Origin of the sequence: Domibacillus sp. 8LH (assembly GCF_038806185.1) — a bacterium.
GTDB classification, from domain to species: domain Bacteria; phylum Bacillota; class Bacilli; order Bacillales; family Domibacillaceae; genus Domibacillus; species Domibacillus indicus_A.
The window spans coordinates 1-47987 of sequence record NZ_JAVJNG010000028.1 but is presented as its reverse complement, the minus strand read 5'-3'; the positions used below and the strand labels follow the sequence as shown (position 1 = coordinate 47987).

The following is a 47987-nucleotide window of genomic DNA, read 5'->3' as shown; positions in this document are numbered from 1 at the left end:
GGCGTGTTAAACAATTTCGGTGTAGTTGAGTACGTAGATGGTCTTGCACCTGGCGTATTTGTTATCGTAAAAGGCCAGAACGAAGCGGTAGCGCACGAACTGAATTATTTGCTGAAGAAAGGTGACAGAGAGCACCACATTTTATACCGCCCATACCACCTTGCCAGCCTGGAAACACCCATTACGATTGCCAAAGCGGTACTGCAGCATGAGTCTTCGATCCACCCGCTTAGCGCACCGGTTTCTGAAACGGTTGCGGTGGCGAAAAAAGACATCCAGCCGGGTGAAACGCTTGATGGAATCGGCGGCTATGCAGTCCGCGGTGTATTGGAAACCCATCAGGATATGAAGCGGAACGGACACATTCCAATCGGCTTGATCAGCGGCAAGGTTGTCGCGAAAAAAGCGATTAAGCAGGGCCAGTTTTTAACAACAGATGATGTAGAACTCGATCCAAGCACAACAGTTTGGAAACTAAGAGAGCTTCAAAATCATTTATTCCCGGAAGACGGCCTGCAAAAAGAGCTTCTTTCGAGCATCATTACGCTGTAAGAAACTATCTGTCATAGCAGATCATGCTGAACAACTTGTATAATGAGCAGGGAGGGTACGCCCATGGAAACATGGCTCCCTGTTCAATCAGCATGTCAAAGGGGTAAGAACAATGACGTTTATTGAAGACCGACGGTCTCTTGTAAAAATGGCGCACATGTATTACGAAGAAGGTGCCACACAATCAGAAATTGCAAAAGAAATGGGCGTAAGCCGCTCATTGATTTCGAAATACTTAGCAAAAGCAAAAGAACAGGGCATTGTGGAAATTATCATTCATGATGATATTATCCATCCATTTCGCCAGCTGGAAATGCAGGTGGAGCGTTCGTATGGCATCCGGGAAGTGATCTGTATCCCCAGCTTTGGCGGAGAATCGTCCAAAAGCCGGCTCGGTGCTGCAGCGGCTAAGTATTTATTGAGAGTCATGCAGGATGGCCAAACTATTGGGGTTTCATCGGGAACAACTCTTTACGAATTTGCCAAAGCATTCACCTCAAGCCAGGAGTATCCATCTGTCGTGTTTGTTCCATTAGTAGGCGGCATGGGAAATGAACGGGTTGATATCCATGCGAATCACATTGTGGCCACACTGGCCCGCCAGTGTCATGCCCAGTATAAACTGCTTCATACACCTGTAATGGTCGACTCCAAAGAAGCAAAAGAAGTGTTTAAACAGCAGTCTTCTATTAAAAGTGTATTTGACCTTGCGGAAAAAGCAGATATTGCCGTTGTAGGAATTGGCGGCACACCGCAGCACTCAACGATGGTAAAGTCCTATTTGGGTGAAGAACACCAAAATCTCTTTGCCGATCAACAGGTTGTAGGTGACATTTGTTATAACTTTATTAATGAAGACGGATCTGTTTCGGAAAATTCATGGAATGATCGAACCATTGCATTTGACGTAGAAAAATTAAAGGACCTTCCACTTGTGATTGGCGTAGCGAGCGGAAAAGAAAAAGTAAGAGCAATTAAGGCCGCGTTAAAAGGCAGATTGATTGAAGTCCTGATCACCGATGAAGAAACGGCCCAGGCACTTTTAGAGGAAAAAGATTAATTTCACCACTGGAAGGTGCAATTAATCATTGTAAAGGAGCGAACATCGAATGTGGGGTTATCTTCTTGCGGGATTCGTCATCATGTGGCTGCTTCAATTTTACCTCATGGCAAGACAAATGAAGCATTATCAGATGACGGTACGTCGGATGAGCAATCGAGAAGGAGGCTATCTCGGCGTTGGTGTTGAAAAGAAAAAACTTGGTTCCGGAACGGTTCTCGTTTTGGTAACAAATGAAGAAGGCATTGTGGAAGAATGCCGCGTGATGAATGGAGTAACGGTTTTCGCGAAATTTAAAAACCATCATAAGTTTACAGGTAAACATATTTCAAGCTTGTATGATGAAAAATGGAAAAACCCACTTAACATGGCAATCGAAAAAATAAAGCAACAGATGAATACGGCAACCACGGCTTAGACCTCAGCATATAAGAACAAAAAAGAGGAGGAAATAAAGAATGGACTTCTTAGTGAAATTCGCAGAGGGGTTTATCGGAATGTTCGAAAAAGGTGGAGAAACCTTTATGGACATGTTCACCGGCATCATTCCGACACTCATTTGTTTGATTCTAGCTGTAAACGCTTTAATTAAAATTATTGGGGAAGAGCGTATTGACCGCTTTGCCCGTAAAACAACCAAAAATATTATTTTGCGCTATACATTGTTTCCATTTTTGGCGGTATTCTTTCTGACCAATCCAATGGCCTACACATTCGGGAAATTCCTTCCGGAACGCCAGAAGCCGGCATTTTATGATTCAACCGTATCCTTTCTCCATCCGATTACAGGGCTTTTCCCGCATGCGAATGCGGCAGAACTGTTTATCTACATGGGAATTGCACAGGGTATTACAACGCTTGGCCTTTCAACAGGACCACTGGCCATCCGGTTCTTTCTTGTTGGACTGGTCGTAATGTTAATCCGCGGGATTATCACAGAACGCATTACTATTACAATGATGAAACGTCAGGGTATTTCCGTAACGGACTAACGAAGAGAGGAGGAGAAGCACATGTCTGAAAATCAAGCAGTAAATCCATCATATAAAGCAGTCAAAATTACCAAAGGCAGCAACGGATGGGGAGGGCCGCTCGTCATCCAGCCGGATGAGCAGAAAAAGTATGTTGTATCCGTTACTGGCGGAGGGATTCACCCGGTTGCTCAGCGTATTGCCGAATTAACCGGCGCACAGGCAGTTGACGGCTTTAAAACATCGATTGAAAAAGAGGAAATGGCCTGCGTCCTCATCGACTGTGGCGGTACAGCACGCTGTGGTGTGTATCCTAAAATGGGTGTATTGACGATCAATTTAACACCTACATCGCCATCCGGCCCATTAATGAAGTTTATTAAGGAAGACAACTTTGTCTCCGGTGTAAGAGAGCCGGACATTCAGCCGGCAGATGGAACAGCAGCACCGTCCGTTACTGCGGCAGCTCATCCGAAAAATGCCCAGCAGCTGAAAGCAGAAGCGCGTGAAAAAGTCGCGCAGATGAAAGACAGCAATGGCGAACCGCGCAAGCAGAACATCATTGAAAAGCTGGGCCGTTCGATGGGCGGCGTCATTGGGGTGCTGTATCAGGCAGCACGGGAAACGATTGAGCAGGTATTAAAAAACATCATCCCATTTATGGCGCTTGTCAGCACCTTGATCGGGATTATCCTGTACACAGGTATTGGCGATGTTATTGCCAACTTTGTATCGCCGCTTGCCGGCAATATCTTCGGGCTTCTCGTTCTGTCGGTGATTTGTGCCGTGCCGATCCTGTCACCGCTGCTCGGGCCGGGTGCCGTTATTGCCCAGGTCGTTGGTGTACTCGTCGGGGTAGAAATCGGCAAAGGGAATATCCCGCCAAGCCTCGCTCTTCCAGCCCTGTTTGCGATTAACCCACAGGTAGGCGCAGACTTTGTGCCAGTAGGCTTAACACTTGGGGAAGCAAAACCGGAAACAGTAGAAGTTGGGGTGCCGGCTGTTTTAATGTCACGTTTAATTACAGGGCCGCTTGCGGTTGTGATTGCTTATTTTGCAAGCTTCGGTATGTATGAATAAACAGGAGGTAGAATCATGAGTATTCAAGAGAGTTTACAACTGAAAACAATCTATCAGTCAACAGTTACAGAGCTTGGTGCAGATGTGGAGATGTTTGCAGAAGAAAAAATGCTCATTCTTTTTAATGAAAGTGCGCCAAAAGATTTGCGCGACATCGCTGTTAGCCATACGGTGGTTCCCTTGGAAGGCACCATTGAAGCTGGTGACATCCTCTCATTTGACGACCAGTCTTATGAAATCACGTTTGTCGGCGGTAAAGTAAATGAGACAGTGAGTGAGCTTGGCCACTGCACAATCACGTTTAATGGGGCAGACCATGCGGACCTGCCGGGAACGATGTGTGTAGAAGAAAAAGCGATGCCTAATATTACCGTATCCACAAAGTTGTTAATCAATAAAAAATAATTCAACCATCAAACAGGCCGTTAAGCTGAATCCTCTTGCTTAACGGCTATTTTATTCCCTTTTTGCTAACAACAGGGCTTATTTCAAGCCTTTTAAAATAAACGACATATGACAACATATGAAATAGAAAGAAGCCCTTCCTTTTTATTGGCTGCATGTAGTCAAATTGTTCCCGTTTGATGGTATTCATAACTTAACAGTTTTAAACAAAAGTGAGGCCGCTGTTAATAGCATTATGTTTATTTCACATAATATTGGTTTTAATTACTATGTGCTAAATTTAAATACACATTATAAAAAATATATCAATATCATTTGCAGGCGACGGGAATGCAGAGCGTGGCCATTCTACAGAAAACTTGAGTTAGATATAGATCACTTAATTACTAAAAAGCGATGTGGTTTCTTCCACATCGCTTTTTAAGAAGGTTTTTCATTTATTTAATAAAGAACCAGGAGCTAAATAATTATAACTACAAGATATGAAAATAAAGAACTGACTTAGGCAAATCAGCCGCGATTTTGATTGAATGCTTAAAAACTATTGATAGTGTCTCTGCTTTGGTCTTGCTCGCGTTTATATACTTCTTCGATAATCTCCGCAGCAATGTCCTGCATACTCTTGCCTATTTGCTCGCCTTTTTTTCTCAGCCAACCCTTAATATCCACGGACAGTGAAACTGACAGCAATTCCTCCTCTGATTCAATGCTGAGTGCTTCATATTCCGGAACATACCGCACACGCCCTTGTTTGGCAGATCACTTAATAAAGTCGGCTAACTCAACCGAAACACCATTTAATCAGGCATCTTTCATATGAATGACCCATCGGTCCTTTAACCGCTCCATATACAGGTTGGCCACCGGAACCTGCTGATAAAGCAGTCCATCACTTGATAGGTAAGAGAATAGACGGCCGGCAGATTAAGCACCGCGTATCCAGGCTTGGTGCTGCGCTTGCCCATCTCAATGGAATAGTCAGGTGTTAACCTGTGTGTATAGATCCCTTCCATATAGCTGAACGTATCATCGGTTCCCGGCACGATAAAGTACCAGTCTCCTAAACCTTTGCGCATAAGTCTCGCTTCCGGAATGGAAGGAGAAGAAAAGCGCTGGTACACGACTTCTTTAGCTTTTTTATGGTAGTATTGCCGCTGGGAGAGCCGGTCTTCCCAAATCTTCTTTTCGTGCAGCTCACTCAATTCTTTTAGATTGCTTTCTTTAATAAGCTGAAGTCAGTCCAGTAATTAATTCCGATCAAAGAAACCGAGCAGGGAAAGCTGATCACGCCAGACAATAAAATGGTTCAATGCTTAAAGATGTCGGCCATCAAACTTGGAACTAATGAGCAAGGCGGAATACAGCGAGCTTTTTAAATTATTTGAATGAAATTTCATTTTTCAAGTGAAGACAAACAGTAACCTGAGACACACGAATTTATAGTTTCTATTAGTGAATAGATTCTTTCTATAATCTACTTCTAAAAAGAAAAATTATAATAAAGAAAGCAAAAAAGTACACCTACAGCAGAATGGTGTCTCTTAGTGAATTTCAATTATAAAATTTCTTTAGAAGTGGTGAGAAAATGAAAAAAGTAGTTGGAATTATTGGTGGAATGGGTCCTTTAGCTACAGTAGATTTAATGAATAAAATTATTCAGCGGACACCTGCAAGTAAAGATCAAGATCATATTCATGTCATTGCAGATAACTATACCCAAATACCTGATCGGACAACGGCTATATTGGAAAAAGGTGCAAATCCTGCTCCCTATATTGAGCAGTCAGCACGGCGTTTAGAAGAGGCAGGGGCAGATTTTTTAGTCATCGCCTGCAATACCGCGCATTTCTTTTATAAGTCAGCTGATCATGCAGTAAGTATCCCTATTTTGCATATGCCCAAAGAGACAGCGGTTTTTTTAAAGAAGAATAGTATCAATAAGGCGGGTTTGCTGGCAACAAGCGGAACCCTAAATACGAAACTGTATCAACGTAGTTGTGAAAGTTACAATATTGAAGTGTTGGAGCCTGATTCAGAGATGCAGGAGACCGTCATGCAAGGAATATATGCAATAAAAGGCGGCGATTTGGAAAAAGGGCATCAAAACCTTTTGGCAGCTGCTAAAGAGCTGCTGCAAGAAGGGGCAGAAGCGATTATAGCGGGCTGTACAGAAATCCCACTTGTCCTAACCTCGTCTTCAAACATGCCTATGATTGATCCTACAGAAATTTTAGCGGATATGGTCATCGAAACGTCACTTGGATTAGAAGAAAGAGTACAGGCATAAGGTTAGAAAATCAGTATGAAGGATGGAGAAGCTTCTGCGAAAAAATTGCTGTGATCAAGGATGTGCTATAGTAGGTAGAACAATGATTCAATAAGGAGCAGTTAAAGATGAATATCGAAAATATTGAAGCCTTCCTTTATGTTTGCCAATTAGGCAGTTTCAATAAAGCAGCAGAGGCTCTTTATTTAACGCAGCCTTCCGTAACCGCGCGTATTCAATCCTTGGAACGGGAAATTAATATGAAGCTTTTTCATCGCAATGGAAATAAGATTTCTATCACAGAAAAAGGAGAATATTTTTTTCCGCACGCCCAAAAAATTCTTCAGGCTTATCAGGAAGCAAAATACGGATTAAACCAGGTAATCATTCCGTATGAATTAGTAATCGGCAGCGCTTTATCGATTTCGAACAATATTCTTCCGGACATTCTTCCTGCTTTTAAGTCTGAGTTTAAAGATGTCCGTATCAAAATGGTGACAGGTCATTCTAAAGATATTTTGCACAAGGTGATTAATAAAGAAGTGGATTTCGGTATTGTGCGAACAGAAACACACCCCCAGGTGAAATCAACCAGGCTTTATCATGATCCGATTAGTCTTATTGTTCCAAAAGGCCACGATTTTTTAGAAAAAGAAAAAGTGACAGTGGAAGAAATCAGTAAACATCCATTAATCTTTTTCGATTATGGATCGATGGACTGGCTCATGATCCATCGGCTGTTTCTGAGTAATAATGTGAATCCAAATATATATTTAGAAGTGGATAATATGGAAACAGCCAAAAACCTGGTATTGGAAGGCTTAGGTATTAGTTTTTTGCCTGAACACTGTGTCAGAAAAGAATTGGCAAATGAAGAGTTATTTCGCGTTGAGATGGAACCTCATGTAAAAATAAATATTAGTATCGATTGTATTTATTTAAAAGATAAACCTAAGTCCGTTTTTATGGATTTTTTAGAAACCAAACTATTTGAACAGAAATAACGATCCAAGAGAATTTTATCATTTATATAAGCATTGAAGTGGAAACAGCGAACGGGAAGCAGCAAGATCATACCGTTCTTCTGTTTCTCTTTTTTTCTTGGAAAAATACTTTGAAAGTCAAGCTTAATAAAGGACTGTGCTTGTGCAAGGAAGTTTTTCTCTTACTAGTAAATCTACCAAGTAATGATTTTCAATTAACATCTTCTATAGGCAAATAGAGTTCTTCTATAACAAGGCCTTCCAAAAGGGATTTATAATTAGCATCAACACCAATAAAGCATTCTTACTCAAATTTTTAGACTATTACAAATGGAATCATATTTGTTCTGTTTAAATAAAAAGGGGGGCAATTAATTATTAAGTTTGAGAAAAAACGATATCGGAGTGTTCAAAAACATTTGAAGACCATTTTAGAAAAAAGATAAATGAAAGGGGTTGCAAATGATGAAGAAAATAGGATTGGCCACACAAATATTTATTGGCCTAGCTCTTGGTATAGTTATTGGAACTATTTTTTACGGAAATGAAATGGCAATGGCTATTCTGCAGCCAATTGGAGATCTTTTTATCCACTTAATTAAAATGGTTGTCGTTCCAATTGTAGTGGCAGCGCTTGTCGTATCAATAGCTGGTGTTGGGGACATTAAAAAATTGGGTAAGCTGGGCGGAAAGACCATTCTTTATTTTGAAATCGTAACCACAATTGCACTTGCAATCGGATTGCTTACTGCCAATATATTTCACCCTGGAGCGGGAATCGAAATGGGGAGTATTGAAAAGAGTGATATTTCCTCCTATGAAGAAACAGCTGCCTCCAGTGAAGAAGGAAGCATTGCAGATAAATTTCTACACATTGTTCCAACAAACTTCTTTCAAGCACTAGCAGATGGTGATTTGCTTGCAATCGTCTTCTTCTCCGTCTTATTCGGTGTAGGTATTGCTGTGAGCGGTGAAAAAGGTAAAACAGTATTAAGCTTTTTTGACGGAGTGTTAGAAGCAATGTTTTGGATGACAAACTTAGTGATGAAATTTGCTCCTATTGGGGTATTTGCCTTGATCGGTGTCAATGTAGCAAAGTTTGGAATTGGTTCACTGATCCCTTTGGGAAAACTGGTTATAGTGGTATATGCTACAATGTTCTTCTTTGTATTCGTAGTGCTCGGAGTTATTGCAAAGTGGGCGGGTACAAGTATTATTACGTTAGTAAAAATTTTAAAAGACGAATTAATTTTAGCTTTTACAACAGCAAGTTCCGAGTCAGTATTACCAAGATTAATGGCGAAGATGGAAAACTTCGGATGTCCAAAAGCTGTTACTTCTTTTGTTATCCCTACCGGTTATACATTTAATCTTGATGGATCATCCATATACCAGGCCATTGCTTCTTTGTTTATTGCTCAAATGTATGGAATTCATTTATCGATCTTTGAGCAGATTACTCTTTTGCTTGTATTAATGCTAACTTCTAAGGGAATGGCAGGGGTTGCTGGAGCATCATTTGTTGTTGTATTGACGACTCTTGGTGCAATGGGGCTTCCACTAGAAGGTATGGCATTTATTGCAGGAATTGATCGTATTCTAGACATGCTTCGTACATCCGTGAATGTAGTGGGTAACGCATTAGCGGCCATCGTGATGTCGAAGTGGGAAGGCGAATTTGATAAAGAAAAAGCAGCTCGTTACACTGCTTCCGTTAAGTCAAAGCAAAACAATGTAGCTTCATAATCAAAAGGCAGACCTGCTTGAAAAATCAGGAAGAGTTATTTCCTGAGTTTTTTCTTCAAGCAAATGTAATATGAGATACTTTCTTTGTTCCATCAATATAGAGGTTCTATTAGTGAATAGATTCTTTCTATAATTTACTTCTAATAAGAGAACCTATAATAGAAGAAAGAATTTCATTTTAATAAAAGAGTCATAGTACCTTAATTTTTGCAGCGTCTAATTTAGCAGTATTCCTATTATGAAGTTGTGTTGCAGCCCGTTTGCATTAGCGTATAAGTTAAAGGAGGAAGCACTGTGATAAATACAAATGTAACTGAAGAGTTTGGCGTAAGAATTGAAAAAGACTTTTTGGGGACAAAGGAAGTACCAAGTGATGCTTATTATGGAATTCAGACATTAAGGGCGGTAGAAAACTTTCCAATTACTCACTATAGAGTACATCCAGAATTAATTAAAGCCTTAGCTATTGTTAAAAAAGCAGCAGCTCTTGCGAATTTAGATGTACACCGTATTTCTACTTCAATAGGAGAAGTAATCGCCGAAGCAGCACAGGAAGTAATTGATGGGAAATGGCACGAGCAATTTATTGTAGATCCCATTCAAGGAGGAGCCGGGACTTCCATGAATATGAATGCAAATGAAATCATTGCAAACCGTGCACTTGAACTTCTCGGGTATGATAAAGGGTCTTATAAAGAGATTAGTCCAAACAGCCATGTGAATATGTCTCAGTCAACTAACGATGTTTTCCCGACGGCCATTCATATTTCAACCTTGATTATGCTGGAACGCCTGCTTGTAACTATGCTGAATATGCAAAGAATTTTTCAGCAAAAAGCCAAGCAATTTGATCATGTTATTAAAATGGGACGTACCCATCTTCAAGATGCTGTACCGATCCGCCTTGGGCAGGAATTTGAGGCGTACAGCCGTGTTCTGGACCGGGATATAAGAAGAATTCAGCAGTCTAGACAGCATTTGTATGAAGTAAATATGGGTGCAACTGCTGTTGGGACAGGGTTAAATGCTGATCCGTACTATATTGAAAGTGTGATCAAACACCTGCGACAGATCAGCGGCCTGCCGCTTAAAGGAGCTGACCATCTTGTGGATGCGACTCAAAATACAGATGCTTACACAGAAGTATCGGCTGCCTTGAAAGTCTGCATGATGAATATGTCGAAAATCGCTAATGACTTGCGGTTAATGGCCTCAGGTCCTCGTGCCGGACTGGCTGAAATTTCACTGCCAGCCCGTCAACCAGGATCCTCTATTATGCCAGGTAAGGTAAACCCTGTAATGGCTGAAATGATTAATCAGGTAGCTTTTCAGGTGATTGGAAATGACCACACTATCTGCATGGCTTCAGAAGCAGGCCAGCTTGAACTAAATGTAATGGAGCCCGTCCTTGTATTTAATTTGCTTCAATCAATCAGTATTATGAACAATGCCTTCTATACGTTTACTAATCATTGTTTAGCAGGGATCGAAGCGAATGAAGCCCATTTAAAAGAATATGTAGAAAAAAGCGTCGGTGTGATTACGGCTGTTAATCCACACATTGGTTATGAAATAGCTGCGGGTATCGCACGTGAAGCTATTTTAAGCGGGAGATCGGTTCGGGAATTGTGTATGCAGCAGGGTGCATTAACCGAAGAACAGTTAAATATCATTCTCGACCCTTACGAGATGACTCATCCTGGAATTGCCGGAAAAGAACTGTTAGAAAAGACGTCATCCTTATAAATATATATTAAGGCAGACGCTTTCCATAAACACTTTTCCTCACTCATTTGATTATCTTTCTACAGTTAATTGAAATAATTCATAATTAAGTGAATGTCAATTTCGCTATTGGGATCTAGAAATTTTAAAAAAGAGGGAGTAATAACAGTCTTCATGCAGTTCTTGCTCCTTCTTTTTGTTAAGCATTTAATTTCAGGGAGATTATTGCGTTTCTTTTCACCACATTTGATGTCCGCGGCTTTCCTCTGTTCCTAGGTTACGTATCCGAATGCCTTTAAACGATCAAGATGGCCCTTTACTGTTGAAGAAAACTTTAACTCAACTGCGTCATCATTTCACGAATAGACGGAGGATAGTTTTTTGCACTTACGTAGTCATCTATAAACTGGAGCTTTTTTTCCTGGCGTATAAACAGTTTTTTTAGCATAAGCCGTTCTCCTTTGCTGTGCTTTTCCTGCTGCTAAGGCAAAGAGGAACGACAGTCCACCATTTTCTCATCCTGTACCCTCACGCTTTCTCCTAATGATGGCGACCACAAGTAAAAATAAAGGAATAATGAACAAAAAGCCAGGATAGACCGAGCTGATGAAGCCGCCAATCATTTTGATCGACTCGGCATTACTCGTATAAACAGCCAGCGGTATAATGAGAAGGCTGAGAATATAAATAGCTATTTTATGATGCTTTGCTTTAGTGATGTTAGCTGCACTCAATGCAGCTATGTACAAGTTGTTCACAAACGAAGTAATGGAGAAGACTGCCCAAAAAACAAGAAAAATAAGATCCAGCCGTTCTACGATGCCCAGTTCAATTGATTTAATCATGTAAATAACCGGTTCTGGGACGTGCTTTAGCTTAGTTTCGCTAAAATAGGTAAATGCACAAAGCGCAAGCAATGTATACAGAATCGTTACGGCAAGGCTTGCTCCTGCAGCCGCTTTCCATTTTCCTTTGTTGTTCGCCTGAGTAAAGGGAAAAAGCCAGAGCAGCATTTCGGTTCCACCTAACGAAAAAATAGCTTTTTGGGCTCCTACTGCTATATCCTGAATACCGGAAGCACCGATGGGCAGTAAATAATAAACATTCAAGTGATTCCACATAAGGAGAAAAATCATGAGCACCCCTATCAGAAAAAAGGACATCAGTACGTGAAACCGAGCGATGACCCGAATATCCTCTTTAATCAAGTAGACTGTAATCGCTGTAATAATGACTGCGAACACAACGGGTGGTGTATGAGGAAACGCCCAATCTGCGGTAATCGAAAGAAAAACCGCTAAAACCTGGCTGGCGACCATGAAAAAAAAGAACATATAAAGCGCTATAATCAGCACACTAATCGCTCGTCCGACAATGAGCGGCAAAAATTCAGGCAACGTTTTACCAGGAAAGCGTGAAGCCAGCAGCCACATTACGACAATCCCTATCTGCACAAAAAAACCCGCCAGCAGGATCGATAACCAGCCGTCTTTCCCCGCAGCTTGATGCACGTCATATGGAAGAGAGAGAATTCCAACGCCAACATGGGTTTGCAGCATAAAGAAAAAGAGCTGCCAGGTTGAAATGCTTGCTTCCTTTTTCATTTTTCCACCCACTGTCTTTCTTCTTCTTTTTTAGGTGTTTACGGCCAAAGAAACCAAACATAGAAGCGACCACCATAAATGGGAACCGCAGAAGGCAGATCGCTTATTTCCTTTCCATTTATGGAATGAAATAAGATGAAATAGTCGTTAAGATAACCACAATGACGGCAAAGTTTGATACAAGGCCAGCGCCGACAATGCCAATTGTCTGCCCAATCGGCGCCGGCAGCCGAATCCCTGTTTCTCGGATAAGCTCAATAGTCAACTTCATAAAGAGTAATTCTATAAGCGATGGATAAGGAACTTGTTCTACTGAACCTTTGATCTGAAAAACCAAGTCCTTCAGCACGATTTCCGAATAAAAACTGATAACCAAAATATAAAAAGCGAGCAGCAAAATCGCAAAGAAAAAGGAAAATAAGCGGATCAGTCATTGCTATGATTGTTGCTGCGTTTCGGGATGCTAACTTTCCGAATACAGCGCCTTTACCTTTTCGCCAAAATGGCATCATCTATTGCTCTTTTTTCAATAGGATGAGGAAAACACGGTGTTTTATGCATAGAAAAGAACCAGCCTATACCGGTTGTTCACGAATAATAAAGGTATCTAAAAAATAATAAAGTCATTTAAAATACAAAAAGTTGTTTGAAAAGATGGTGTGAAACTGGATTTAATACCGTCTTTTTACGTTTCTCGATATAATAAAATCAAGAATACATGTTAGCTGCTGGAACCTGCTGATAAAGCAGATTCACCAATTGGTAGGTGAGGGAGTAGTTGGCCGGCAGATTAAGTACCGTATATCCAAGCTTTGCCCATTTCAATTGAATAGTCAGGTGTTAACCTCTGTGTATAAATCCCTTCCATGTAACTGAAAGTATTATCAGTCCCCGGCACAATAAAGTACCAGCCTCTTAAACCTTTGCGTATAAGTATTGCTTCCGGAATAGAAAGAGAAGAAAAGCGCTAGTACACCGCTTCTTTGGTCTTTTTGAAGAAACTCGGTAAAACTAAAAATTATATTTAATTAAAAGGGTGGTAAAAGGTAATGGTGGAATGCTGCTGTGAACAAAATAGCACGGACAAGTTAAAAATTGAAGGTGACATGGCTGGCGACCCTATCTGGTGCAGTCGTTGTGGTTGTAATCTGGATTTAGATGAAATATCGCTTTCAGCTGAGTTAAAAGAAGAGCTGTCTGAGTGGATGGTTAATTACGGCAGCTGGATTGATTGGGACACTGATAAGTTAGTTCCAAATGGAATTGCGCTTGAGGCTGAACATAATAAACAGGGGATGAAATTGGCTGAGAAAGCAAAGAAAGAGCTTACGGGAAAATATAAAATCAAGTTTTCACCTTCAACATCAGCAAGGATGTATGCTGGTTTCGACCGCAGATAGCGGAACAAGTATTTCACTTTAATCGAGACAACGATGATCTATTTGCAGAAGAGCATGGGGCGGGAACAGCATGTGGTTCACTAATGGAAAGACAATGCGCTTGGGCGCTAGATATAGAAGAAACTCGGTTAAAGTGGTCTCATTTTGATAAAGGTATTTGAAAAAAATTACGCTTACAGTATTGGAACGGACAGCCTGTATGCCAGATCCATGTAGTAGGCAGTATCCAATACATGAACAAATGGATGTATTTACGCCCCTTGAACTAGATAAAAGGCGCCATATTCTTGATAACACAAGCAGCGGATTAAGCTGGATCATTTATATGCTTTGTATGAGATGTTCATCGCTTACCAACAGACTTTCATCTGTCTTTCTTATTTGATTTATTTTAGAATCACGAGTGGTATTCATTTTAAAACAAGTGTTTATTCTCAAATGGAATAAAATTTATTCTTTTTATGAATTTCACTTATATGGATTTAAAATGTAAAATCTTTAGTAAGAGAAAGGCTAAGGAGGGAGATATATACGACTTTTAGAAAACGCTTTCAAAAATGTATTCAGTGAATTACTCTGCTAACTCACGATGGTGTTTGACTTATCAAAGAAAGTACTTTTGATTTTAAGTCTGCAAAACGGCAGGAGGACGATTATATGAAAATGATGATATCCATTTCAAACAGGCTGATGCAGAAATATATGCCTGACCCGTATGTACTTGTTATTGTGCTTACATTTTTTGTGATGGGGCTCGCCGTCTTTTTAACAGACAGCACACCGGTTCAAATTGTGGGCTACTGGGGAGATGGGTTTTGGAGTTTGTTAACCTTTTCCATGCAAATGATTTTTATTGTGGTAACCGGTCATGTAATGGCGAGCAGCCCCTTTTTCAAAAAATTATTAGGTAACTTAGCTGGTACACCAAATTCACCCGGGCAGGCGATTATTCTTGTTACTCTTGTTGCACTGATTGCCTGCTGGATTAATTGGGGATTTGGCTTAATCATCGGCGCATTGTTAGCGCGAGAAATCGCAAAAAAAGTAGATGGCGTGGACTATCGGCTGCTGGTGGCCAGTGCTTACAGTGGATTTATTATTTGGAGCGGCGGGCTTTCGTCATCCGTTGCTTTAACCATTGCTACTCCTGGGCATTTCACCGAAAATCTTATCGGCGTTGTTCCAACTAGTGAAACGCTTTTTTCACCTTTCAACTTAACTATTGTCATTGGACTTATCATTTTAGTGCCTCTTATCAATCGGTTTATGATGCCTCCTAAAGATCAGGTATTTATTATTGACCGCGATTTATTAAATGACCCGAATGATATGCTGGCTGCGGTAACTCAGCATAATATGGATATGACACCTGCTGACCGTTTGGAAAACAGCAAGGCATTGTCATTGCTTACTGGTTTATTGGGTCTTGCTTTTTTAGGATATTACATTACTGCTAACGGGTTTTCCATTAACCTTGACATTATTAACTTTCTTTTCCTCTTCATTGGTATCATTTTACACAAAACACCGAGACTGTTTTTAGAAGCTGTAGCTAAATCTGTTAAAAGTGCGACGGGAATTATTATACAATTTCCATTTTACGCAGGATTAATGGGTATTGTAACCGCTTCCGGTCTGGCGGGTATATTATCCGATTCCTTTATCGCGATTTCAAATGAACATACCTTTCACATGCTGACATTATGGAGTGCAGGCCTTGTTAACTTTTTTGTTCCTTCAGGCGGGGGACAATGGGCTGTTCAAGCGCCTGTTATGCTAGAGGCAGCAAAAAGCATGGGCGTATCGTTACCTAAAACAGCAATGGCTGTCGCATGGGGAGATGCGTGGACAAACATGATTCAGCCGTTTTATGCACTGCCTGCCCTGGCCATTGCCGGTTTGAAAGCAAAAGATATTATGGGCTACGGCTTAATCATCATGCTGGTCACAGGCGTTTTTATTTCTTCGGTCTTTTATTTTTTATAAAAAAGGACGTTCCATTCGTTTTGATCTCAATATGACATATTGAGATCTTTTTAGTTTTAACAAGATATTATATCGCGATCTTTTGTTCTACAAACAAATATGGAAAAAGAAAGTCAGTTTATCTCGTTCCTCACCGGACAGGACAAAAAAGGGATAGTGCCCTCTGCTTAGGGACTGTCCCTTTTTATTTATAAACTTATTAAACTCCCTTAGTTAAAACGATTTAGCTAGGAGAAGCCACCCTTAATCTTCGTCCTTTCCAACGCCACGGAACGACAGCCGGTGAAAGGTATTGATAAACAGAAACAATTCTTCTCCCGTTACCTTCCTCGAATCAGCAGTGAGGGGAAGGTACATAGCCTGGTAGGTTTCCGGCACCCAGATGTAGTGGTGGACATACTCTGTGAGAAGAAAGCCGCATGACTGCCAAAAGTGGATACGTCTTCTGTTATCTAGTATTTCCTCTGACTCAGCCTCAATAATTAATTTCTGATACCCCTCATGATCCGCTTTGTGTCGCAGGTAATCAACAAAGTGTTTGCCAAGTCCATGGCCTCGCTCTTTTTCAGATACAGCCAAATAGTCGATGATCATCACCCGGTCAGATACGAGCTTCCCTGTGAGAGCCATAACAACCGCTCCCGACTCGTTGTATGCCACATGAAGCTCGGCAATTCCTTGTGCAAACATATTTTTGACGATCTTAACCGGCTTGGCTCCCTTATCTCCAAATGCCTCCATATAAAGGGGGCTCGCGTCCTGCCAAAGTTCATCATCCCAAGTGTCAACAGTTTTAATCTTCATAAAGATTTCTCCCACCTAATTTGTTGTTCCTATTATATCCATGCAGTACCATGTCTCATCTATATCATAGACAATTAATTTAGACTATTTTTAAATAAATGACTCTGTTAAACACCAGTGTTTGTTTTCTATGTGCAAACATAAGAAAACCGAGGCTTGTATGATATCTCTTTTTTTTGCGTTATTGATTTTCTGCCATAATTTACAATATTAAGCAGAACTAAAGCCAGAGAGTACAAACATTCTTTAAAAAAGCGAAAAGAGATCCGAAAATGTTGAAATGTGTGCATTTAACAGTGTTCTTTGTTCAATTTATCTACATGCAAGAAAATCTTATATAAAGAAAAAAAGATATATTTTACAATGATGGCATACGAAAGGAGGGTACCGGGTGAAACCTGTAGGTCATGCATCGAATTATTTATTTTTATCATTTAGGAGAGTGAAAGATGTCTAAGCTTGTTTTTGATGAAAATGAAGTAAAGGCTAAAATAGATAAAGTTGTTGAAAGGACCATGAAGATGGATTACGGGTGGGACTGGCCTGCCGGGGTAGCCTTTTTCGGTATTGCTGAAGCATATGAAGCCACCGGGGAGGAGCAATATTTACACTTTCTTAAGAACTGGATAGACAAGGAACTGGAAGACGGTCTGCCATTATTATCTGTAAATGCTTGTGCCATTGGTCACACGCTTCTTACTTTATATAAGGCTTCAGAAGAAGAAAACTATTTGAACTATGCCATTCAAATGGCAGATTTTTTATTAAATGATGCAGACAGGTTTGCAGACGGTATTTTACAGCATACCGTTAACGGAGGAAAGGATATATTTCCCGAGCAAGCATGGGCAGATACGATGTTTATGGCGGGATATTTTCTTTTGCGAATTGGCCATATGTTAGATCGAAATGATTATTTTGAATTTGGCTTGAAACAATATCACGGACACGAACAATTTCTACAGGATGAAACAACAAATTTATATTATCATGGATGGGATCATGTTGCTCAAAACCATATGTCCGGCATTTTTTGGGCAAGAGGAAATAGCTGGGCAGCCTACACGATGGCAAGAGCATTGGAGTTAATCAAAGTACAGCATCCATCTTATATGATTATTGCTGATTCTCTTCGTGATCAGTTGAGTGCTTTAGTTCGTTTGCAATCTCCAACTGGACTTTGGCATACGATTCTAACAGATGTCGATTCCTATCAAGAGACATCTGGATCTGCTGGAATTGCTGCTGCCTTGTTGTCTAGAGGCAAATTGTATAATGAATATATCCAGATGTCGATTGAAGGAATTCTTAGTCAAATCAAAGAAGATGGATCGGTAGCAAGTGTCTCTGCAGGGACGGCTGTAATGGATGATGCAGAAGGGTACAAACAGGTTCCGTATAAAAGAGTTCAAGGCTGGGGACAGGGACTAACATTAGCCTTTTTGTCAGCACTGTTAAAACAAAAGACAAAGAATTAATGCTGTTAAACAACTAAAGGAACGAAATTTGATGACAAAAAAGCTAATTGAACAAAAATTAGCGCCGCATTCCCCTTCAAAATCTCCGATTTAGTGGGGATTAGGCGCTAAGGTCTTAATTCTTCGCCTATTTTTTATTCTTCTATATATTTTTTCATTGGACTCATTACCGTTTCTTACTTATCATCACTCATACTTATTCTCTTTTCGTTTTACAATTGATTTCCATTTTGATACGATTAACCTATTATAAGGACTAAAAAATGGAAAGGAGGGTTTGGTGATGAAAGTTGCGAAGTCGCTGCTGCACAAAATTACAAACCAGACGGAAATCTTCAATGCTACGCTGGATCTTTACAATGACGCTCTGTCCTTCATCATCGGGGTTATCGACAAAGAGTTTGATCATACCGACGGCCTGACAACCAAATCGATTGTACCGGCAGTAGAAAAACTGATTCACGCAACCAAATCAAACCCTCTTCCAAAATACAAAGAATTTAACGAACGTTTTTACAAGTTTCCTTCCTATTTCCGCAGAAGTGCCATTGCTTCTGCTTTTGGCAAAGTAAGGAGCTTCCGCTCTAACTATCAAAACTGGGAAGAAGAGCAGAAGTATGCTGTTTCCGAAGGGAAAAAGTTTAAAAAACAGCCTCCGCGGCTGCAGGCGGAACATAAAGAATTTCCTGTTTTTTATCGCGGAAACATGTTCAATAGAACATCTGATACGACTGCACAAATTAAGGTATTCCACCAGAATGACTGGGTATGGGCAGATATCGAATTTAAAGAGCAGGACCACTACAAACGCGGTGTTTGGGAGTGGAAAGAGAACAATCCTAAGCTGATTAAGCGGGGAAAGAAATTCTTTCTTTCCATCAGCTATGAAAGTAAAATTACTTTAACAAAAACACCTATTCAAGAGCAAAAAGTGTGTGCGGTAGACCTTGGACTGACGAACTCTGCGGTTTGTTCAGTTATCGATGCAACAGGCACTGTCTTAGGCCGGACATTTATTGACCAGCCTAAAGAAAAAGACCGGCTGCAGACGTTAACGAACAAACTGCGGAAAGCCCAGCGGGCAAGCGGCCATATTCAGGCGCCTAATTTTTGGCGGCAGATCAATGGGTATCAGCAGCATATTATCCGCCATACTAGCCATGAAATTGTCAAATTTGCAACAAAGCATGGCTGTGACGTCATCGTATTCGAATACCTGGGCAGAATGAAAATCCCAAAGGGGTTTTATGGAGCCAGGAAACTTCGTTTCAAGCTTCACGGGTGGCGGAAAATAGGCATCCAGAATAAAGTGGAAGAAATGGCACATTACCTCGGAATGCGCATTTCCAGGATCAACCCGCGAAACACCAGCGCCCTGGCATTCGACGGTTCTGGAAAAGTGGAACGGAACCCAAAAAAAGACCTTGCTGTATTTTCAACCGGCAAAGTCTATCATGCGGATTTATCTGCTTCTTATAATATTGGAGCCTGCTACTTCATTCGGGCTTTTCAAAAATCCATTTCGGAAACGAAATGGTTGTCCCTTCAGGCAAAAGTACCTGAGCTGGCAATAAGGACATCCCAGACCTTGTCTTCGTTCATTAGTCTCCATCATGCACTTGGGCTTCCGGAGGAAGCTTAACCAGCTGGTGTTGTATCGTATTCAGGATAAGGGATGCTCCATCAAAATCTTTGATTTAGGTGGAGAGGTTCACCAAATGTTAAAATCTTTTCTTAAAATAATTTAAATTTACATTTTTTAATCAACAGTACGGTCAAATTGGATATTCTCAAATTTTGAATACACAAACTAGACGTTCAGTCACACCAATCTCTAACAGAGCCTTAAACAAAAAGACATCCCTTCAGAACGAAGGGATGTCTTTTTTGTTGCTTTTTAGTTTTACATGTTTTCTAACGACGAGACAATTCCTGTTTCGCCATTTGTACAAGACGCTTCGTGATTTCACCGCCGACAGAACCGTTTTCACGCGCTGTTGTATCCGCACCCAGCTGAACACCAAATTCAGAAGCAATTTCGTACTTCATCTGGTCAATAGCCTGCTGGGCACCTGGAGCCAATAGTCGGTTGCGGTTTCTGCTTGACATGATCAGTCACTCCCTTATGGGTTTTTGATTTGTCTTGCCTTAACAGTATAGGTCGTTTCCGCTCCCCTCACACTGGTAATATAATCAAACAGGGAGTTTTTTTGGGAAAAAGGCTCTGTTGACCGGTACTGCTGATTGAGAAACAATTCATTTAAATAAAATCAAATTTTTGGTGGTGAGTGTGAGATGGAATTATGGAAGAACCTTATGCTAAATGGCTCTGTAAAGCTCTTCATGAGTAATAAAATTTTAGATAAGTATATAGCCGATATATCCCATGAAGGGTTCGAAATATATACTTTTGATTGTTCCAGGTGGGACTCAAAAAACTATCATCATGATTTGGCCGCTGTTCTTGATTTTCCATGTTATTACGGAGAAAATTTAGACGCTTTTAACGATTGCTTATCAGACATGGTTGAGGAAGAAACGGATTTTGTTTTAGTATTTAAAAACTATGAGCTGTTCGCAAAACAAAACTTAGAAGTGGCATTTAAATTATTAGACATTATCCAAATAAACTCTTGGAGATTTTTAATCGAAGATGTAAAACTGTTATCTTTTGTTCAATCAAACGACGCTACTATGAGTTTTCCAAACCTGGGTGCAATGTCTGCCGAATGGAACGGTGAGGAGTGGCTAGACAAAGATAGAGGGCTGTAACTAGCTTTCTAAAAAGGTTTTAATTTACTTAATCAATAGTACATGCATAAGTCAGTTTAAGAAAGAACGTCTTTCTGCTTCTTCAAAAAGGCTGATGTTAGGGAAACCGTTACATTAATTACTGAAAAGGATTTAAAGAAATTTTCAGAGCGATAGTAAGAATAGGTACAAAGAGATGTGGGGCCCGATCTCTTTGTTTTTACTTGTTTTACGAATGCAGCGTTCATGTTTTCAGGAAGCAAGAACAAAAATTAAAAGGACAGGGTGCATTACTTTCTCGAATTATATATAATATTGGAAATAGCTGTCTAAAAACAAGACATTTTTGCATTTCTCAAGTTTTTCGTGAAGGAGAGTTGAATTATGGCTAGAGTGTTAAGATCGAAAAAAGATATTGAACAATTCTCAATGGATTTTCCTCAAATTGCTTTTTACGATGATCAAGGAAACAAGCATTACTTTGTTTTTGAAGACAAGCAGCGAAATGGGCAGTGGACGCTGATGTTTAATGAATACACAAAGGCGTGGACCGTTCATGGAAAAGGTGAAACCTATTGCGATCCAGATGAACAGCTGCTGGAACCAGCAGAAATGGTTAAGTTTATCTGGAAGAACCGCAGTTCTGTTAATAAAGTTTTGCGTCAGAAAACGGAATTTAGTAGTGAAAAAGCGTAGTATATACAAAGGCATGCTCCATTGCTTTTCTTAACATGGCTATGATCTTTCTGCCGACACTATCAGAAAAGAATCATGGATCTTGAAAATGAAGAAAAAGACGGCGTGTATGTTGCCCCAGTAAAATTATCGAGAAGCCAGGACTTGAGGACAAAAAAGCTAATTGAGCAAATGAAAAAGGCTAATAATCAATAGCGTACAAAAGGTGAAACAGGACCCGAGAGCGGGTTCTGTTTTTTTGTTTTCGAATTAACAATTCATCACTATCCCTGAGTTTCCGATCAGAAAATAGAATTTTTCAGCTAGGTGAAGTTTGATAGTCCAAAACCTCTTGCATTTGAATCCCATAATTATGTTAACCAGTTTAACAAGCTATACTTTCGTGGAACACATAGGCGATAGGCTGTGTAATCCCGGTTGAATAAAAGCGATCATTCCTAAAAAACTATCTAATTTAGTGGCGATAATCCAGTTTAAACGGCCTCGAGCAAACCTTTTGAAGGGGAAATTAAGCCGCTCTTAGAGATATTTTAAGCATTAAACAAAAAACAATTTTTTATTTCGTTTTCATAACGAAAATCAAATTACTGTTACATATGTGCAATAACTATTTTAAAAAGTTTCATATAAACAAAATTAGTAAAAGGAAATAATATGAAAGATATCCATGCAAGATATTTGGATAAAACGATAAGGGGAGAGGTCTAAACGTGAAGAAAAGCATGATTTTTATTCTAGTTTTTTTATTGACTATTTCCCAATGGAGCATCAACCTGTCTGCTCAGGCAGCTGGTTTTACGGATGTACCAAGCCGCGTAAAGAAGGAAGTGAACTATTTGTCAGGTGGGGGGATTGTAAAAGGGTCATCTAAAACGTCTTTTAATCCCCATCAAGCGATAACAAGAACAGAAGCTGTTACATTAATTGGCCGTGCTCTTCAATTAAACGGTACACAAAGAAAAACAGTATTCTCCGATGTTGGAACGGGTAACTATGCTTCCGGGTTTATACAATCTAGTGTGGACAAAAAAATTATTACTAACTCTTTATCGGGGGTAAGTGCAGGCCGGTTTTATCCGAATAAGGAAGTTACGCGCGGGGAAATGGCCATTATGATCGCGAATGCATTCGGCTACTCTTATAACGGCACGACTTCCGGAGCTGCAAAAGAGCTAATGGATCGCGGCATTGCCAATGGAACTGCCAGCGGTACGTTTGGCGGAAATTTAACGATTAAACGTGCTGATTTTGCTGTTTTTTTAGCCCGTGCGATTAATCCCACGTTCCGTACAAAACAATCTGTAAGTTTTTCAAAGGTACTTTGGACAAGTGCTGATAACCTAAATATCCGCACAGGACCTTCTACATCTTTTGCTTCACAAGGAAAGGTTGCAAAAAATGTAAAAGTATCAGGTGCGCATTCGGTTGGGGACTGGATATACATTAAAACAGGTAACACAGTGGGGTTTGTCAGTGCTTCTTATTTACGAAGTACTTCTTTAGGAACTGCCTCACCTGAAAAGCCTTCTCCCAGTCCAGATTCACCCCTTTCTGGCCAAACAATTATTCTTGACCCAGGACATGGTGGTACAGATCCGGGTGCAATTGGCTTTGGACTTAGAGAAAAAGATGTTGTCCTTTCTACAGGGCTGAAAATAAACAACTTGTTAAAGAAAACACCTTTTAAGGTGAAAATGACCCGCTCTTCAGACGTCTTTGTCTCTGTGAATGCCCGGCCTGATTTTGCGATAAAAAACAAGGGGAATGTGTTTGTCAGCATTCATGCAAATGCGGCTAGCGCGAGTGCGAACGGTACAGAAACATTTTACTATGCAGCTGCTGCAAACCCGTATGTGTCAGACAGCAAATTACTGGCGTTAAAAATTCAAACAAGAATGACAGACGCCTGGAATTTAAATAACCGCGGGGTAAAGTCAGGAAATTACGGTGTTCTCCGTGAAAACAATATGCCGGCCGCGCTGGCGGAACTCGGTTTTATTACGAATAAAAGTGACAATGACAAATTGAAATCGGATTACTGGCAGACAGCGGCAGCCAAAGCGATCTATCTTGGTATTTTGGATTACTATAAAGCAAAAGGCTACGAGGTAGATTCTCTTTACAGCATCGCCAAATAAGATAAGGTACAACTGGACCTGAGAGCGGGTCCAGTTTTTTATTTTCAGGTTAACAGTTCACTGCGCTATCCCTGATTTCCAAATCACAATGTCTGGTGTATTCGTCTTTAGTATTTTTGTATACGTAAAACTTCACTTGTCGTCATATATATATTAGTATACAAAAAGGCAGAAGGAGAGAAAATCACATGAGCTGCCTTGGACAATTCGAGAGAAATAAAAGAAGAGCTTTAACGGTCCTGCCTGCCTGCCTTCCAGACAGCCTGTATGGCAACTTTAAAGACTTAGCCTTTCCATTAGTGAAGCTATGTATCTCCTGGTAAAATGCGGAATGAATACCAATCAAAAAGCAGTGAAAGAGCCTGCAGCATACATAAGTAAAGACACTAAAGAAGAGGATGTAGTTGCTATGAATACAAAACTTGTCATCAAACATACAGTGAAAATGAAGAGAAACAAAAAACGGCTCACCGTCAAACAATGGGAAGTGAATAGGGAGCTGCCGTGCCCGATTTCTGGGAGATATCCAGCTGTTCCATACTGACCGTGGCAGCGAGTTTAAAAACCAGCTAATCGATAAAAGATTAGCGGTCTTCCAGATCGGCTGCTCTTTAAGCATGAAAGACTATCTATAGGATAACATCATGGTGGAAGCCGCGTTTAAAATTATTAAAACCGAGTTTGTGAACCACAAGAACTTTGGCAGCCTAGAGCAGCTTACGCTTGAGCTTAGCGATTACGTTAATTGGTTCAACAAGCTGCGTATTCATGGAACGTTGTGCTATATGAGCCCGTATAAATATAAGCAACTGCCTCTTAAGAGGGCTGTCTGATTTAGTATTAATAATTCATGCCGGTACAAGCTGCTGAACACCTTTACTCGGTTCCAGCCGCTTTAACTACATACTAATCCCTCTGCAAGATTTTGATCGTAAAAAAGCCTGCAAACATCACCTTTAGAATAAAGGCTTTGTCTACAAGCTGAGAAGCCTCAAAGAGGATTTAATATTTGCATTTATTTAATCATTCTTGTCCAGGTATGCAGCTCGTACTGACTGACCAGTTCATCTGGAAACGTGGTATCAGATTTATCATTTGAAAAAAAGTAAATATAAACAACTTTTCCGGATTCTAGATTTTCTTCTTGCCAGACGCGACCAATTGTAGCAAAGGTGAAATTCTTAGATTCTGCTTCATGTCGAATCACTTTCTCAACTTTTTTATCAAGTTTCTCTAAAACCGTAGAAAAGTTTGACGCTCTACCTGAATCAAATGAAAATCGCTCTTTTTTGAAATGAAAATCTTGGCCATTGAACCGAGTGCTGGCTTGATTTTTAATCTCAAGTGACTTAATAATTCCCTCCATTGTTTCTGTCGGCAGATTGATTTTCACTCTTTAAACGCTCCTTTTCATTAAATAATAAGAGCCCCACCTCTGCTAACAAAAAAACTCCTTTTACTTTTCTATATGAATCTATTTTAGTTTATGCCCGTATTAATTGAAAATATTCCTAATTTGGAAAACATAGTGCAAATTTCACGTTTTTTAGTTCTATCTACACGGCCTAAAAACATAGCACGACAGATGAACTTAGTGAGATCCAAGACTGTTCCGCAGTCAGTGCAGCCCTTGTATTTAGACTGGAAGGAGGCAAACCTGTTTAGTTCTGTCTCTTTTTCTTACTCTACAATCCGAATTGTAATAGTTTTCAATTTTCACTTTTGTAAGTCAGAGTTTGAAGAGAGTAATATCCGCAAATTATCAAATATAGCTTCAAATCAAAATGAGGAACTAATGGATGCCTTGTTTGAAGAAAATAAAATATAAAGTTTAGTTTCAAATTCAACATAAATAGAATTTTGTTTTGAAACCTAAAGGAAACAGTCGCTATCCCTTTCTTCTCAAGGAATGGCGACTATTTTTTTGGATGACGAGAGGTGAAAAAAAAATATTACTTGAAATTTTAGGCGTTTAACTGATCTCATTTTGGGTAATGGGAGGAAGCAGAGAAATCCACAGATGAGGGACAAGAACCTCGTCTTTCTAAGTGAAAGAGAATTTAAAGTATTTAAGGAGACAAAGGATGAAAGAAGGGTTTTTAGCTTTCGGATTTTTTATTATTTTAGGTTTGTTGAGTGGCTGCAATCAGCAAACTATTGAAGAAATTGATACAGCTCAATTCAAGCAATTCATGGAGGATGAAGAAAGCGGGTTTGTTGCGCTTACGTATTACACAGACCAAGAAGCAGAAAACATGGCTCGTGTAACAAAGGTATTAAAGGACAATAAGAAATTTACTAAGCACTTTAGTTATGTAAAGCAAAATACAGAAAATGACCGACATTTTTTATATAACAATGGGATAGAGCAAAATACTGAAACACTTGCCTATTATAAAAAGGGTGTTTTATGGGAGGAATTCAATTTTCCTCGTGAGTGGGATTCAGAAGAAATGATGAAATTACATAAGTTTGTTAAAAAAATAAAAATGCAGGAATCTTAAAAAGAAGTTTATTTGCGCGGCAGCACTAACACCGAAAAGTTGCGCATATAGAAAAAGAATTTATTCAAGAAGAAAAGCAACGTACATGCTATTATATTGCTTTGACAAGTGAAGCCCAAGGAATTTGGGTTCCTTGGGCTCTATGCTTTGCAAATGAATCATTGTTCATAGCGGAAGACTCTTTGTCGAACTGAAGTCATCATCTTCTGTCAGTATGAGTTTACTTTTATCTCGCATTATCCAAATAGAAAGCATGGTGATGACTTGAGCCTTTCATCAGTGAAGCTATTTACCTCTTGGTAGAGCGATAAATAAAGGCTAACCAAAAAGCGGTGAAGTAACCTTTAACAATACATAAGTAAATACACCGATGTAGTTGCTGTGAATAGAAAACCTGTTATTAAACATACAGTCAAAACGAAGTTGAATACAAAGCGATTTCCACCAACTTCTCAAGGCAAGCAAGACAGCAGATTGTATCGCAGCGATGAGCATAAAGTAAATATTGGTTAACATTCACAAATACTTTGAAGTTAAACAGAATATAAATAGAATAGATAATTTTAAGTATTTTTGTATAAAAGATGGAAGAAGCGGCTATCTTGATGAAAAGGTCATCCAAATAAAAGGGGAGATAACTGATGAAAGTGCGACAAGATGCCTGGTCAGAAGAAAATGATTTGCTGCTTGCTGAGACGGTGTTACGCCATGTGCGGGAGGGGAGTACCCAACTGAAAGCGTTTGAAGAAGTAGGAGATACATTGAACAGAACAGCCGCGGCATGCGGATTCCGCTGGAATGCTGTGATCAGGCAGCAGTACGAAAAAGCATTAGGTCTTGCACGCAAACAAAGAAAACAACATCTTCGTAATGGCCAAAAGAAGGAACGGTCTTCAGGACTTCATGTTATTTCTGAAAATAATCCTGTAGACCGAGACACAATAGAAATTCCAAGCTCTAATACTCTTACGATGAGAGAGATTATTGCTTTCCTGCAAAATATAAATGCTTCTGAGGCAGATTACGAAAGCCTTCGAAGAGAACTTGAAACGGTAAAACAAGAGAAAACGGCTATAGAAACAAAATACGAAGAGCTTGAAAAAAGAGCACTCACTATGCAGCAAGACTATGAGGATTTAGTAAGGATTATGGATAGGGCCAGAAAAATGGTCGTACTTGGAGATGGAGCAGCTCAAAAGCCTTCCATGCAATTAGAGAGCAATAAAGATTTAGAAATAGCAGAGTAAAAAGCACAGCAAATCGGCTGTGCTTTTTTTTATGTTTCAAATCCTGCCATTGTATAAAGCAGGCTAGTGAAATATCCTCATTCTTTTTTAAGGCTGCCCTTCCACTTGTGAATTTTCCCATACAAAGAAAAGTATAAAGATAAAAGAACTTTCATCTTGCGTTGAATATAAACGGCCTTCCTTTAAGAAAGTTATCTGATTTCGTATTAACAATCTAAATGTCAAAACGGCGTTATTTGGTATTTTAACTATGGAAATAACATAATTATTAATCAAAAACTAGAGAGCATGAAAAAAGCTGGAGGCCCTTCCTTTTTTAAGAGGGTTTTGGACAACTAAGCTAATTTGGGTGCAGATCAGACAATAAACATGAAAACAACAGCTTGATTAAGCGTGGTCAATCTAGCTTTAGACCCTGCCAGGAGGAAGAGATAATGGACAACAAATTTAACAAGATCGTAACATCAGGTATCAATGCTATTTCACGATTGATTAAACATGTAGACGAAACTAAGACACCTGAGCGAGGCATTCCCTCGAAACTAATCGATGAAGCGTCTATTGATGAAGTAGTGAAAGCAATGACCCTGGATGAAAAGGCTCATTTGGTTATTGGTTCAGGCTACCCGGGCCCCAATGGTCTAGCAGGCGCTACGCATGCAATTCCGCGTTTAGGCATACCATCGATCATCTTTTCCGATGGTCCTGCTGGCGTCAGGATTGGAGGGTTCTTTGCTGGTGCTGCTCCAAGATATGCAACTGCGTTTCCGATTCCATCATTACTTTCAGCTACATGGGATGTGGACCAAATCACAAAGGTAGCAAAAGCCATGGGCGAGGAATCCCGGGAATATGGGGTAGATATCCTGTTAGCTCCTGGTGTTAATATTCAGCGTGACCCTCTCGGTGGAAGAAATTTTGAATATTACTCTGAGGACCCTTTCCTGGCAGGCACTATGGCTACAGCATTTATTAATGGAATTCAATCTATGGGCGTAGGTGCATGCCTTAAACACTTTGCTGCCAATAATCAGGAAACGAACCGAATAACTATGAATGCGGTTATCTCAGAACGGGCATTAAGAGAAATTTATCTTCCTGCTTTTGAAATGGCGGTCAAGCAAGCAAAGCCATGGACTGTCATGAGTGCATACAATGCAGTAAATGGCGTTTTTGCTACACAGAATCACTATCTCTTAACCCATATCTTAAGGGAACAATGGGGGTTTGACGGATTAGTGATGTCCGATTGGTGGGCTGTCAAAAATCCTTTAGAGGCTTTAAGAGCTGGCAATGATTTAATCATGCCTGGAGTATACAGAGGACCATTACCTATGCCCGAGTTAATTAAAGAGGTATACACTAAAGCCTCAGCCCCTACACCAGATTTACTTAAAACCGCTGTTCAAAACGCTGCACTTAGTGAAAGGATTCTTGACTCCTGCGTTCGTAATATTTTAAAGGTTATTGTGAAGACGCCGACGTTTAAAGGAGAATACAAGGATGTAGATTACAAACGGAAAACAAATCTTACTAAACAAACGGCTGCTAAAGGTGCCAGGATAGATCGGGAAGTGGCGGCTGAAGGAATGGTTTTGCTGAAAAATAAACACCATGCTTTGCCATTCAAAAGAGTGACTACTGTTGGGGTAGCAGGACAAAATGCAATTGTAGATCTTAATGATAACCAAGCAGGGATTATCATTGGCGGCGGCGGAAGTTCTCAAGTAAATGTTGAACCAAAAGATGTTATTTCACTTGTACAGGGTTTGAAGAATGCACGTTATGTCGTAGTCAATTCTATAAACGGGAAAAAGGTGGTAGAAGGGCTGGGTGCAGGTGATGCTGCGTATTTAGCAAAAACGACGGATATTGGTTTAGTTTCCATAGGCAGGGCCTCGACAGAAGGGGAAGATAGGCCAGAGATGGATATGAAACCGGAAGAGGTTCAGCTTATTAAAAACCTTAGCAATGCCTATCATAAAGAAGGCAAAAAGTTGGTTGTAGTATTGAATATAGGCGCCCCTATAGAAGTTGTAAGCTGGAGAAACTATGCAGATGCTATCTTATTAGCTTGGCAGCCAGGTCAAGAAGGAGGCAATGCAATTGCCGATATCCTCTCTGGAAAAGTCAATCCTTCTGGAAAACTTCCAGTAACCTTCCCGGTAAAGTACAATGATGTTCCTTCATATGGAAACTTCCCTGGCAATACCGCTATGAATACAGTTCATTATGCTGAAGGAATCTACGTTGGCTATCGTCACTACGATACAAAAGGGATAGAACCTGCATACGCATTTGGCTATGGCCAATCCTATACAAACTTTACTTATAACAATCTTAAATTAAATTCAACCAAAATGGAATTGGATAAGGATGAACCACTAACTGTATCCATAGACGTTTCGAACACAGGAAATACACTAGGAAAAGAAGTGGTTCAGCTTTATATTCACGATGAACGTTCATCACTCGAAAGACCTTATAAGGAACTAAAAGGTTATGAAAAGATTTCATTAAAGCCGGGTGAAACCAAAACTGTAACATTTACATTAGACAAGAGGGCTCTTTCCGTATACGATGAAGCGTCGAAAACCTGGAATGTTGAGGAAGGCCTGTTTAAGGTTCTCATAGGAAGTTCTTCACACCATATTAAACAAAAAGGCCAGTTTCGGGCTGTAGGTGCTGCTTTAAAATAAAGTTTGCTTGAACCGGGGCCAATTTATTAACGGTTAGTGGAGTACCCAAAGTTAAATACTTTGCTTTTATTAGTGACAACGAAATTGGAGGATAACAAGCTTTATTGGGGAGGGTACTGAGCCCACTGAAAAAAGTATAGGATTAGTTTGAGAAAGTGGAGGAAGCAGGGCAATATACACAACAGTTTTTTTACTCAAGAAAACCATTTCATCAATAAGCGGAGATATAGGGATGATAAAATGGTCAGGCCCAACTCAATATCCTAATGATTATTACCCTGTCTCTTTTAATTGTTTATGGTTCTTTGAGCATTTCCTATGTGAGAAAATAAAAAAGAGCAGCTTAAAATAGCAAGCCACTCTTTACTCCTGGTGCTGAACAAGGGGAGAGAACAGTTTATCTGATGCCTCCATTGGAGATTGGACAGCCTGCTCTACTGCCGGGAAAAAGATTGTAAAGCGAGTGCCTTTCCCAACTTCGCTGTCTACTTTAATCCTTCCACCCATGGCTTTCACAATGCTGTAGACTACCATCGTGCCAAGACCGGTTCCAATGTCTTTCGTCGTGAAGAAGGGATTTCCTAAACGGTCAAGCTGCTCGTTATTCATTCCGATCCCTGTGTCTGTTATAGTGACAATGGCATTACTTGCAATACGACACAGATCAATTCGTAACTTCCCTCCGCCAGGCATCGCTTCAATTCCATTTTTCATTACATTTATAAGGCACTGGTGTAGTTTTTTGTCTTCACCGGCAATATAAATATCCGTTGTTAGGTTCATTTCAATTTTTACACTGTTCATAGCAGCATAAGAATCCACGAAATTTCGCATATGGATGATTTCCTGATGCAGATCCAATATCTTTACGTCTTCTAATGAAGGCTTTGCAAAGGTAAGATACTCTGTGATCGTAGCTTCTGCTTTATCCAGTGCTTCCAATGCCGTTTCAGCATATCTATTTTTCTCCTCATCCGAAAGGCCAGGCTCACGCAATAGCTGAACAAATCCCTTTGTAACCGTCAACGGGTTTCTGACTTCATGAGAAATACTTGCAGCCAATTCACTGACCGTCCTGAGTTTTTCAAGCTTTAGTACTTCTCTGGAAAGCAGCGCACTTTGCCTTGTTCTTTCATTTACAATCACAAACGATACAACCCCCAGCAATTGGGTGAACAAGATCGTAAAGAAAACGATAAGGTATTCCACATCTGTTTTTTCTGAATCAAAGAAAAACATCAGTGCCATTCTGGAACCTGATCCAAATAAAGCGGCTATTGCAGCCAGTTGTACTTTTCGCCGCATATTAACTGCATTTTGGAAGAAAGGAATAATAAAAATGATTGAAATAAGCAACAGAGAATAAATCAATAAAGCCATATGAAAATGAGGGATGTCTAAATAAAAACGATATGTCAGCATCACCACTGTTAATACAACGGCAACCCTGCGCCCTCCGTATAAGGCCCCAACGATGAGGGGGATTTGACGAAAATCAGGAGTATGACCTGCAGAATTGATAATAGGGAAGCTCATACAAAAAATAATGGATACGGCAGAGACAAGCGTAACCATAATTTTACTTGTCAATGGGGTGGTTTTTCCTTCAATAAACTTGAAATAGAAAGTGAAACAAGAATACACTATGAAAATATTTAGTAATGCGTTCTGAATACCATCTGATAAGCTACTCAATTTATCAGCTCCGTTTTCATGATCGGTTCGTATAATTTTGCAACTTTTACATTAGCTGACCGGACTGCATAAAAGGGGAAAATTTTTCTCTTTTTAGAGCTTTTATTTTCCATAAAATCAAGTTATGCAAGATAGGTATTTCTTTTTATTGTGCTATAAAATAAGGCCGCATTCTATACAATTTGATCGACAAATACCGACATTTATCAGGTTAGTGGTTGAGTGGACTGGCAGGGAAGTGGAGCGTATAGGGTGTCTGCTCTTCTGCCGGAAAGAACAATAAAAAGCAGCCAGGTGAAAACCTGACTGCAAAAAATGTAACGATTCGTAATGTGGGATTTAGATGACAGTACTATTATGGTCTAATCAATGAAAAGTTATGCAGAAGAAAAAAAGAAGAAGTCTTATCCAGCTTTAAAGTTCCCTATGTTTTGAAGCTGGTATTGAAAGATAAGCTCATCTAATTGCTCACTGTACCTTAAAGCTTCTGGGCTTCCAAGACCATGTTCCATCCCGGCGGCAATCAAAACATGTTGAAGGCCGTTAATTTGCTTGTTTAACTCTTCTAGATTCATTTGATTGTTTATCATGTTATTTCTCCAGATTATTTTAATTATTTAAAATAAGACAGAAAAAAAGCATATGAGAAATCAAGAGAAATAACAATACATCTGACAAAAGCTCTAAAGATATGACATTTCATATTAGGTCAAAGAAAAGACAAAAGCCGGGAACTTGTTTTTGCAGTTCAATCGTAGTAGAGCGAAACTATTTAAGACAAGGACTTGCCTTTTTCTTTCATAGAGGTAAAAAAAGTGAAAATAAAAAAACAGCACCGGAGAATGGCACGGTTATACCAGGTATTCGTTCACCGCTTGCAAGGTGGCTGTAATTTTATCATGCAATCGGATACTGGCGATTCCGTCATAGGGTGTGTCACTTTCTGTTACAATGATAACCCGGGCGGCATTCCCTCCTTGATATGCTTCATCAACTAAGGAGTTGAACGGCCATACTTGAAGAGAGGTGCCAAGAATGATCACTAAATCCGCTTTTCTAGCTTCCTCAATCGCTTCAGACCAAGCAAGGTGCGGAAGTTCTTCTCCAAAGAGAGTCACATTTGGGCGAACAGTTCCTTCGCAATCCACACAAACATCACTGTGTTCAACGGTAAATTTACTTGCATCATAATCTCGTTCACACCCATCACAGGTGAGGTAGCGAAGATGTCCGTGAAGCTCAAGAACTTTTTTGCTTCCAGCCGCTTTATGGTATCCGTCAATATTCTGGGTAAGGATGGATTTAACCAATCCCTTTTTCTCCCACTCTGCCAAAAGGCGGTGGGCAGCATTAGGTTCATGCTCGGCTGCATCATTCAATCGTTTTGTGAAAAATTCGCGGAACTCATCTGTCCCTACTTTAGAAGCGTGGGAGATTTCTTCTGGGCGTCTGCCATCCCAAAGACCGCCCTGTGAACGAAAGTCGGGAAGGCCGCTTTCAGTCGAGATGCCGGCTCCAGTTAAGATAACTGTATGGCTTGACTGTTTCAAAAGCTCGGCAATGTTTTTTGCTTTTTCCTTTGTCACACTAAATCCCTCCTAGATTTTGACGGATATCCTTCATAATAAAGCACTTTAATCAAAATAAAAAGCAGCCTTTATGGACCACTTTTTGTGAGCTTGCTGCTTGTACAGAATTTTTGCTTTTTAATTTTTTAGGAGTGCGTTTTGTCACAGCAATTGAGCGTGCTTGATTACTTTGGTTCTTACACTGACTTCTTCACAAAAAGACTCTCTTAAACGTTGCGGTTGATTTTTGCTAACGAATTTAAGAGAAAGGCCTGTTAAAGAATATTCACTTCATCAAAAGAGTGGGAGAGCCATTTTAACAACGAAACGAACAAGCTATATACTTACTGCTGATGCCCAGCTTTCGGAAAGCCTGTTCGTAAATGGGTGACGACGCCAGGAATCTAAAGTATAATTCATTATAAAAAGGCTAATAGGACGTGAGTATAGAGTGAAAAAAATAACGGTTGAAAACTTAGTTCAGAAGTTTTCATTGAAAGTACTTGCTGGTGAAAGCCAGCTGCAGAAAATAATTACACAGCCGCGAGTGCATCGTCCGGGCCTTGAATTTGTTGGTCATTTCGATTTTTTTCCAACGGAACAAGTTCAAATCCTGGGGAAAAAGGAAATTACCTATTTACATAAATTAAGCCATGAAGAACGCAAGCTCCGAATTGGGAATATTGTTCACTATCATCCACCCTGTTTTATCGTAACGGCTGGTGAAGAAGGACTTACCTATTTAATTCATCATTGTACAGAGCAGGGGATCCCCTTGTTAGTAACAAACAAGCCTGAGATCACTTCAGAGTTTATCACCAAATTGGATGGTTATTTAATAAAAGAATTAGCGTCCGAAATGGCGATACATGGAGTTTGTATGAATGTGTCAGGCATTGGCATATTACTTCGCGGAAGCTCGGGAGTAGGGAAAAGCGAGACAGCGCACACATTAATTCGCCGGGGACACCGGCTGGTTGCCGATGATATTGTTGTCCTAAAGAGGCTTAGTCCGCAAACCATTCTAGGTACACATGACGAGAAAACCAAGGAGTTTTTGGCTCTCCGCAGTATTGGGTTATTGAATGTGGTCCGCTTATACGGTCGTAAGGCGTTTCAGGATGAAACACGAATAGCTCTTGATATCCATTTGACCAAATGGGAGAAGGATGCCTTGTATAATGATTTGGAACAGGAATTTCACTATACTGACTATATGGGTGTTAAGGTCCCTTCCATAGAAATCCAACTTCAGCCTGGGCGTGATGTGGCAGGGTTAATTGAGGCCGCTGCAAACAACTGGTATTTAAAGGAACAAGGATACAGCGCAGCAGAAGAGTTCATAAGCAGAATTGAAGCTGATATCACGAAGTCTGGCAAGGAATAGTTTTTTAACTTTGTTAAATGAAAGCATCTATTCATGAATGTGTATGTAATCTTCTTATATGATTCAAGCCGCTGGACTGTTCAAACAATCATTAACGTTCTTTACTGGAGAGAATTTTAAGAAGAACCAATATTACGTCTTAATAAAGCACAAAAGGTAAGAAGGGAAGGGGACTATTCCTCTTCTCTTTTTTTGATTAACAAAATTCTCTGTAGATGTTATCAGTTTCATTACTAATAGCATTTTAAATTAATCTAAACAAGCAGCTGAGCCGCCTAGGGGTCCCAGACTCATATTGACCAAAAATAGGCCTCTCTATGAGTGAAGTCATTATCTTCTGATAGAACGCGAAATAACCGCTAATCAAAAAGCAGCAAAAGATCCTGCATCATACATAAGTGAACACACCAAAGAGAAAGATGTAGCTGCTGTGAATACAAAATCTACTATTAAGACGGCCAGGCAAAGAAAGGGGGAACAAAACTTGCAGGGCAAGATAATAAAAGAAGGAAGAGCAGCTTAATAGCTGTTCTTCCTTCTTTTATATTTATATGTTTAATTAGAGCCGGATTTTTAAAATATACATGAACTTCTTCGCTTACTGGTCAGTGGTAAACCGATACTGTTGAGCAAAAGCTTTTTTGATAAATGACTTAAGAGAACAGATTGCTAAATAATATTATTGATTTGTTTATTATATAAACGGGCTCGTTCATTCAATAAAAAATGCATTTTTAAGCCTCTAGGATTCGCCGCAATGTTAGACAGAACTAACCATTGCGGAGTTGTTTTATAACCAGGCCTTTTTTAAGAGTTTCACACCAAGTTTGATTTCATCGTAAGAAAGATTACTGAAACCTAGTTTAACCATGGGTTCGTCGGTGTTATTTTTAATGAAGTAGAGCGACGTAGGATATACCGTAATACCATGAGAGGAAGCTTGTTGAATTAACCATTCTTCTGAACACTTCAGATGTACTTTGACTAGTACGTACAAACCAGACTGTTCACCAATGATGGATATATTTTGAGCAAGTTGCTCTTTTAATGCAGCTACTAAGTGCTGCATTTTTCTTTTATAAACAAGACGCATCCGTTTAATATGCCGGCTCCATTCCCCCTCTTCCATAAATTTAGCCATTGTAAGCTGGCTAAGCAGGGAAGTGGTAGCTTCAAAATGAAGAAATTGATTTTTATAACGATTTAAAAGGGGCTGTGGCAGCACCATATAACTTAAACGAATTCCTGGAAGAAAGGACTTTGAAAAGTTCCCTAAATAAATGACTTTTGCTGAATCAATGGAAGCAAGAGCTGGAAAGGGTTGTTGTGTATAGCGAAATTCACTATCATAATCGTCCTCAATAATATATCCTTGCACCTTGTCAGCCCAATGAATAAGTGTTTGCCGCTGTTGAATAGGCATGCTTACCCCGTATGGACTGTGATGAGAAGGTGTTACATAGATTAATCGTGAATTCATTTGTTCCAATTGTGAAAAATCAGCCCCTGATTCATAAACGGGTAACGTCACAATCGTAAAACGATGAAATTGAAAAGCTTCCCTCGCGCCATCATACCCGGGGTCCTCTACTGTAATACTGGAGAAATCATCCTTCAGTATATGCCCAAGATGAATAAGCATTTGCTGGGTACTACTGCCGATTATAATGGCATTTGCATCTGTTTTCACTCCACGGGATTGGAGTAAGTATATGGCAATTTGTTCACGCAAACTTATTTCACCAAAGGGCTCCCCATATCGGAAGCTCTCCGGTAACGTTAATACTTGATTGGCGATCCTCCTCCAAGTTTTTAAAGGGAAGTGTGTTTGGTCTACGGCGCCTGCTCGGAAATTGATGAGGGCAGGTGCCATCGGTTTACTTTTCTTTTCTTTAAGAGAGATGAATGTCTCCTGGAGTAAAAGCGGTTCTAACTCATTTACGAAATAACCTTTTCTTCCTTCTCCGCGAATATAGCCTTCAGCTACAAGCTGCTCATAAGCCGTTAATGTCGTATTGCGGCTTACATGAAGGGAGTCTGCAAGCTGACGAATGGGTGGCAATTGTTCATCAGGAAGTATGTCTCCCCCTTCAATCCATAGCTTAAACTGTTCGTAGATTTGTTTGTATTTAGGGGAATCTTTCTTCAAAGCAAAAATAGTATTTTTCATTTTTAAGCCCCTTTGACATGTTTATTTATTTGAAATTGTACCTTTTTAAATGTCAGCATGTACCATACTATATTTTACAATGAAGTGAATGAAGGAGGAACCTGGTCATGTATATTCCTAAGTATTATAGAGTCACGGATGTAGACGAAATTCGAGAGTTTATTCAAATGAACTCATTTGGAACACTCGTAACAACAAAACAAGGTAAGCCAATTGCGACTCATTTGCCACTGCAGTTAATGAAAGAAGGAGACACATACTATTTAACGGGGCATATGGCGTATGGGAATCCTCAATGGGGAACATTCGAAACATGTGAAGATGTATTGGTGATGTTCCAGGGGCCACACGCCTATATCTCTTCTTCCTGGTATGAACAGGAAAATGTCCCAACATGGAACTATCAAGCTGTCCATGTGTATGGTACAGCCAGCGTTTTGAATGAAGAAGAGTTAAAACAGGATCTGGCAATGTTGCTGCAAAAGTACGAAAAACACCGTAAGCATCCCGTTCTATGGGATAAGCTTTCCCCCCAGTTGTTAGAAAAAGAATTAAAAGGAATTGTTGGATTTAAGATTCAAGTACGAGAAATTCAAGCTGCCAATAAACTAAGTCAAAATCGTAATGAAAAGGACTATCAAAACATTGTGAATAAGCTCTATGAAGAAGAGGATTTACATTCTCAACAAATGGCAGAAGTGATGGAGAAGAAGTTAAAATAGGACAAATAAGTGTTATGTTTCTTTTTAAATGAAGTTTTTCAGGAAAAGTACTTAAACGATAAGTGCTTTTTATATAAGATATAAAACAGAGGAACCTAAAATAGGCCTCTGTTTCTTTCGATAAAACATCATTAATAGCATTTAACACGGACTAAATGTAGGAGCATAACAACTCAAACTATTACTCAACCATTTGTCTATAGAATGGAAAAACCGTATCCTTTTCAGAAAAATCCGTAATTCTTAAACAAGACGTAGCTTAAAACATGGATAAAATAGTAACGATTGTTATAACGTATCCTTCATTTTTCTTTTATAATGGAAGTAGTAAACAGTTAGCTGAAGAATGAATGGCGATTTTTGAAAGGGGATACATAATTTTGAATTCAAAATACTTAGATTTATTGGCGCAAAAATATGATAGTGAAGAAAAAGTGGTTACTGAAATTATTAATCTTGAAGCCATCCTTGATCTGCCAAAGGGGACGGAACATTTTGTTAGTGATTTACATGGAGAGTACCAGGCATTTCAGCATGTGCTGCGAAATGGTTCCGGAAATGTAAAAGTGAAAATCAGAGATCTTTTCAAAGATCAGTTATATGAAAAAGAGTTAAATGAGTTTGCGACATTGGTTTATTATCCTGAAGAAAAGTTACAATTAATTAAAAACAATTTTAGCAGTGAAAAAGAATTACATGGGTGGTATATAGAAATCATTGAGCGTATGATGAAGCTTGTTTCTTATGCGTCTTCCAAATACACACGCTCAAAATTACGCAAAGCATTGCCTAAACAGTTTGTTTATATTATTGAAGAGCTATTGTATAAAACAGACGAGTTCAAAAACAAGAAAGATTATTATACGAAAATGGTTCAGCAAATTATTTCGCTTGGCCAAGCTGACAAGTTGATTATTGGTCTTGCTTATACCACGCAAAGATTGGTTGTAGACCATCTTCATGTTGTGGGGGATATTTATGACCGCGGCCCTGCTCCTCATAAAATTATCGATACGCTCATTAATTATCATTCCGTTGATATTCAGTGGGGAAACCATGATGTCCTATGGTTAGGGGCTTTTGCCGGTTCAAAGGTTTGTCTTGCGAATATTATTCGGATATGTGCCCGGTACAATAATCTAGATATTATTGAAGATGTGTATGGAATCAACCTGAGACCGCTTCTGAACCTTGCGGAAAAGTACTATGACGACAATCCAGCTTTTCGGTCAAAAAGAAATTCAGACGAAAACTTATCTGAGCAAGAACAGCTGCAAATCACCAAAATTCATCAAGCCATTTCCATCATTCAGTTCAAGCTTGAAAGCCCGATTATAAAGAGACGCCCGTGTTTTGATATGTCTGATCGGCTTTTGCTTGAGAAAATTGATTATGACAGAAACGAAGTAACGATTCACGGGAAAACATACCCACTGGAGAATACTTGTTTTGCAACGATTAACCCGGAGCAGCCGGATCAGTTATTAGAGGAAGAAGAGCAGGTTATCGAAAAACTGTTATTTTCTGTTCAGCATTCAGAAAAACTGGCTAGACATATGAATTTTCTGATGAAAAAAGGCAGTCTTTATTTGAAATACAATGGGAACCTATTAATACACGGCTGTATTCCTTTAGATGAAGAAGGGAATATGGAAAAAATGATCATTGAAAATAAAACCTATGCCGGCCGTGACTTGCTTGATATTTTTGAACATTATTTACGGTATGCCTTTGCCCATCCTGAAGAGACGGATGACCTTGCGACAGATATGGTCTGGTATTTATGGACAGGAGAATATTCATCGCTCTTTGGCAAAAGAGAAATGACAACCTTTGAGAGGTACTTTATTCAGGATAAGGAAACCCATAGAGAAAGAAAGAACCCATACTACCATTTGCGTGAAGATGAGGACATTTGCCGTAAAATCCTAACTGAATTTGGTCTGAATCCGGATCAAGGCCATATTATAAATGGCCATACACCAGTTAAAGAAATTAATGGAGAAAATCCGATTAAGGCAAATGGGAAGATGATTGTCATCGATGGAGGTTTTTCCAAAGCGTATCAATCAACAACCGGCATAGCGGGATACACTTTACTGTATAATTCCTACGGTATGCAGCTTGTCGCCCATAAACATTTTAATTCAAAAGAAGATGTTCTATGTAATGGTACAGATGTTTTATCCGTAAAAAGATTGGTAGATGAAGAATTAGAGAGAAAAACGGTTGGAGAAACGAATGTTGGTGAGGAGCTATTGCAGGAAATCTCTGTTTTGAATAGCCTAAGAGAATATCGTTATATGAATTAACATCAGTTATTACGCCTCAAATGATGATAAAAAAAGCAGCCCAGTATGAGGGCTGCTTTTTTGTATTGCTATTTATTAAATCATTTAAGCATCACGTTTAAGGTTTGCGGATTATACCTATATGACATATAAAGTATGTAAGTCAGCCGCCTTTGCCGTTGAATAAAAGAAAATTTTAAACCACCACTCCTCAAAGTGGGTGTTCGCAGAAACCTTCCTGCGTGTCCTCACTGTCCAAAAAACGAATGAGGCTTGTCATTCCGGATTCCTCATAAAACTCCCTATTACAGCTTAAAGGTTAAAACTTTATATTGTAACGTGCAACGCAGCTTGGATTTATATATTACTTGAATTACCCCCAGTTACTCACTACGTTCGTTGAACATGGGGGATTCCTAAGTACAGGAACCTATTGGCCCCTAATTCATTAGGCTACACCCGTCACTCCGACGGTTGGCAGTACGAACGACTTTGCAGCAAGTCTCCTGCGGAAAATCAAATTATGTGACTAAACCATGGCTAAGTCATGGATATTCCGGGAAGCATTGATGTCCGCATTTTCAGAATGACCGCAGGAAACACAAATAAATGCCGCTTGTGTTCGACGGTTTTCTTTCGCTGTATATCCGCATGAATGGCACCTTTGGGAGGTGTAGCGAGGATTAACCGCGATCACCTTCTTGCCGTACCACTTCGCTTTGTATTCCAGCATCGTGCGGAATTCCGACCAGGAAGCTTCACTGATTGCTTTGGATAATGTGCGATTCTTCAGCATATTTGATACTTTCAGGTCCTTAATCCCGATGACATCGTGGTTTTTGATGATCTCGGTCGTGATTTTCTGCAGGTAATCAGTCCGTGCGTTCGCAATCTGTTCATGAATACGTGCCACTTTCATACGCTGTTTTTGTACATTTTTCGCTTTTGATAAAGGTTTTTTTTTCTGAATCGCCAGGCGCTGGCGGCGGGAAAGAATGCGCTGTGCTTTGGCAAGCTTCTCTTCTAACGCTCTAAAAAACGTTGGATTTTTGTATACTTTCCCATTCGAGAGAATGGCAAAGTCTTTTAAGCCGACATCAATCCCAACAGTGGAATCTGTTTTGGGCAGGTCTTGCACGTCTGTTTCAACAAGCAAAGAAACGAAGTACTTTCCGGAAGGGCTTTTCCGTACCGTTACGCTTAAAATGCGGCCTTGCACGTCACGGCTGTTCGCAAAACGAACCCACCCCAGCCTAGGCAGTTTCATGCGATTGCCCAAAATGCTTACCTCCGGAAGCTGATTCTTTTTTTCAATATTTGTCGTGTAGGACTGCACTTTATTCTTCTTACTCTTAAATCGCGGAGCCTTGTTTTGCTTCTTGAGGAAACGGTCAAATGAGTCCGCAAGATGTTTCAAGGATGACTGCAGGGAATGTGAATCAACTTCTTGCAGCCAATCTAGTTCTTTCTTGAGTTTTGTAAGCTGGGCTGAACAGGCACTGTACGATAAGCCTTTTCCAGTTGTTTGATAGTTTTCGTTCCATAAGGAAAGGAAGCGGTTGAACACAAAACGCGAGCAGCCGATGGTTTTCGCAATCAATATTTCTTGTTTTTTGGTTGGATATAGGCGAAAGCGATAGGCTTTGTTAACCAGCATTCTACTCACCTCGTTTATTAGCTATAATACAAATTATACCAAAACTAAGGCGGAACTAAACACGTTTGCTTCGCAAAACTGACATTCACCCACCGCTTATTTCTGGGCTGCGCCCTTGACGAAATGGAAGCGGGGGTACTCTTTCAGTAAAATCTGATAGATCGTTCATGATATTCAATGGCAATTGCTACCCTGTATTCCTAAATCCTCCCGTACAGAAAAAACGCTCAAGCTTTTGTCATTCCAGTAAATTTTTCAACTGCGTTGCTGTATGCAGGATGAGCTATGATATAGGTACTTGCCTTAACCCTGCTGTCTAGGTGTAAAATGAATCTCATCTTATAAAAAATGACTTTTCTGCTTTTGTCACTTTCTTCCCGTAATACTTTTCCAGGACATTATGACCTTCTCTAACCTAATCATCTTTTTTTCGTTTTCAGTGATACATCCCCCGCGTAGTAAGCTTGAAGTGGAGTGTTCTTGCCTAATATGACAAAATCCCCCTTGTCTGGCATAACGGGGTATGACTCTCCAATATTATGGAGAGAATAAAAATAAGTCAGGAAAGGGAGGTAAGGAAATGGAAGTGAGTATGAGCGTTGAAGAAGTCATGAATCAAATTTCTGAATTAAAGCAAAGAAGCGGGGAGCAGCTTCGGAAGAAACAAATAAAAAAGTCCCATCCAGAGCTAATGAAAAATGCATTGTATCATTTTCCGAATTGGGAAGTAGCTGTAGAAACGACAGAAGCGCGTAAAACGGGTTCTTAATGATACAGACCTCCATAGGTTTGTAGTGACAAGTTTATAAGGATAAGATTCCTTCATAACAGCAACGAATTTTTTGTGAATTTTGTAGGTATATATTTTATTTAACAGTAAGCAACGATAAAAAACGAAAAGTCCATGTGGCGAGTTGTTAAGCCACATGGACTTTTCGTTGCAGAGAAAGGCAGGGTTTTCAGATTCTTAGTTAAAAGAATGGATGAATACACATTTGGCAAAGCGGATTTCAAGCAAAAGACCCGCTTCCCGGATTCATTTTCTCCCGCAGCACCATTTATCGCTCGATTTTTTATCAGAACCAGTCGATCTACATGTATGTGCTTTGAGAAGAAGTTCAAGATTTTTTCATCATAAAACAGATTCTGCCTATGCTTATAATAATCTCCTAATGGATATACAACTTTAATTATTGAACTTTAACCTGTTACCTTTATGTTCAACGTAGTATGCATATCCAAAGTTTGGATTGTTAACTTTAATATTATAACAACGTCAAAACAAGTAGGAACGCTCTTAATTGTTTCCACACCCTAACGAGATTATAATAACAGAAGACAAATATACATTTTCTTTGATAACGGCAAACTTATCGAAAGGTAAGGACGCAAAGCTATGGGTCTAAAGCTTCATTCAGTTAGGACCGCCGGGTTACCGAAAGAGATTGGCTATATAGATCAGGGGTTATGTTGCATTATTATCGTTATAACTTCTGTACCTGTGCCTCCATCATCTTTATGGTGGTTTTTTGTGCTTGAAAATTTTAAGCAGAGGACTACAGGGTAATGATTTACAGTTAATTTTATTTTTTACAAGACTGCCAGTAATTTTTCTGATGCTGCATAAATCACACTTTTAATTGGTTTCCCTAAGAAATAGATACATCATAATTTTAAAAAAGGGCGCGAGATCCTATGATTGAAACCTTATTGGGTAAGGAACTACTGACTGATATTACAATGGTCGCATTGTGTGCATTAGTTATTACTGTTTGGATTTCTAGATCTAAGCAAAAAAGAATGCGTGAGCAAGTCGAGGAAGAACTGCAAAATAGCCGAGAGCAATTCCATTCAGTCATACAATCTGCAAAAGATGCCATTATCCTGGCCGATAGCGAGTCTACGATTACTTCCTGGAATAAAGGGGCTGAAACGATATTCGGGTATAAAAAAGAAGAGATAATAGGAAAGAAGCTGCACCTGCTCATTCCTCCAGCTCTTCGGCAAGCCCATGACAGAGGAATTAAGCGTTTCCTTTCGACAAACCAAGCTACAGTTATAGGGAAAACAGTAGAATTGAATGGGTTGAAGAAAGATGGAAGTGAAATCCCTATAGAGCTTTCCCTCTCTTCTTGGAAGATAAAAGAGGCTGTTTATTTTACCGGTATTATTCGGGATATCAGCGAACGGAAGGACGCAGAGGGAAAAATTCAATATCTAGCTTACCACGATGAATTAACCGAGTTGCCGAATCGAAGGTTTTTTGAACAAAAATTGAAAATGGCTTTAGAGGAAGCAGAAAAAAATGGTGATGTAGTAGCCGTTATGCTGTTCGATTTAGATCGGTTTAAAGAAATTAACGATACATTAGGCCATTCCGCTGGAGATGTGCTGCTAAAACAAGTTGCCTTTCGGTTTAAAAGCTGCTTAGGTGAAAAAGACCTGATTGCCAGAATAGGCGGAGATGAATTCTTACTCATTATGCCTGAAATAAAGCATATGGAAGAAGCCTCAAAAATGGCTGAACATCTTATATCTAATTTAAGTAATCCTATAAAATTACAAGAAAGTGAGGTATTTGTCTCTACGAGCATTGGAATTGCCTTTTCTCCTCAAGATGGACAAGACTGCGAGACATTGTTAAAGAAGGCGGATATAGCCATGTACCAGGCAAAGAAAGAAGGAACGTCAGCTTATAAATTTTATACCACCCAAAACCTAATTCAATAAGTTAGGTAAAGGCTGAGCTTAAGGTAGTCCAGTTTTGATAAGATAAGGAAAACTCGGGTCTCGGTATTCGTAAAACCCTTTAGGTTTTTTAACTCAATATGGATATTTATGCTGAATAATGAGCAATGGAGCTAAAAGGGAGGAGCATATGGATCACACAATTCGCGTAAATAAATTAGAGTTTTTGCTGCAAAACCCTATACCGTATCGTTATGTGTTGGCTGTTTGTCTAGGGTTAAACTTATTTATGGATGCCTATGTTTACCCAGAGGTAAGTTTAACAGGGTTTTACCTTTTGACAGTAGTATTAATGGGTTTTGCTTTTGAGAATAAGCCACTGCAAGTCATAGCAACAGGGTTAGTTACACTTCTCCGTTTTCACTTTTCACCATTAGGAATGCCTGAAATAGAAGTATTTCTTTTGGCTTGGGTTACCTATTTTTTAGTATCTTGCAGTTTATCTGTATTGATAAAAAGATATCTTAGGGAAAGAAAAAATGTTGTTCATTTAACACGTGCTTTAGCAAATGCCCTTGACTCAAGAGATTCCTACACGGCTAGTCATTCAGAAAATGTAGCCCACTATGCGGAAATGATTGCACAAGAAATGAAATTTTCTAAAAAAGAATGTGATAATATCTATCTCGGGGGAATTTTCCATGATTTTGGGAAAATGGGTGTTTCTGAGTCAATATTAACGAAAGGGTCCAAACTAACAGAAACAGAATTTTCGCAGATAAAGAAACATCCAACTATTGGATACAAGATACTGAAACACGTTCCGGTGTTTAAGCACAATGGTGTTTTGGATATGGTTTTATATCATCATGAAAGGTTTGATGGTAAAGGCTATCCTGAAGGATTAAAAGGCGAACAAATACCCATAGCTGCCCGGGTTATAGCTGTAGCTGATTCTTTTGATGCGATGACTTCTAACCGTGTTTACCGAAGTGAGAAAAATTTAGAATATGCTCTTAATGAAATTCGTGAAAATATAGGTACTCAATTTGATCCAGCAGTGGCCCAAATATTTTTGAAGATAGTAGAAGCTAAAGGGGAAACAATTCTAACTAGAACAAGAAATGTTGAAAAGAATTAAACACCCTCTAGAACAACATAAATGCAATTATGCTGCATTGGAAACGACCAGATTTTAAAATTTGAGGCCTTTTTTGGCTGTTATATAAATATAGGAATTGTTTTTAAGAAACCCCTGGCCCAAAGGTAACTGTTTGTAAGTGATTTCGGAAAGGGTACTAAATACATAATAAAATAAAAAGAGTGGGATATTAATGCTTGATGATAATCTACAAGGTTGCACCTCACATTCTTAGGGGAAATGTTATTATAACCATCTAGATAGGAGTGTATATCAATGGAACAAACACTTTATGAAAAAGTTGGCGGAGAAGAAGCGATTGCAAAAGTCGTGGACTATTTTTATTCCGAATTGGTTCTTAAGGACGATACAGTTAATCACTTTTTTGAACATACAGATATGGAAAAACAACGCCGTCATCAGACAAAATTTATTAGTTTTGCATTAGGTGGCCCCAACCAGTATTCAGGAAAATCAATGGCAAAAGCACACGAAGGAATGAATATACAGCCCGCCCATTTTGATGCTATTGCAAACCATCTTCATGCTGCTCTTGCTCACTTTGAAGTAAATGAAGCAGATATAGATAAAGCTTTAAGTAAAGTTGCTTCGCTAAGAGAGGATATTATTTATAAATGACTGGTTCCACTTACGGGTGGTTTATTTGAAGAAAATGAATATCAATTTTAATTTGCAAAGCCACATAAATATAATTATGTTACATCAAAAAGAGGCTGTCCCCAAATTGAGTTTTTACTGAATGTGGGGACAGCCCCTTGCTATTTGGAATTACATACGCTTTTTAATATCAATAACACTGACGCCCTTTCCATGGCATCGGCTTTTTCCGTTTCTTATTTAACTAAAACCTCCGTTAGTTTAACAAGAAACGCCGCCATCAGGGGGGGGGGCAAGGCACAAAAAAGCCAGCCAAATAAAAACTGGCCGTATCTTTATTTTATCATTTTTGGAGAGAAAACCCCCACCTCAACCGTCAGGTAAGTGGGCGGTAGTTCAATGCTTTCCTTTCTTCACAGCTTCGCGGGTTAAACGTGCATTGTTTAAGCCTTTGTCGCTAAATGCGTTATCGCTATTTAAACGATCTCCTATTGGTTCTCTATCCATATCATCCTTTAGTACGCCTGGGGTTTTTCCATGTATATTGTTATCCTCTTGTGACATTATGTTTAGCCTCCTTTTCATTTATTATCTCTTGCCTGTAATTTTCTTATACTAGGGCTAATACTAAGGGTTTATCTATATTTGTTTTTCATTTATTCTTCTTCAATTAACCTGCCGGTTAGCATAATAAGAAAAGCTGCCAAAATGACAGCTTCGTTCGATTTTATTATAAAATTCTTTATCGATCGTCAACATTGTATAAACTAGTCTTCTATAAGCTCTAAGTCATTTTCTATTTCAATTAAAAATTTTAGGAGAGCTGTATTCATCTGTTCCAAACCCGGTTGTTCTATCGGAAAATGACCAGCCCCTTCTAAAATCACACAATTTTTCTCACATTGTAATCGGTTATAAAAAGATTCACTCAATCTATATGGTGTCATTGGATCTACCTCAGGATGAATGAGCAAAATAGGGCAAATATCGAAATATTCAGGCTCAATTACTGGTTTCATATTTAAGAATGTTCTCAAAAACCGTAAAGAAACTTTTGTCCCTGCGGCTCGGGGATCGTTCATAATAAGTTTTGTCAGATCAAAGTTATTTGTAATTAATTTCATTCTCGATACTTTTGAAACAGAAATTCGAAACGAATCCAATACAAAAAAGAAATTATCTAACGTGAATTTACCCAAGCGGCTTATTAGCTTGTTTGGGGCAATTTGATCACGAACTTTCTGATTACTTGTATCCACGAAAGTCGTTACAATCAAACCTTTTACTTGTTTGCTCAGACTTGCCACATGATATGCAAGCATGCCTCCGATACTCGCCCCCAATAAAACAATTGGCTTTCCGTCCCGATTAAATTCCTGTTCGATGAACTCGGTCATTATTTTTATCCATTCATGGTAATCTGTGGATTTTAATGACTCCTTGTAACTGAGACCATAAGGAGGGAGGTCTGGGGATACAATATCATATCCATGCACTTGTAGCATTCTTGCATATGGTGCGAATAGTCTACCGTTTCCGCCTGCACCATGAATAAAAATAACTTTAATTTTCGAATTTTGAACAGGTGTTCTATCCAGATGGATATGATAATCTTTCCAAATCCACCATTCTTCAGTTGGTAGATTATTTTCTTTTATTCGCAGTTCTTCAGGAAAAAATCTCTGATATTTCCTCCAATAAATTTCGGTTTCATTGTATGTTAAATTTCTAGTATTAGAATTCACTCTCTTTCCCCCATACAATTATATTAATTACAGGCATTATGTAGCCTCCTTGAGAAAGTGTATGGACTAATGATTTCTTTGAAGGTTATCAAAAAACCTTTATTTCCTAAATTTTTATTTAACTATACTGCCCCTTCGTATTATAAGCTCAGCCAGAAAATATTTCTGGTTGACCATTTTTCATATGGTTTTATGATATCAGTAGCCAGG

General features: G+C 39.4%; 45 protein-coding genes, 1 other RNA gene and 1 riboswitch. Of the genes, 30 read left to right on the top strand and 16 right to left on the bottom strand.

Annotated features, from left to right (window positions below; genetic code table 11):
- The 6 genes from RG959_RS20715 to RG959_RS20690 form a co-directional block, all read left to right on the top strand.
- Positions 1-552: SAF domain-containing protein (locus tag RG959_RS20715; protein WP_342798742.1), on the top strand; the 552-nt coding region annotated here is incomplete at its 5' end.
- A 112-nt stretch (positions 553-664) separates the two neighbouring features.
- Positions 665-1612, top strand: a complete 948-nt coding sequence (locus RG959_RS20710; RefSeq protein WP_342798741.1) for a sugar-binding transcriptional regulator — start codon at positions 665-667, stop codon at positions 1610-1612.
- Between the two features lie 49 nt (positions 1613-1661).
- Entirely contained in the window at positions 1662-2030 is a 369-nt protein-coding gene (locus RG959_RS20705) for a transcriptional regulator GutM (RefSeq protein ID WP_342798740.1), read from the top strand.
- A gap of 40 nt (positions 2031-2070) precedes the next feature.
- Positions 2071-2604 carry a PTS glucitol/sorbitol transporter subunit IIC gene (gene srlA, locus RG959_RS20700; RefSeq protein ID WP_342798739.1) on the top strand — a complete coding sequence of 178 codons (534 nt, stop codon included), beginning with the start codon at positions 2071-2073 and terminating at the stop codon, positions 2602-2604.
- A 21-nt stretch (positions 2605-2625) separates the two neighbouring features.
- On the top strand, positions 2626-3663 hold the full coding sequence (srlE, locus tag RG959_RS20695) for a PTS glucitol/sorbitol transporter subunit IIB (protein WP_342798738.1): 1038 nt from the start codon (positions 2626-2628) through the stop codon (positions 3661-3663).
- A 15-nt stretch (positions 3664-3678) separates the two neighbouring features.
- The gene (locus tag RG959_RS20690) at positions 3679-4068 is read left to right on the top strand and encodes a PTS glucitol/sorbitol transporter subunit IIA (RefSeq protein WP_342798737.1); all 390 of its coding nucleotides are present in this window, start codon (positions 3679-3681) and stop codon (positions 4066-4068) included.
- Between the two features lie 836 nt (positions 4069-4904).
- Here the strand turns inward: RG959_RS20690 and RG959_RS20685 are convergent.
- Entirely contained in the window at positions 4905-5270 is a 366-nt protein-coding gene (locus tag RG959_RS20685; protein WP_342798736.1) for a hypothetical protein, read from the bottom strand.
- A gap of 383 nt (positions 5271-5653) precedes the next feature.
- On the opposite strand from RG959_RS20685, the gene cuyB reads away from it, so the two are divergent.
- The 4 genes from cuyB (at position 5654) to aspA (ending at position 10809) form a co-directional block, all read left to right on the top strand.
- Positions 5654-6355: a cysteate racemase gene (cuyB, locus tag RG959_RS20680; protein WP_342798735.1), complete on the top strand. Its 702-nt coding sequence runs from the start codon at positions 5654-5656 to the stop codon at positions 6353-6355.
- A gap of 107 nt (positions 6356-6462) precedes the next feature.
- A complete protein-coding gene (locus tag RG959_RS20675) occupies positions 6463-7338 on the top strand; it encodes a LysR family transcriptional regulator (RefSeq protein ID WP_342798734.1) in 876 nt (291 codons plus the stop codon).
- 444 nt (positions 7339-7782) lie between these two features.
- On the top strand, positions 7783-9063 hold the full coding sequence (locus tag RG959_RS20670) for a cation:dicarboxylate symporter family transporter (protein ID WP_342798733.1): 1281 nt from the start codon (positions 7783-7785) through the stop codon (positions 9061-9063).
- A gap of 297 nt (positions 9064-9360) precedes the next feature.
- Positions 9361-10809 (top strand): aspartate ammonia-lyase, encoded by a 1449-nt coding sequence (gene aspA / locus RG959_RS20665; RefSeq protein WP_342798744.1) that lies wholly within the window; start codon positions 9361-9363, stop codon positions 10807-10809.
- 313 nt (positions 10810-11122) lie between these two features.
- On the opposite strand, the gene RG959_RS20660 is transcribed toward aspA, so the two are convergent.
- The 4 genes from RG959_RS20660 to RG959_RS20645 all read right to left on the bottom strand — a co-directional run bounded on the left by RG959_RS20660 (position 11123) and on the right by RG959_RS20645 (position 12904).
- On the bottom strand, positions 11123-11236 hold the full coding sequence (locus RG959_RS20660; RefSeq protein ID WP_342798732.1) for a LexA family protein: 114 nt from the start codon (positions 11234-11236) through the stop codon (positions 11123-11125).
- 67 nt (positions 11237-11303) lie between these two features.
- A complete protein-coding gene (locus tag RG959_RS20655; RefSeq protein ID WP_342798731.1) occupies positions 11304-12392 on the bottom strand; it encodes a GerAB/ArcD/ProY family transporter in 1089 nt (362 codons plus the stop codon).
- 118 nt (positions 12393-12510) lie between these two features.
- A complete protein-coding gene (locus tag RG959_RS20650) occupies positions 12511-12762 on the bottom strand; it encodes a spore germination protein (protein ID WP_342798743.1) in 252 nt (83 codons plus the stop codon).
- Complete coding sequence (locus RG959_RS20645; RefSeq protein ID WP_342798745.1) at positions 12647-12904, bottom strand: hypothetical protein; 258 nt, start codon at positions 12902-12904, stop codon at positions 12647-12649. The genes RG959_RS20650 and RG959_RS20645 overlap by 116 nt, the downstream gene beginning before the upstream one ends.
- A gap of 537 nt (positions 12905-13441) precedes the next feature.
- Between RG959_RS20645 and RG959_RS20640 the strand changes: the two genes are divergently transcribed.
- Both RG959_RS20640 and RG959_RS20635 read left to right on the top strand, forming a co-directional pair.
- Positions 13442-13792 (top strand): hypothetical protein, encoded by a 351-nt coding sequence (locus RG959_RS20640; RefSeq protein WP_342798730.1) that lies wholly within the window; start codon positions 13442-13444, stop codon positions 13790-13792.
- Between the two features lie 657 nt (positions 13793-14449).
- On the top strand, positions 14450-15778 hold the full coding sequence (locus RG959_RS20635; protein ID WP_342798729.1) for a short-chain fatty acid transporter: 1329 nt from the start codon (positions 14450-14452) through the stop codon (positions 15776-15778).
- Positions 15779-16021: 243 nt separating this feature from the next.
- Here the strand turns inward: RG959_RS20635 and RG959_RS20630 are convergent, their stop codons facing one another.
- Complete coding sequence (locus tag RG959_RS20630; protein WP_342798727.1) at positions 16022-16582, bottom strand: GNAT family N-acetyltransferase; 561 nt, start codon at positions 16580-16582, stop codon at positions 16022-16024.
- 449 nt (positions 16583-17031) lie between these two features.
- Here RG959_RS20630 and RG959_RS20625 point away from each other — a divergent pair, with 449 nt between their 5' ends.
- Both RG959_RS20625 and RG959_RS20620 read left to right on the top strand, forming a co-directional pair.
- Positions 17032-18060, top strand: coding sequence for a glycoside hydrolase family 88/105 protein (locus RG959_RS20625; protein WP_342798726.1), 1029 nt, complete (start codon positions 17032-17034; stop codon positions 18058-18060).
- A 283-nt stretch (positions 18061-18343) separates the two neighbouring features.
- Positions 18344-19702, top strand: a complete 1359-nt coding sequence (locus RG959_RS20620; RefSeq protein ID WP_342798725.1) for an RNA-guided endonuclease TnpB family protein — start codon at positions 18344-18346, stop codon at positions 19700-19702.
- Between the two features lie 272 nt (positions 19703-19974).
- Here the strand turns inward: RG959_RS20620 and RG959_RS20615 are convergent, their stop codons facing one another.
- Positions 19975-20169, bottom strand: a complete 195-nt coding sequence (locus RG959_RS20615; RefSeq protein ID WP_251274624.1) for an alpha/beta-type small acid-soluble spore protein — start codon at positions 20167-20169, stop codon at positions 19975-19977.
- 186 nt (positions 20170-20355) lie between these two features.
- On the opposite strand from RG959_RS20615, the gene RG959_RS20610 reads away from it, so the two are divergent.
- The 5 genes from RG959_RS20610 to RG959_RS25225 all read left to right on the top strand — a co-directional run bounded on the left by RG959_RS20610 (position 20356) and on the right by RG959_RS25225 (position 24478).
- Complete coding sequence (locus tag RG959_RS20610; protein WP_342798724.1) at positions 20356-20832, top strand: barstar family protein; 477 nt, start codon at positions 20356-20358, stop codon at positions 20830-20832.
- Between the two features lie 363 nt (positions 20833-21195).
- On the top strand, positions 21196-21507 hold the full coding sequence (locus tag RG959_RS20605; protein ID WP_251274622.1) for a hypothetical protein: 312 nt from the start codon (positions 21196-21198) through the stop codon (positions 21505-21507).
- 710 nt (positions 21508-22217) lie between these two features.
- Positions 22218-23645, top strand: a complete 1428-nt coding sequence (locus tag RG959_RS20600; protein ID WP_342798723.1) for an N-acetylmuramoyl-L-alanine amidase — start codon at positions 22218-22220, stop codon at positions 23643-23645.
- 409 nt (positions 23646-24054) lie between these two features.
- The gene (locus RG959_RS20595) at positions 24055-24189 is read left to right on the top strand and encodes a hypothetical protein (protein ID WP_342798722.1); all 135 of its coding nucleotides are present in this window, start codon (positions 24055-24057) and stop codon (positions 24187-24189) included.
- Positions 24190-24289: 100 nt separating this feature from the next.
- Positions 24290-24478, top strand: coding sequence for an IS3 family transposase (locus RG959_RS25225; protein WP_369335193.1), 189 nt, complete (start codon positions 24290-24292; stop codon positions 24476-24478).
- A 182-nt stretch (positions 24479-24660) separates the two neighbouring features.
- Here RG959_RS25225 and RG959_RS20590 read toward each other — a convergent pair whose 3' ends face one another.
- A complete protein-coding gene (locus RG959_RS20590; RefSeq protein WP_342798721.1) occupies positions 24661-25038 on the bottom strand; it encodes a hypothetical protein in 378 nt (125 codons plus the stop codon).
- 691 nt (positions 25039-25729) lie between these two features.
- On the opposite strand from RG959_RS20590, the gene RG959_RS20585 reads away from it, so the two are divergent.
- From RG959_RS20585 to RG959_RS20575, 3 genes are all read left to right on the top strand, one after another.
- The gene (locus tag RG959_RS20585; RefSeq protein WP_342798720.1) at positions 25730-26149 is read left to right on the top strand and encodes a hypothetical protein; all 420 of its coding nucleotides are present in this window, start codon (positions 25730-25732) and stop codon (positions 26147-26149) included.
- A gap of 641 nt (positions 26150-26790) precedes the next feature.
- Entirely contained in the window at positions 26791-27396 is a 606-nt protein-coding gene (locus tag RG959_RS20580; RefSeq protein ID WP_342798719.1) for an RsfA family transcriptional regulator, read from the top strand.
- A 434-nt stretch (positions 27397-27830) separates the two neighbouring features.
- A complete protein-coding gene (locus RG959_RS20575) occupies positions 27831-30095 on the top strand; it encodes a glycoside hydrolase family 3 C-terminal domain-containing protein (RefSeq protein ID WP_342798718.1) in 2265 nt (754 codons plus the stop codon).
- Positions 30096-30458: 363 nt separating this feature from the next.
- On the opposite strand, the gene RG959_RS20570 is transcribed toward RG959_RS20575, so the two are convergent.
- From RG959_RS20570 to RG959_RS20560, 3 genes are all read right to left on the bottom strand, one after another.
- Positions 30459-31790 (bottom strand): ATP-binding protein, encoded by a 1332-nt coding sequence (locus RG959_RS20570; RefSeq protein ID WP_342798717.1) that lies wholly within the window; start codon positions 31788-31790, stop codon positions 30459-30461.
- 404 nt (positions 31791-32194) lie between these two features.
- Positions 32195-32380, bottom strand: coding sequence for a Spo0E family sporulation regulatory protein-aspartic acid phosphatase (locus tag RG959_RS20565; RefSeq protein ID WP_342798716.1), 186 nt, complete (start codon positions 32378-32380; stop codon positions 32195-32197).
- 261 nt (positions 32381-32641) lie between these two features.
- Positions 32642-33376 (bottom strand): NAD-dependent deacylase, encoded by a 735-nt coding sequence (locus RG959_RS20560; protein WP_342798715.1) that lies wholly within the window; start codon positions 33374-33376, stop codon positions 32642-32644.
- 433 nt (positions 33377-33809) lie between these two features.
- On the opposite strand from RG959_RS20560, the gene hprK reads away from it, so the two are divergent.
- Complete coding sequence (gene hprK / locus RG959_RS20555; RefSeq protein WP_342798714.1) at positions 33810-34745, top strand: HPr(Ser) kinase/phosphatase; 936 nt, start codon at positions 33810-33812, stop codon at positions 34743-34745.
- Positions 34746-35535: 790 nt separating this feature from the next.
- Here hprK and pdxR read toward each other — a convergent pair.
- A complete protein-coding gene (gene pdxR, locus RG959_RS20550; protein ID WP_342798713.1) occupies positions 35536-36915 on the bottom strand; it encodes a MocR-like pyridoxine biosynthesis transcription factor PdxR in 1380 nt (459 codons plus the stop codon).
- Between the two features lie 107 nt (positions 36916-37022).
- Between pdxR and RG959_RS20545 the strand changes: the two genes are divergently transcribed.
- Positions 37023-37637, top strand: a complete 615-nt coding sequence (locus RG959_RS20545; protein WP_342798712.1) for an FMN-binding negative transcriptional regulator — start codon at positions 37023-37025, stop codon at positions 37635-37637.
- A 380-nt stretch (positions 37638-38017) separates the two neighbouring features.
- Positions 38018-39949, top strand: coding sequence for a fructose-1,6-bisphosphatase (gene fbp, locus RG959_RS20540; RefSeq protein WP_342798711.1), 1932 nt, complete (start codon positions 38018-38020; stop codon positions 39947-39949).
- Positions 39950-40088: 139 nt separating this feature from the next.
- Here fbp and ssrS read toward each other — a convergent pair.
- Together ssrS and tnpB are read right to left on the bottom strand one after the other, a co-directional pair.
- A non-coding RNA gene (gene ssrS, locus RG959_RS20535) (6S RNA) lies at positions 40089-40284 on the bottom strand.
- A gap of 173 nt (positions 40285-40457) precedes the next feature.
- Entirely contained in the window at positions 40458-41585 is a 1128-nt protein-coding gene (gene tnpB / locus RG959_RS20530) for an IS200/IS605 family element RNA-guided endonuclease TnpB (protein WP_483298910.1), read from the bottom strand.
- 580 nt (positions 41586-42165) lie between these two features.
- Between tnpB and RG959_RS20525 the strand changes: the two genes are divergently transcribed.
- From RG959_RS20525 to RG959_RS20505, 5 genes are all read left to right on the top strand, one after another.
- Entirely contained in the window at positions 42166-42354 is a 189-nt protein-coding gene (locus tag RG959_RS20525; protein ID WP_315691434.1) for a hypothetical protein, read from the top strand.
- Between the two features lie 584 nt (positions 42355-42938).
- A riboswitch (cyclic di-GMP riboswitch) is annotated at positions 42939-43025 on the top strand.
- Positions 43026-43280: 255 nt separating this feature from the next.
- Positions 43281-44315, top strand: a complete 1035-nt coding sequence (locus RG959_RS20520) for a diguanylate cyclase domain-containing protein (protein WP_342798710.1) — start codon at positions 43281-43283, stop codon at positions 44313-44315.
- Between the two features lie 148 nt (positions 44316-44463).
- Positions 44464-45414, top strand: coding sequence for an HD-GYP domain-containing protein (locus tag RG959_RS20515; RefSeq protein WP_342798709.1), 951 nt, complete (start codon positions 44464-44466; stop codon positions 45412-45414).
- A 276-nt stretch (positions 45415-45690) separates the two neighbouring features.
- Positions 45691-46053, top strand: a complete 363-nt coding sequence (locus RG959_RS20510) for a group I truncated hemoglobin (RefSeq protein ID WP_342798708.1) — start codon at positions 45691-45693, stop codon at positions 46051-46053.
- A gap of 144 nt (positions 46054-46197) precedes the next feature.
- A complete protein-coding gene (locus RG959_RS20505; RefSeq protein ID WP_342798707.1) occupies positions 46198-46416 on the top strand; it encodes a hypothetical protein in 219 nt (72 codons plus the stop codon).
- Positions 46417-46428: 12 nt separating this feature from the next.
- Here the strand turns inward: RG959_RS20505 and RG959_RS20500 are convergent, their stop codons facing one another.
- Together RG959_RS20500 and RG959_RS20495 are read right to left on the bottom strand one after the other, a co-directional pair.
- A complete protein-coding gene (locus RG959_RS20500) occupies positions 46429-46596 on the bottom strand; it encodes a hypothetical protein (RefSeq protein WP_342798706.1) in 168 nt (55 codons plus the stop codon).
- 203 nt (positions 46597-46799) lie between these two features.
- Positions 46800-47777 carry an alpha/beta hydrolase gene (locus tag RG959_RS20495; protein ID WP_342798705.1) on the bottom strand — a complete coding sequence of 326 codons (978 nt, stop codon included), beginning with the start codon at positions 47775-47777 and terminating at the stop codon, positions 46800-46802.
- Between the last annotated feature and the right edge of the window lie 210 nt (positions 47778-47987).

What these genes read in the sequence shown, in the direction of transcription:
- srlE (WP_342798738.1), top strand. Translation starts at nt 2,626, where the DNA reads ATGTCTGAAAATCAAGCAGTAAATCCATCATATAAAGCAGTCAAAATT.
- RG959_RS20580 (WP_342798719.1), top strand. Translation starts at nt 26,791, where the DNA reads ATGAAAGTGCGACAAGATGCCTGGTCAGAAGAAAATGATTTGCTGCTT.
- RG959_RS20620 (WP_342798725.1), top strand. Translation starts at nt 18,344, where the DNA reads ATGAAAGTTGCGAAGTCGCTGCTGCACAAAATTACAAACCAGACGGAA.
- RG959_RS20610 (WP_342798724.1), top strand. Translation starts at nt 20,356, where the DNA reads ATGGAATTATGGAAGAACCTTATGCTAAATGGCTCTGTAAAGCTCTTC.
- RG959_RS20510 (WP_342798708.1), top strand. Translation starts at nt 45,691, where the DNA reads ATGGAACAAACACTTTATGAAAAAGTTGGCGGAGAAGAAGCGATTGCA.
- RG959_RS20605 (WP_251274622.1), top strand. Translation starts at nt 21,196, where the DNA reads ATGGCTAGAGTGTTAAGATCGAAAAAAGATATTGAACAATTCTCAATG.
- RG959_RS20640 (WP_342798730.1), top strand. Translation starts at nt 13,442, where the DNA reads ATGGTGGAATGCTGCTGTGAACAAAATAGCACGGACAAGTTAAAAATT.
- RG959_RS20515 (WP_342798709.1), top strand. Translation starts at nt 44,464, where the DNA reads ATGGATCACACAATTCGCGTAAATAAATTAGAGTTTTTGCTGCAAAAC.
- RG959_RS20500 (WP_342798706.1), bottom strand. Translation starts at nt 46,596, where the DNA reads ATGTCACAAGAGGATAACAATATACATGGAAAAACCCCAGGCGTACTA.
- RG959_RS20615 (WP_251274624.1), bottom strand. Translation starts at nt 20,169, where the DNA reads ATGTCAAGCAGAAACCGCAACCGACTATTGGCTCCAGGTGCCCAGCAG.
- RG959_RS20565 (WP_342798716.1), bottom strand. Translation starts at nt 32,380, where the DNA reads ATGATAAACAATCAAATGAATCTAGAAGAGTTAAACAAGCAAATTAAC.
- RG959_RS20655 (WP_342798731.1), bottom strand. Translation starts at nt 12,392, where the DNA reads ATGAAAAAGGAAGCAAGCATTTCAACCTGGCAGCTCTTTTTCTTTATG.
- RG959_RS20545 (WP_342798712.1), top strand. Translation starts at nt 37,023, where the DNA reads ATGTATATTCCTAAGTATTATAGAGTCACGGATGTAGACGAAATTCGA.
- srlA (WP_342798739.1), top strand. Translation starts at nt 2,071, where the DNA reads ATGGACTTCTTAGTGAAATTCGCAGAGGGGTTTATCGGAATGTTCGAA.
- RG959_RS20520 (WP_342798710.1), top strand. Translation starts at nt 43,281, where the DNA reads ATGATTGAAACCTTATTGGGTAAGGAACTACTGACTGATATTACAATG.
- RG959_RS20705 (WP_342798740.1), top strand. Translation starts at nt 1,662, where the DNA reads ATGTGGGGTTATCTTCTTGCGGGATTCGTCATCATGTGGCTGCTTCAA.
- RG959_RS20710 (WP_342798741.1), top strand. Translation starts at nt 665, where the DNA reads ATGACGTTTATTGAAGACCGACGGTCTCTTGTAAAAATGGCGCACATG.
- RG959_RS20670 (WP_342798733.1), top strand. Translation starts at nt 7,783, where the DNA reads ATGAAGAAAATAGGATTGGCCACACAAATATTTATTGGCCTAGCTCTT.
- RG959_RS20645 (WP_342798745.1), bottom strand. Translation starts at nt 12,904, where the DNA reads ATGATGCCATTTTGGCGAAAAGGTAAAGGCGCTGTATTCGGAAAGTTA.
- RG959_RS20630 (WP_342798727.1), bottom strand. Translation starts at nt 16,582, where the DNA reads ATGAAGATTAAAACTGTTGACACTTGGGATGATGAACTTTGGCAGGAC.
- cuyB (WP_342798735.1), top strand. Translation starts at nt 5,654, where the DNA reads ATGAAAAAAGTAGTTGGAATTATTGGTGGAATGGGTCCTTTAGCTACA.
- RG959_RS20585 (WP_342798720.1), top strand. Translation starts at nt 25,730, where the DNA reads ATGAAAGAAGGGTTTTTAGCTTTCGGATTTTTTATTATTTTAGGTTTG.
- RG959_RS20575 (WP_342798718.1), top strand. Translation starts at nt 27,831, where the DNA reads ATGGACAACAAATTTAACAAGATCGTAACATCAGGTATCAATGCTATT.
- RG959_RS20660 (WP_342798732.1), bottom strand. Translation starts at nt 11,236, where the DNA reads ATGCTAAAAAAACTGTTTATACGCCAGGAAAAAAAGCTCCAGTTTATA.
- RG959_RS20595 (WP_342798722.1), top strand. Translation starts at nt 24,055, where the DNA reads ATGAATACAAAACTTGTCATCAAACATACAGTGAAAATGAAGAGAAAC.
- RG959_RS20525 (WP_315691434.1), top strand. Translation starts at nt 42,166, where the DNA reads ATGGAAGTGAGTATGAGCGTTGAAGAAGTCATGAATCAAATTTCTGAA.
- pdxR (WP_342798713.1), bottom strand. Translation starts at nt 36,915, where the DNA reads ATGAAAAATACTATTTTTGCTTTGAAGAAAGATTCCCCTAAATACAAA.
- RG959_RS20625 (WP_342798726.1), top strand. Translation starts at nt 17,032, where the DNA reads ATGTCTAAGCTTGTTTTTGATGAAAATGAAGTAAAGGCTAAAATAGAT.
- RG959_RS25225 (WP_369335193.1), top strand. Translation starts at nt 24,290, where the DNA reads ATGGTGGAAGCCGCGTTTAAAATTATTAAAACCGAGTTTGTGAACCAC.
- RG959_RS20635 (WP_342798729.1), top strand. Translation starts at nt 14,450, where the DNA reads ATGAAAATGATGATATCCATTTCAAACAGGCTGATGCAGAAATATATG.
- tnpB (WP_483298910.1), bottom strand. Translation starts at nt 41,585, where the DNA reads ATGCTGGTTAACAAAGCCTATCGCTTTCGCCTATATCCAACCAAAAAA.
- RG959_RS20690 (WP_342798737.1), top strand. Translation starts at nt 3,679, where the DNA reads ATGAGTATTCAAGAGAGTTTACAACTGAAAACAATCTATCAGTCAACA.
- RG959_RS20675 (WP_342798734.1), top strand. Translation starts at nt 6,463, where the DNA reads ATGAATATCGAAAATATTGAAGCCTTCCTTTATGTTTGCCAATTAGGC.